This is a genomic window from Hymenobacter wooponensis (assembly GCF_004745865.1).
Classification (GTDB): Bacteria; Bacteroidota; Bacteroidia; order Cytophagales; family Hymenobacteraceae; genus Hymenobacter; species Hymenobacter wooponensis.
The window spans coordinates 346,029-403,095 of sequence record NZ_SRKZ01000004.1; the positions used below are offsets into that span (position 1 = coordinate 346,029).

Genomic DNA, 57,067 nt, shown 5'->3' on the forward strand with positions numbered 1-57,067 from the left:
ACCCATTGCCAGCCGAATGGGCAAAGAGTACACTAGACGAATGGACCAGTGGCCGGCTAGATTTGCTTTTGCTAGAGCCGGGCCCACTCGCAACTGCCAAACGGCTCAATGTAGAGCTTGCCCTGCTTGGTCGGGCGTTCAACCGCTTTCCCACTCCCGAAGCTCTGGCGCTACGGCTTCGCACTGGCCTAGACCAGCTACCCCTCCCCCTCGAACAACCCGTACTGCCTCCTACTCCTGAGGTAGTTGACATTTTAAGCGAGCTAGCTCAGGATACCAAAACGGCTGGCCTTGCTCGCCTCACCCAACGGCTGGTGGCGGCCCTGCACATTCCTTTGCACACGCAAGGCACCAGCGACCAACCTTTTGGGGGCGTGTCAGACGTCAGTAACCGGGGTAGCTTCGATCGGCTCCTACTGAGTGAGCTGGCCTACGATGATCTGGCGTTAACGGCCCGGCTGGTGAACAATGAGGCACTCTACCTCCGGCGCGAGGAGCCCCCTCACCAAGAGCAACCACAGCGCGTACTCCTTCTCGATACTACCCTGCGCATGTGGGGGGTGCCGCGGGTGTTTGCGCTAGCCGCAGCCCTGGCCTGCGCCCAACCGCGCCGCCAGCCGGTGGGCGTGTCGGCTTTTGCTCTCGGTGGAAGTCAATCCAGACCGCTTACCTTAACCACAAAGGCTGGGGTAGTAGAGGCGCTGAGCCACCTTGACCCAGCCCTGCACTGCGGGGGCGCGCTGCAGTCCTTCGTGCAGGAGCAGGCAGCCGCACCGCTGGCCGAGTACATTCTGGTTACCGATGCTCAGCTAACTCAGCAGCCAGAATTTGTCCTGTTACTGGCGGACATGAAGCCTAAGCTTCGTTTTTTGCTGACGGTGGACCGTAGCGGCGAGCTGCAACTTCACGAATTTACCAAGGCCGGGCGCGTACTGCTTAGCACAACTCGCTATGATCTTGAGGAGCTATTATTTGCCAAGCCTCTCCCTCTAAAGCACCTCAATCAATGGGAGCAGCCAGCATTTCTTACGCACACACCGGCACCGCTGTACTTCCCTACCTGCGGGCTGCGCCCTGGTATGCACAACACTTTCCAGCATTCACACCTGGGCGTAATTGGTGTTACCGATACACTACGGGTGTTATACTGGCCGCGGAAACAACATGGGGCGCGGGAGTTGCTACCATTTATTGCGTCGAGCACGTATGTCTTTGGCTTTGATGGCGACTCTACGGTGTTCCTGATTGTCAACGACAAACAGCAGAAACTGCTTCATTACCATCGGCTTTGCCTGTTGACAGAAACCGTGGAAACCGTAGACTTCTCAGCCGAGCTCCAGTTCTTAAATAATACACTGGAGGTTTACTTCACCTGGCCACGCTTCATCGTGCGTATTGATGACAATGCCTGCATCATTGACTGCCCAAGCAATACCGTGGTGAGGCGCACGTATTTCGATCAATCCAGCAAGCCAACCTCATCCTTACTTCGGCCCGACTTCTATCGAATCAAGCAACATATTAACAATGGCTACACTGTATTGCATAAGATAAACCGTATTGCCGTAGACAGCATAGGGTTTCTGGCAATCGAAGGTCATAGTCTGCGCCTGGTTACAGGTAATCAGGATCGGCTAAGATTTGCGAACAAAACCAAAGACGGTGGGGAACACCATGTTACCAAAGCTGAAGCAGAACCTCTAGCTCTGCCACCCTATGCACGCGTATTGTTCCGGCATTTTATTTGGGCAGATGGTAGTGAGGCTATAGCTGATGGGCGCGGCCTACTTCATCTGCGCAGCTCCGACGCCGAGCTACCCGAAATTACAGTTGTATTGGCTCTAGGCCAGGCTACCGCGGCCTGGGCCTCTGATGGCCGTGCCTGCGGGGCTAGCTACTTTACCGGCCCTGCTACCGCCCAACACCTTCCAGCTCCTGTTTTCTACGAGACCTATATCCAACGCTTTATCAGTCGGCTCTCGGCCTAATATGCAGTTATCTCTTCACTATCAGGAATCAGCTCAGCGCGAAGCGTGTGCCGCCTTTCTGCGGGGCTCCGACCCGGGAGCGTGGCTGCGTGAAATCGGAAGTTGGAACGTGGCGCCAACGGAGCTAAGCTGCTATGTGGTACCAGAGTCGCTGCAGTCGGTACAGGCGGCAGGACTGTTGGTGATAGGGCAAACGGGTGCCACCTGGGCTGCGGGTTGCCTAGAGCCGTACGGTGTTGAGGCCAATTGTTTGTACGTGCCGCTACACGCCCGGCTATGGCCGGCTACCACCCCTGAGGAGCTCCAGAAGGCACTGTTGTGGCCTAGGCAGCTGTTTCACCCAACTATTGGGCTAGTAGGCTTCGCCGATACGGATGTACTCGACTTGGTCAGCCTCCTGGATTGCCCAGCGCCACGAACTGCGGACTGGTCGTGGGCCCAACCGGGACTGCCGCTCCGGCCAACCTTGCAGCAGGTTCGGGCAGCAATGCCTACCGCGGAGGAAGTAATCCAATCCTTTCAGGAGTCTGTTGGTACTACGCCACTGGCACAGTTGCCCGGCCCAAAATCGGAGCAAGACAGCGCAGCCCAAAACCTGCTTGACAGCATTAGCCGAGGCTTATTGAAAGCGGCACTGCCAGCCCTGCAGGGACTGGCCGGAGTGGGTGCAGGGCTGGGAGCTGTCCTGGGCGGTTTGTTTTCTCTGGCGCCCGGTGGGTTGGGTAACAGCACTCCATGCGGTCCCAATAGTCCTAGTCCGCTCCAACGACTGGAAAACTGGATGACACAACATCTGGCCGATTTGGAAAAGAAACGAGAGGGCGAGATTGAGCGTCTACTGGCCCTGTTTTCGGAAAATCCGGAAGAGGCATTGAAATACGCCATTCCACTGGGTGGCAAGTACGAAAACCGAGGTGCAGCCCCCCCCTCAGCTCGGCTGGGCACGCGTTCCACTCTCTTCGACCTAAGCCGCTTGGGTGGCGGAGGCCGAGTAGATGTGTGGAACGTGGACGCATACCAAAGCCAACTGACAGATCAGTATCACCAAGCAGCTAAACAGGAACTAGCCGCGGGCCGCTTCAAAAAGGCGGCTTACATCTATGCGCACTTGTTAGGCAGCTATTACCAGGCAGCCAAAGCGTTGGAGCAAGGAGGCTACTTCCGCGAGGCGGCCGTACTGTACAAGGATCATCTTAAAGATCTGTCTGCCGCCGCTGGCTGTCTGGAACGGGGTGGCCTACTCTTAGAAGCAGCAGAACTATACGTACACCTCGAAAAGCATGAGAAAGCAGGCGACTTATATCAGCAGCTAGGCCAGTCGAAACAGGCTGCGGTGCAGTTTGAGCGTAGCGTAGCATTGGCGCTGGATGTGCAAAATCATACGGAAGCTGCCCGTCTTTTACACGATAAGCTCTCCCGCCCCGACCGCGCCCTTACTACTCTTTTGCAGGGTTGGCACAGCACCACAAGGCCAGAAGCCTGCCTGGAGAACTACCTGCACCTCTTGGCCCGCCAAGACCCGCAGTTGCTGAGCCAGCAAGTACGCCCGTTGTTTGATAACCACACCTTGCCTGCCAAGCGGCCCCAGTTCCTGCAAGTGCTGGCAACGATTAGTGAGGCGTATCCGAGTCCAGAGCTGCTGCATAACTCTCGTGAAGTGGCCTACGAGGTTATTAGCCAGGAGGCCAGCGCGGGCGTCCTTACTAACCTGCCGCTGCTCAAGAAATTCCTGCCCGACGACCGGCTGATTGCCTCTGACTGTGGCCGCTTTACTACCCAGCAGCGAACCCGCCCATCACAGAAGCCTCGCCCTTCCACTGCATATCAACTCGAGAGTAGTATCCAATGGCATCAGGCCGTGTGCCACCGCAACCAGTTTCTGGCACTAGGCTTTTATAACGGACGGTTACATCTGGCACGAGGCAACTGGTATGGACACTTGGAATATTATTCGTGGTTACCACCCGTTGCACCCGACCACCGAATCAGGCTGATTGCGGATGCAACTCTGAGCAACCAAGTGCTATTGTTCCTGCCCGACGCTATGAGCGTTGAAATGCAGCACTTGCCCAAAAACAAGCATTTCAATGAAGCCCTAACCGTGTATTGCCCGGAAAGCTTGCCTCCCTCCACTGTAGGGTTGGCAGTACTTCCTGGCCGCGCCTTCTTGGCGTTGGCTAGGAATCAGCATGGCTTAACTGGTTACCGCTTTAACGATGCCGTTGAATATGCTCCCTTCAACTTACAGTTCTCGGATGGCGACTATGAGACACCTACTGCTAAGTTAGGTCGGTCCTTCCTTCCAGTTCTATTTCGTAACGGTCGTTTCTATGCTTTCGACGAGACGGTAGTGCTAGAGTTCTCGCAGGCCAATGGGCAGGTTGGGGAAATGCATTTTGCTCATGCTGTTGTGCATAGCATCATTGCCTCACCTTATGTGCACGATGTGGAGCTAGCAATAGTAACCAGTGCAGGAATTACTCTGTGGAACCCCGCTCGGTCAGCAACGATACCCGAGCAAACTCTCGGCAAAGAGCATCCCCCCGTTGATACGCAGCTTGTTGCAGCTAACAGCCTAGTGGTGGTAGAGCAAGCCCAAGCGGTAGTATATCACACCCAAGAAGCTGGGATGACGCCGCACGTTATCGGTTCGCCTGATGGCGGTTCTTTCATTGCAGTACTGCCTACCTCTACTCGCAATCAGTTTGCTCTTTTAACGAGCAATGGGGGCATCTCCCTTCATCTCAACCCATTTAGCTAACACAGAGCGTAAGAACACGCTCCTTCAAAAGGGAAGCATAGGAACCTTATAGTTTCGAGGCTTTCCTATTTTACAGCAAGCTAAGCCTACAGCAGCCTAGCTAAGTACTTTGGCAACGAGCCTACGCATTTAGCCTGTGGCGCGTGATAAGGCAATGCCAACGGCGACCCTTATCTAAGCTTACCTCACCGATGCCTTTCCAGCCCCGGGCTCTGACGTTTCTGAGGGCAAGAAATATGTAGAGATAATGGTAATGCGAAATCAGAGTTAGTTGCCGTACTTACGCAGTATATAGTTTAGGCAATATACCTCCCCTCATGAAAGCAATACTAGGATTGGCAGCGGTTACCGTTTCGCTTACAGCATGCGCGCCTGATGCTGCACGCAAGGAAGCAGCTTCAAGCGCCAAGCCAATTACTGGCACTTGGCAACTTGTTAAAGGCACTGTGATAGAGAAGGGCGATACCCTTACTACCAACTACACTAAAAACAAGAACATAACCTTCGTTAAAATCATCAACGATACTCATTTCGCCTTTTTACAGCACGATGTACATAAAGGCAAAGACTCCGCTGTATTTGTGTCGGGCGGAGGCCGATACTCCCTTAAGGACAGTACTTACACCGAGCACTTAGAATATTGTAGCGCCCGTAACTGGGAGGGAAACGACTTTGCCTTCACCGTCTCCATTAAAAGCGACACCCTAGTTCAGCAGGGCGTAGAAAAGGTGGAAGCCAGCGGGATTAATCGAATAAACATTGAGAAATACGTCAAGGTGAATTAAGCACCTAGGTATAGCCGAGTGACATACTGATTGCCTGCCGTGTGGAGGCATTAGTAAGCTTACAATGCTGCTATCAAGTTGATTTGCTTAACGGTATAGCATAAAAAAGCCCCGAAACCTTACGGCTCCGGGGCTTTTCTAGTAAAAGCAAACTGAGATTACAGAAGCTTATCCAAGTAGATTGGCAGTGAGCGTACACGCTTACCGGTGGCGTGGAAAACGGCGTTGGATACGGCCGCAGCTACTCCCAACAGGCCTACCTCGCCGATACCTTTCACCCCCAAGGGGTTCACTATTTCATCTTCCTCTTCCACAAATACTACCTGTATGTCGTGGATATCGGCGTTGACGGGAATGTGGTATTCCGAGAGGTTATGGTTCATGTAGCGCCCGAACTTGTGGTCCATAACGGTTTCCTCCATCAGGGCCATACTGATGCCCCACACCACCGAACCTAGCACTTGGCTACGGGCCGTTTTGGTGTTCAGGATGCGCCCGGCCGCTACGGCATTTACCACGCGCGTTACGTGAATGGTGCCCAAATCTTCATCAACCTTCACCTCCACAAACACGGCGTTGTGCGAGTGCATGGAGTGCGTGGACTGCTTCAATAGATTTGGCGTGGCAGAGGTTTCCGCTTCTAGCTTGTCTTTGCCGCTAGCCTGAAGCACGTCACGAATTACTACGGCCTGGTTTGGGTCGAGGCGGAGTCTGATTTGGCCATTCACGAATTCTACCTCGTCGAACGTGGCCTTCTTCAGGGGTGAGCCCTTCATCTTTTGCGCCTGCTTAAGCAATTTCTTGCCCAGTTCCTCGCACACATTCTTCACGGCCGTACCAACGGAGGCTGCCGTCCAGGAGCCCCCTTCAACGGGCGCCTCGGGCATGTCGGTATCTCCGAGTTTAAAGGTTACTGCCTCAATGGGCAGGCCTAGGTACTCAGCCGCAATCTGGGTCATGATGGTGTAAGTACCCGTCCCAATGTCGCCGGTAGCGCTGGTTACTAGCAGCTTACCGTCGCCGGAGAGCGAGGCCTTTGCGGCAGCTTTCTTCTGGGAGGCATCCCAAACGCCGCCTGCCATTCCCCATCCAACCAGCATGTTGCCCTCACGCATAGAACGGGGCCGTGGGTTGCGCCGGTCCCAGCCAAACTTAGAAGCGCCCTGGTGGTAACAGTCGCGCAGGCGTTTGCTGGAGAAGGGCTTGCTCATGTTCTGATCCGTCTCGGCGTAGTTGCGGATGCGGAAGTCCACGGGGTCTAGGCCTGCTTCAAAGGCCATTTCGTCCATGGCAATTTCAAGCGCAATGGAGCCAGTGGCCGCGCCCGGGGCCCGCATATCCTGGGGCGTAAACACGTCAATTTCTGCCAGTTGGTAGCCCAGCTTCACGTTGTCGCACTGGTAGAGCATGCCCGACCAGTTTACTACATTCTCGGTGTACTCCTCAAAGCGCGAGGTTTCGTGCAGCGCATGGTGCTGCAGGGCGGCCAGAGTACCATCGGGGTTGGTGCCCAGCTTCATGTACTGCAACGTGTAGGGGCGGTGCCCGAAGCTAAACATCTGCTGGCGCGTCAGGGATACCCGCACGGAGCGTTTCAGCTCCAGAGCGGCCATTACTGACATGAACAAAGAGTACTGCGGCCGCAGCCCCGAGCCAAAGCCCCCGCCCATGTACTGCGTTACCACGCGAGCCTCGCTCTTGCTCAGCCCAAAGATTTTGCTGATGTACTGCTGACAGTTGTACACGCCCTGCGTTTTGTCGTAGGCCGTGATAGTACCATCGGGGTGGTACTCAGTGGTGGTGGCAAACAGCTCCATGGGGTTATGGTGCTGCGTGCCATGGATGTACTCGTGCTCGATGCGGTGAGCGGCTTTTTTCCACTCTTTATCGGGCTTGCCACGCGGGGGCGGTGGGGGCATCCAGCCAGATTTGCCGCGCCCAGGCATAAAGCCTTCTGCACGCTTAAGCTCAATATCCGTTTCGTGGTCTTCTTCTTCGTACTCAATTTCCAGAATGGAAGCCGCGTACCGGGCCACCTCAAACGTTTCGGCCACTACCAGCGCAATGGGTTGCTGGTTAAACATGATCTTATCTTCGTGCAGGGGCCGGAACGGTGAGCCGCCGGGCGCCACGTCGTCCTTATAATTCCGGTCAAACCAGGCCAGGTTGGGCACGTTTTCGTGCGAGAAAACTGCCAGCACACCCGCAATTTTGAGGACGGGCTTCGAGTATACTTTTACAATTCGGCCTTTGGCAATGGGGCTACTTACCACCACGCCGTAGGCCAGGTTGGGCACATTAAACTCGGCGGCGTACTTGGCCGCACCGGTTACTTTGGCCGGACCATCAACCCGGTTGGTAGGTTTCCCGATGTAGTTGGTATACTGGCTCATGGATTAGAATTTAAAAAGACATCGGAAGGACCCTGCTTCATTTCGGTGGCCTGCTTTAGCGCCCGCACAATTGCCCGTTTGGCTAGCTCTACCTTGAAGTCGTTGGAGCCGAAGCCCCGGGCACCTTGGAGCATTTGGGTGGCGGCCTTCCGGAACGTGTCGGCGGTGGCGGGTTGCCCCTTCAGCGCGTCTTCCACGTCAGTATCGCGCCAGGGCTTGTGGGCTACACCGCCCAGCGCCAGTCGCGCTTCTTTAATGGTGTTGCCCTCCAGGTCCAAAGCCGCCGCTACCGATACCAGCGCAAAGGCGTAGGAAGTCCGGTCGCGGAGCTTAAGATAGGAGTAGTTCTTTTCAAAGCCCTTAGCAGGCAGGTCTAGGCCAGTAATCAGCTCACCCGGCCGCAAGGTGTTGTCGATATGCGGAGCATTGCCGGGCAACCGGTGGAAGTCGGTGAAATCAATGGTTCGGTCTCCGTTGGGGCCACTCACGCGCACCACAGCTTCTAGGGCCGCCAGCGCAATGCACATATCCGAGGGATGCGTGGCAATGCAGCTCTGGCTGGTTCCCAGAATGGCATGAATGCGGTTGTAGCCACCAATGGCGGAGCACCCCGAGCCTGGCTCGCGCTTGTTGCAGGGCGTAGTAGTATCGTAGAAGTAGTAGCAGCGGGTGCGCTGCATGAGGTTGCCCCCGTTGGTAGCCATGTTGCGCAGCTGAGGCGAGGCCCCGGCCAGAATGGCTTGGCTAAGCAACGGATACCGCTTCTCTACTTCAGGATGCCAGGCGGTGTCGGCGTTGGTGGCCAAAGCACCAAGGCGTAGGCCACCCTCGGGGTTGTTTTTGATGGTAGCCAGCGGAAGGCGGTTTAACCCAACAAGGTGGGTGGGCCGCTCCACGTTTTCCTTCATCAGGTCGAGCAGGTTGGTGCCGCCGCCGATATATGCCGCGTCGTGGTGACTGGCTTTGTCGCGCACGGCGTCATCAACGGCCGTGGCGTGAGAGTAGGTAAAAGGATTCATTTTGTCGGGAGTGCAGGTGAGAGTTTGTGAATTTGTGCGGAGCTGAAACGTAAAACTCTCATGCAGAGAGCTTTACCCCTCCACTCACGACTTCACCTTGGTGCCATCAACCACTTCCTTCACGGCATTAAGAATGCCCACGTAAGCCCCACACCGGCAGAGGTTGCCGCTCATCAGCTCCCGGATTTCGTCTTCGGAGTGGGCTTTGCCTTCGTTGATGAGGCCTACCGCCGAGCAGATCTGGCCGGGAGTACAATAGCCGCACTGAAAGGCATCGTGGTCGATGAAGGCCTGCTGAAGTGGGTGCAGCTTTTCCTGGGTCCCGAGGCCTTCAATGGTGGTAATTTCGTTGCCTTCCTGCATCACGGCCAGCGTGAGGCAGGAGTTAATACGCTTGCCATTAACCAAAACCGTACAAGCACCACACTGACCGTGGTCACACCCTTTCTTGGTTCCTGTGAGGTCGGCGTACTCCCGCAGAGCATCCAGCAGCGAAGTCCAGGGGGCCAGTTGCAGCCTGGTCTCAACGCCATTGATCTTTAAAGTAACCGTACTGGCAGGAGGCGGCGCGGCGGGCGCGCCCATCACGCCGCGTTTGGTAGTGGAAGGATAGCTCATAGGAACCAGGAAGGAGGTGGATTGAAAACTCATACCGTCGAGCTGCAATAGCATTGCTCAACCGTACTCCATACGCCCTTCCGGAAGCTAGTGTTATCCTATTTTTTCTATGTTTTGCCCCTCTCCGCGGGCCAGCTCGCCCCGAATGCGGCTCAACGACTCCGGCGTGATTCCAAGATATGCCGCAATTTGGCGCAGGGGCAGCCGCCGGGCAAGCGTGGGGTAGAGCTGCAGAAAGTCTAAATAACGTTCCTCGGCGGTGGCACTGAGCACCCCAATTAACCGGCGCTGCATGGCCGTAATACTGTTCTGAAGCAGCTCATGAATGAACTCCTGAAACTCTGGCCCCAATTGCTGGAAGTGCTGAAAGAAGCTCACCCCAAACAGCAACACTTCTGAGTCCTCAACGGCCTCAATAGAGAACAATGCCGGGGTATTTCGAATCATGCTCTGCTGATCGGAAATCCACCAGTGTTCAGGGGCGAATTGCAGGATATGCTCCTTCTGGCGCGCATCCGTCACGAATCCTCGCAGGCACCCACGCACTACAAACGCCCCAAACCGCCCAGGCTCTCCCTGCCGTGCCAGCAACTCATGCTTTCTCACATGCCGCGGCACCAGCAACTCTTGTAACTCCGCGAACTGCGTTTCAGTGAGGGGAAGTTTGTCTTGGAAGTAAGCGCGCAGTGCTTCGTGCATAGTTCGTGGTAGTTGCTTGTAAGCTGCTGGTTATTTGGCCAGAGGAATCACTGCCAATTAATAACTAGCTCTCAACAATTATAGCCCATATGTTACTGACAGGTAATATAGGCCACCAACGCTGGGCCCACCTAAAAACGACACGTAATAGTTATTCAGAATGTTAGTGGCACCCAGCTTAAACCGCAGATTAGGCGCTGGCAATACGTAGCTTACTTGCGCATCGAGGGTACTGTAGGCGGGCACGTAGCCGCTGACCAGGAAGGTTTGGGAGTAGTACCTGGCCTGCCAGCGGTAGTTGAGGCCGAAGCCAAAATTTTTATAGACTTTCTCATTACCCAGGCTCAGATTATAGGCCCAGCGCGGGGTATTGAAACCGTCCTCCAGGCCATCCCCCGACTTTGTGCGGTCGAGGCGGGCATAGGTGACGTTGGCGCCGGCCAAGTAGCCGCTGGCCACGTCGTAGCGGAGGCCCAGAGAGCCCCCGTAGTTATAAACCTGACTTTGGGCGTTGGTCCAGAGGCGGTAGCGGTCTTGGGTAGCGCGGTTGCTCAGGGCGGTAGCAATGCTGTTGAGGTCGGTGGCGGTGGTCTTGGGCACGTAGGCCTCTACCTGAGCAATAAAGTCGCGGTAGGAGTTGTAGTAGAAATCCACATCGAGCAGCAGGCGGCCCTCGGCCAGCAGCGCCGCTTTATAGCCCATTTCCAATGACTTCACGTACTCTGGCCGCAGGTAGGTATAGGGGTTTTTCACCAGCCGGCCCTGGTTCTGGGCAATAGCCTGCTTGCGTTTTTCATCGGTGCTGGTAGAAGTGGTATTGGCGTTGATGGCCGCCGTTACGGCCGTGTTATACGCATCAATGCTGCTGCGCAGGTAGCTGTTCTCAAACACCCCATCCGACATCACCCGTAGGCCACCAATGCGCTTTACCTGCCCACTATTTACGTTTGAAAACCCTTCAAACAGGCTCGGAAAGCGGTAGCCGCTCTGGTAACTCACCCTAAAGTTGTGGTGCTGTGTAGGGGAGTACACCGCCGTGAGCCGTGGGTTAAATCGCGTGCTGAAATAGTCGTTCTTATCGGCCCGCAACGTAGCCGTTAGTCGTATTTTGTCGCCGAGCAAATGTGCCCCAGCCTGCACAAAGCCCCCTGTTTTGCCATACGTGAGCGTGCTGTACGGGTCTCGCCCTTTTTCGGGGTTGATAAAGTAATTGCCGTCGGGCTGGATGAAGTAGGTGCGGTGGTCGGCGCCCACCAGCAGATCGGCCCAGGCGGGTAGCCCTCTCCCACCGGCTTGGCGCACTGCCTGCCCAATGTTTACTTGGCCCTCGGCGTGCAGCATCTCCGCTTGCACGCGTAAGGCCGCCCCCTGGTCCCAGTTATTGATAGTGGCTAGCGTAGTGAGCCGTTGCTGAAACTCCGGGGTGCCAGGCTGCAGCCGGCCCGCATCAGCGGCGGCACGAGCCGTGGCGTGAGCTTGCGCTACAGTCTGCCCCTGGCCTACGGCGGTATTCCAGGCGCCCCGGTAGTCCTCGTTCCACTGCGCATCAGGCTTAACGCTGCGGTCAAGGTTTTCGGCGGCTGAGCGCAGGTTGTAGCTCTTGCCGGTGTTTTCCTGGGTGAGGTACACGCGGGCCTGCACTACGGGGCTCGTCAATTGCAGGGCATGCTGCTGGAGGCGGTAGTCTTCGAGCCGGAACCGGTTAGAGCGCTGGTACACGTTGTCGAGGATGGCACCGCGGTACGTGTAGGCCAGTTCGGCACGCGGGGTCAGCTTGTAATGCAGGGCCGCATCGTAGCGGATAGTCTGCAGGTGGTAGTCTACCACGTCCTGCTCATTGTAGCCAGTGCGAGCCACCGAGTAGCTCTTGCCGCCCAGCGTGAGGTTGCTGCGGTTAGAAGACTCGTTGCCGTAGCTGTTTACGGGGTCGCGCGCGGGGTTATCGGCCCCCACTAGGCCAGTAGTGGCGTTACCAGCGGGGTTTAGCTCGGTCTGGTCGTTCGCAATCCAGTCGTAGCCGCGCAGGTAGGTGCCGTTCACCTTAAAGGCTAGCTTAGGCGTCAGGGCTTTAGCGTACCGGACACTGGTTTCCGAAAACGGACGGGCACCCGTGTTGGGGTCGTTTACGTGGTTGATGCCCGTCTTCTGCTGCACGCTCAGGCCTTCCGTCAGGAATGGGTTCTTGGTGGTAAAATTCGCCAGCCCGTTAATGGCATTCAGGCCGTAAAGCGCGGCAGCCGTGCCAGGTACTATCTCTACGGTATTGATATCGAGGTCACTCGGGCCCAGCACATTACCAATGGGCCCACCAATATGAGGTGCTTGGTTGTCGATACCGTCCACGAGCTGCACGAAGCGCACGTTGGTAGTATTGGTGAAGCCGCGGGCGTTTATCACCTTGAAGCTCAGGCTGGGGGTAATCACCTGCACACCCTTTATGTGCTCAATGGCATCAAAAAACGACGGGGCCGGTGTGAGGCGTAGCTGGCGCGGACTTAGCTTTTCTACCGTCACTGGCGACTGCAGAATGCTTTCCTCCACCTTAGAAGCAGACACTACCACCTCCCCCAGCGATACGTCTTTACGTGCCGTATCGGCTGCGGCTCTGGGCCGGCGTTCCTGTGTGGGTTGCTGCTGCGCCATCACTGGCCTAGCCAAGCCTACCCCTATTACCACTACTCCCAGCACTGTTTCTGGGCGCATCCTGCGTACTGTTTGCTTCATCAAATGCCCTTTTGGGTAAGGCGTTGCGCCTCTGCTGTCCAGTGCTCGAACAGCAAATAGCGCTAGGCCACCATCGTTATATTTTTGGAAACATAACGACAAACAGGCTGAATAGTTTTGCTCCTACTATTCTCTCAGCTCACCTACAATATTCGGGAAGCTTCTGCCTGCATGAAGGCTTGAAACCGCTCCTGTAGGCCTTTAAACTCCTCAATCATGCGCTGTCCTTCGGGAGTGATTTCGGTGCCTCCGCCTCGCTTGCCGCCTGTTTGGGTAAGCACAAGTGGCCTAGCAGCCTGCGCGTTCATGGAGCTTACTAAATCCCAGGCGCGCTTATACGACATCCCCATTTGCTGCGCGGCTTTTGAAATGGAGCCTTGCTCCTGAATCTGCATCAGCAGCTCCAACCGCCCAATGCCCATAAACCGATCATCAGCGGTTTCCACCCAGAGGCGGCCGTTCAACCGGAACGTAAGATCAGGGCGGAGCAGGTCTTTCATGAGCACAATCTTACAAAAACTCTTCTCTAAGACTGGCCTAGGCCTAGCCAGTGTATGTCTCTGGAAGCCGAGCTAAGCAGACGGGATTTAATAAACCGACTCGGACAAAATCAGACGATGCTTAGAAAAAATTGCAACCTCCTCTGCAACCTACCTCCCGTTTCTTGCGGATACACCTGTGCAGCAGCCTGCTTGGCTGCATCTATCTAGTACTCTCATTCTAACTCACGCACATGGAACCCAACGAATCTGCCAATCCTACCAATGAGGCCGGCAACGATCAGGCTCAACATAACGCTCAACCTTCACAGCCTTCTGGCGCCGATAACCAAGGTGCTGCTGCCAACGGATCGGCTGGTCAGCAGTCATCCGATGGAAAAAGCTGGACCGAATATGCCAACGTGCAAAAGGTAGTGGAACAACTACCCCAGGGCGTGCGCGACTTCCTGAATAACTCTTGGAGCCAAGTGGGCAAGTCGCTGGGCCAAGCTGGCGACCAAGTAAACAAGCTGACTACCACCCAAAAAGTAGCAGGCGCGGTAGCTCTGGCTGGTATTGGTTATCTGGCGTTGCGTTCGGGCAAATCCAGCAAGTCGTCGGGCATGGGTAGCATGTACCGTGGCGATTCGTCTAAAGGCTCCAACAAGTCGCAGAAAGGTTACCGCTCAGGCAGCGGCAGCTATTCCTCGGCTTCTTACAACTCTTATTCGGCCCCAAGCGGCAGTACTGACGAAAGCAGCCGCTTAGACCGCGGCCCCGGTCATTACAGCAGCTTCGACCGCCAGAATGAGTCGCGCGTGGGTGGTAGCTACCAGTCGGGCAGCGGTAACTCATCTGCCGGCTCCGGCAGCCAGTCGTCGTTCGGCTCATCCTCGAGCGCTGGCAACCAGTCCTCTTCCAGCAACCGTAGCGAAGGATACCGCGGCACCTCCGGCAAATTCTCCGATTCTGAAGAGTCGGACTTTGGCAGCGGTGTATAACCCCAGCAAAAAAGCCTAGGCCACCTCTGAGTGGCCTACAACAAAACAGCGCTCCTGACATCGGTCAGGAGCGCTGTTTTGTTGTAGGGTTGTTGTAAGGCTAGACTAGAACGGAGCCGGGCCATCGTCGAAGTTGCTGCGCGGGAACGGCTGAGCGGTAGGCGGACCGTCGTTGTTGATGCGAGAGCCCAGCCGAATAGTGTTTGGGGCAAAGCCACCCGAAGCATCGTCATCAAAGGTGCTAGTGGGGAAGGCACCAGTATTGAAGCTGGCATCACCGAAGCCCCCGGCCCCGTCGAGGTCGGCAAACTTGGTGAACTTACCGATAAACTTGAGCTGCACGGTTTCCAGGGAGCCGTTCCGGTGTTTGGCAATGATTACCTCGCCAGTACCTTGGGTGGGGTTACCCATTTCATCCTCGGTAATCTTGTAGTACTCGGGGCGGTACAGGAACACCACCATGTCGGCGTCCTGCTCAATAGAACCCGATTCACGAAGGTCACTCAGCTGTGGTTTTTTATCGCCACCACGAGTTTCTACCGAACGTGAAAGCTGCGACAGGGCCAGCACGGGCACGTTTAGCTCCTTGGCAATCCCCTTCAGAGCCCGCGAAATAGAGGCAATTTCCTGTTCGCGGTTGCCGCCTCCTTTGCCATCCGTATTACCCGTCATCAGCTGCAGGTAGTCGATGATGATCATCTGAATGTCGTGGTGGGCTTTGAGGCGGCGGCACTTGGTGCGCAGTTCCCGGATGCTAAGGCCCGGCGTATCGTCAATGTAAATTGGGGCCGACGACAGGGCCGAAATCTTGTGGTTCAGCTGAGCCCACTCGTAGTCGGCCAGGTTACCCTTCTTGATCTTCTCCGAGTCCAGCTCGGCTTCCGCCGAAATCAGACGATTCACCAGCTGCAGCGAGGACATTTCCAGCGAGAAAATGGCCACCGGCTTCTTAAACTCCACCGCCGCATTGCGCATCGCCGATACTACGAAGGCAGTTTTACCCATACCGGGGCGGGCGGCAATAATCACCAGGTCAGAGGGCTGCCAGCCGCTGGTTACCCGGTCAAGGGCAGAGAAGCCGGAGGGCACGCCCGTAAGGCCGTCTTTCTGGTTTTTCTTTTCCTCAAGTTCTTTGATGGCCTTACCCATCAAGCTCCGCATGTCGTCGAAGTTCTTGCGGATGTTTGATTCCGACACCTCAAACAACGACTGCTCCGTGCTATCGAGCAGGTTGAACACGTCGGTAGTATCCTCAAACGCGTCGCGCTGAATGTCGCTGGCAATGCGGATCAGCTCCCGTTTAATGGCGTTTTCGGTAATAATACGGGCGTGATACTCAATGTTGGCCGCCGAGTTTACCTTGAAGGTAAGGTTGGCCACGTAGTGCGCACCACCAGCGGCTTCCAGCTCACCCATCTCGCGCAGCTCGTGCGTGACGGTCAGAATATCAATCGGCTCCGACTTATCGAACAGGTTCAGGATGGCCTTAAAGATGCGCTGGTGCCCATCTTTGTAGAAGCTTTGCGCCTTCAGAATGTCAATAACGGTGGTCAGGGCATCCTTTTCCAGCATCAATGCGCCCAGCACGGCAGCTTCCAACTCCAGAGCCTGAGGGGGCAGCTTGCCCGACGCACCTCCCATCGGAACCACCGCAGGGCGGGTATTCCAAGCGGCTTTGGCGCGCGAGGCCGATAGTTTTAAGCGGTCATCCATCCGGTCGTTCATCACTGAGGTAGCACTACAAGGTAAGCAGGTTCAAGCGTTTTCCAGGTTAGAACACGTGATATTCTCCTGTCCGTCGCCCGAAAATTCACAAAGGGGTACAAAGCTAACGGCTGAGCCCTACAATCCGCAGAGGTGGCAAAAGGTTTCTTTCTGCTATCGGCTTCCGGCTACTTACGTTCGGGGGAGCGGTAAAGATTATGAGCCGCTGCTCAGCGCCATCCAGGCCTTATGCATTCTCCATCTTCCGAAGCTTTCCTTTTAGCCGCTTACCTTTGCCGCCCCATTATCTTGTATTCGCTACATGGCTGTTACGCCTCCTTCTTCGCTCCAGCGCCTTCACCTGATTGCCATCGGGGGAAGCATCATGCATAACTTGGCGCTAGCCCTGCACCGCCGGGGCGCCCACGTCACGGGCTCCGATGACGAAATTTTCGAGCCCGCCAAAAGCCGTCTGGCCGCGGCTGGCCTGCTTCCCGCCGAGGAAGGCTGGTTTGCGGAGAAGGTAACCCCCGACCTCGACGCCGTGATTGTGGGCATGCACGCCCGCCCCGATAACCCCGAGCTGCTCAAAGCCCAGGAGCTAGGCCTACGGGTGTACTCCTTCCCGGAGTTCATTTATGAAGCCTCGCGCGACAAGCAGCGGGTGGTTATTGGTGGCTCGCACGGCAAAACCAGCATCACCTCACTCATTCTACATGTGCTGCGCTACCACGGCCGCAAGTTTGATTACGCCGTTGGGGCCCAACTAGAGGGATTCGACCTGATGGTGCAGCTCACGGAAGATGCCCCCATCATCATCATTGAAGGTGACGAATACCTCTCGTCGCCGATTGACCGCCGGCCAAAGTTTCACCTGTATCAGCACCACATCGGCGTTATTTCTGGCATTAGCTGGGACCACATCAACGTGTTCCCCACCGAGGAAATTTACCGGGAGCAGTTCAAGATCTTCGCCGACATGACGCCCAAGGCCGGCACGCTGATCTATGACCAAAACGACGAGCAGGTACAGCTGGTAACGGTGCCCTCCAACCCCGATGTAAACTACATTGGCTACGGCCCACACGAGCACGTTATCCGGAACGGCAAAACTTTCCTGCTCAACAAGAAGGACGAGGAAGTACCCGTGCAGGTGTTCGGGGAGCACAACCTCCGCAACATCTCGGCGGCCAAAGAGGTCTGCAAATGCCTGGGTATAAAGGGCAAGGACTTTTACGAGGCGCTTGGCTCGTTTAAAGGAGCCGCCCGCCGCCTGGAGCTGGTGCGTGAAGGAGAAGGCTCAGTGGTGTATAAAGATTTTGCCCACGCTCCCAGCAAGCTGAAGGCCACGGCCACGGCTTTCAAAAAGCAATACCCGCAGCGCAAGCTGGTGGCCTGCCTGGAGCTGCACACCTTCAGCTCGCTTAATCCGCAGTTCCTGCCCCAGTACGCCCACACCTTCGATGCGCCCGATGTGGCCGTGGTGTACTTCAACCCTCATGTGCTGGAGCACAAGCGCCTGCCGCCCCTCCCGCCTGAGGCTGTTGCCCAGGCTTTCCAACGCCCCAACTTGCAAGTGTTTACCGACAGTAAACTGCTGGCGGAGTTTCTGCACGCGCAAAACTGGCAGGGCGCTAATCTGTTAATGATGTCTTCGGGAACGTTTGATGGGCTGGATCTGGCCCAGCTCGCCACCGAGGTTACCCGATGAGACAACCCATTCTTCTTTTGCATGGCGCCCTTGCCACTGAAGCTCAGCTAAAGCCTCTGGCGCGGGAATTGTCGGCTTTCTTTGCCGTGCACTCCTTCACCTTTGGCGGGCACGGCGGCCGGCCGGTTAGTCCGGCGGGGCTTTCCATGCAGCAATGTGCAGCAGAGGTTACGGAGTATCTGGATGCACACGGGCTAGATGCCACGCACGTGTTTGGGTACAGCCTGGGTGGGTACGCGGCACTAGCGGCGGCCCTCAAAGCCCCCGAACGCTTTCGCAGCATCACTACGTTGGGCACCAAGTTTAACTGGTCGCCGGCCACGGCGGCGCTAGAAACGCGGCTTCTAGACCTGGCCACCATGCAGGAGAAGGTGCCGCACTACGTGCAGCAGCTAGAGCAGCTGCACCACCCTACGCCCGTAGCAGAGTTGCTCAGTGCCACGGCTCAGCTTATGCGGGGCCTCGGCGATTCTCCCATCCTCACCCCCGACAACCTCTCTAACTTGGAAGTACCGGTGCAGGTGTTGGTTGGTGAGCTCGACAAAACTGCTGGCGTCGACCCCACTCGGCATTTTACCGACTTCATGCCCCGCGCTTTGTTCGAAATCATCATGAACACGCCGCACCCGCTGGAGAAAGTTAACCCCGACCTGTTGTTCTCGCGCATTCTGCGTTTCGTAGAAACGGTAGAGGAAAACCACATATAACCAGCCACCTCACAGACTAAGTGGTATACATAAAGAAGGCCCGCCAAATGGCGGGCCTTCTTTATTTGTCGGAGGGCTTCTCTGGTACTGGCCTAGGCTTGCGCCGGTCGGTGGTGACCAGCAAGGCCAGGGCCGTGAGAGATAGGCGCAGAATCCACTTGCGGCTCAGCATGACTAGCGGCGGGGGAAAAAGGTGTTGTTGTTTTCTACGCGCAGGTCGCAGCGGCTACCACCGGTGTTTTCCTCGCAGGTAGTGCCCACAATCTCGTTTTTCTCGAAGTTGAAAAAGCAGAACGTGCAGCCTACTCCGGCAATCACGTAGCGCGCCGCATTGGAGCTCAGGTACAAGCTGTTGTCGGTGGAACTTTGCAGCGGAATAGCCATGGCGCGGTACATACCGTCGCGTAGGCCTATGCCCACCATATAGTACACCGCTTTGTCTTTAGACGTCTCCTGCACCTTCCGGATCATGGTTTTGTTTACCACGGTCCCATCGCCGAACTGCCGGGTGAAGGCCGCAGCTAGCTGGTCGCGCGGTACTAAGTACCGCACATTGCCTTCGCTCACTTCTGCTACCTGCTTGCTCACGGCCTCCAGCTTCCGACGGTTCAGAATATCATCGTTGTCGGTAGGTGAGCTTACTTCGGGGAAGCCTCGCTTAGTAGTTTCGCAAGCTGCTAGGCCACCAAGGGCAAGCATACCGCCGAGAGTTAGAGGAGATAGGAAGGAACGCAGAAAACGATTCATCAGCAGTAGATAAGCAGGCAGCACTTAGCGGCCTTTATAATAGGTCTTGGCTTCGGGCAGTTCACGCTCGATATCCGCAATACGGGTGCCGTTAGACGGGTGAGTAGACAAGAATTCTGGTGTACCTCCTCCCCCTGCCTGAGCCTCCATCCGCTGCCAGAAGGGCACTGCTCCTTGCGGATCGTACCCAGCCATGGCCATAAATATAAGGCCTAAGTGATCAGCTTCAGACTCCTGGCTCCGGCCGTACTTCAGCAGGCCTAGTGACGAGCCTACGCCTACTGCTTGCAGGAATACGTTTTGCGTGGCCGTAGGAGTTTGGCCTACTGCTACTGAGGCAATAGACCCAATGCCTTGAGCTGCCATTTGCTGGCTCATGCGCTCAGAGCTATGCTTGGCAACGGCGTGGGCAATTTCGTGGCCCATTACTACGGCCAGGCCGTTTTCATCCTGCGTGATGGGCAGAATACCCGTGTACACGGCCACTTTGCCACCGGGCATACACCATGCATTTTGCTGGTTTTCTTCAATCAGATTGAATTCCCATGCATAGCCTTCCAACTGATCTTGGCGGTTCTGCTGGCGGAAATAGGTTTCCACGGCCTGCTGGATGCGCTGGCCTACGCGCCGCACCATGGCTGTTTGGGTGGAGTTGCTAGAGAGCTTGCTTGATGCCAGCACCTTTTGGTACTCAGTAGCAGCCATAGTATTCATTTCTGCATCAGATACTAGGCTGAGCTGGCGGCGCCCCGTAATAGGCACCGTAGAGCAGGCGGCAGCTACAAACAAGCAGCTAGCCAGAGCGAGTTTTTTTAGCATTGAAGGGAAGGCTGTAGGAAGAAAGGAAACAGAACAGTAACGACAGCTACACCTGGGCCGTAATTGCCCAAACAATAGTCAGTAGCTATACGTGAGGCGGTGGGCAAAATGTTTGCCTAGGGGCTTATGCGTATAATTCACCCTATTTTTTAGGCATAGGGCCAGCGAATTAAACGCTATTTTTGGCCGTACGCCTGCTGACCTGAGTAAGCCTTGCGCTTTCTGTTAGGGTCGGCCCCGACTTTCTTATTCAACTCTCTGAGCATGAAAATCCTCTGCATCGGCCGTAACTACGCCGAACATATTGCCGAACTTCAAAACGAAACTCCAGACGCACCCGTCATTTTTGCCAAGCCCGATACGGCCCTGCTCCAGCGCAACCAGCCGTTTTTCCTGCCTGATTTCTCCCAGGACATTCACCACGAGATTGAGCTGGTTCTGCGCATCTGCAAGAATGGCAAAAACATCGAGGAGAAGTTTGCCCCCACGTACTTCGATGCCATTGGCCTAGGAATCGATTTTACGGCCCGCGACCTACAAAGCAAGCTCAAGAGCAAAGGCTTGCCTTGGGAGCTGGCCAAAGGCTTTGATGGCTCAGCCCCCATTTCGCAGGAGTTCAAGCCGGTGGCTGATTTCCAGGATTTGAAAAATATCAACTTCCGCCTGGAGGTGAATGGCGAGGTGCGCCAGCAGGGCAACTCCAGCCTCATGCTGCACGACTTCAGCAAAATCATCAGCTACATCTCGCAGTTCATCACCCTCAAAATGGGCGACCTGATTTTTACTGGCACCCCCAGCGGCGTAGGCCAGGTGAAAATAGGTGACCAGCTGACGGGCTACATCGAAGACGAGAAGCTGCTGGACTTGGCAGTGAAGTAAGCGTCGCTAGGCCACTTATTCCGCTGCCTCGGTAACGCGAGTAATGCACACTTGCACGGCGCCAGTGCATAGCTGGGGCTGGGTATCCTGAAGAAGTAGAGCTCTAGGCCTGCCTTATAATGGGGGTCTGGAGCTTCAAAACGTGCCCTGTTTTCCGGAGGGCACGATAATAGCACGTTACGACGTTACGGCGGCTTGGCTTCCGTTATCGTTGCAGTTTTCCTTTCCTGAATGCTCTATTCCTTTCTGAAGACCCAGCCGCGGCTGCTAGGTCTGGCGTTGCCTTTCTTGCTGTTGCTAGGCCTGCAACCCGTTTCCTGCGGAGGCCAAGAACCCGATTCATCGGCCAAGCCCAAACCCACTTCCACCACCCCGCCTGATGCCAAGGTGACCGTGCCCAAGGGCTATTTTCTCTTTCCAATTAAGCCGGGACAGCCCAACTACCTAGCCGCCAGCATGGGCGAGCTGCGCCCCAACCACTTCCACGGCGGCCTCGATATCAAGACCGACGGACGGGTGGATTTGCCCGTTTACGCCTCCGCCGATGGTTACGTATCGCGGCTCAAGCAAAGTAGCTACGGCTACGGCAATGTGCTCTACATCACGCACCCCAATGGCCTGACAACCGTGTACGGCCATTTGAATCACTTCCGGGGGCCGGTGGCACAGGAGCTACGCCGCCAGCAGTATGAAAAGGAGACCTACGAGCTAGAGCTATTCTTTAAACCCGACCAGTTTCCGGTGAAGCGCGGCGAAATAGTAGCCTTGTCGGGCAATACGGGGGGCTCAGCGGGTCCGCACGTGCACTGGGAGGTACGCACTGCCCAAGACCACCAACTGAACCCGCTGCAGTGGGGCGGCTTCCCCGAAATTCAGGACCACGTGCCCCCCATTCTGCAAGCGTTTGCCGTGGAGCCGCTCAGCATTGATGCCCGCGTGCAGAGCAAATTCGGCAAGCAGATATATGTACCGAAAGCTCCCGCCCTGCCCAACGGTGGCGGCTATGTGTGGGCCGATACTATCTCGGCCTACGGCACCGTAGGCCTGTTGCTGCAGGGCTTCGACCGGTTTGATGTGGTGTGGAACAAGTACGGCTTTCAGAAAGTGGAGGTGCTGGTCAACAATGAACCCTTCTACACGCACGTCATCGACGACATTCCCTTCCCGGAAGGTGCCCGCCAAATCAATCGCCACACTGATTATGAGTGGCGCTTCATGAACGGCCGGCTTATGGAAAAGCTGTTTGTGGACGATGGCAACGACCTGAGCATCTACACCACCGGCCCCGGCAAAGGACGCTTGCGCGTGCAGGATGGCAAGCTGTACAACGTGGAAGTCAGGATGGCTGATTCCTACGGTAACATGACACCTCTGCGCTTTGTGCTGCGCGGCGAGCAGCCCGGCTATACTAAAACCCGTTCGGCGGCCGTAAAAACGCCTGCCCTGCGCTACGATGTGAGCCGCAACTTGCTGGTGGCTACCGCTGCCGACCCCGATACGGCGGCCGTGGGTGGCAACATTACCTTGTATAAAGGCGACCGACGCCTCACGCTTAAGCCCAGCTACACCGAGCACAGCCAGAACGTGTACCTCTACGACCTACGTGCCGGCCGCCCCGACTCTCTGCAGTTTGGCCGCATCACGAAGCGGTTCGACCGGCAGGCGCTAATTCCATCGGGCCGCGACTTTAGCTTTACTACGGCCAATATGAGCCTGAGCTTCGGGCCCAAAACCCTGTTCGACACGCTCTACATCCAGACCAGCTACAAGGCCGGCCTCTGGACGGTGCACATGCCCCGCACGCCGCTCTACCAAACGCTGCGCATGACCTTGAAGCCCGAGGTGGAAGTGGCCGATAAAACCCGTACTGCCATTTACTCCGTGACGGCGAAGGGTGGCCGGGCCTACGTGGGCGGCAAATGGGATGGTAACAACATCACGACTCCCATTAAAACCTTCGGGCAGTTCCGCATCCTCACCGATACCATTCCGCCTTCGGCCCGTCTCATCAGTAAGGGTGCAGGGGGCCTAGTGTTTAAAGTTGGCGACGACCTTTCTGGCCTGGCCAGCTACAAGCTGGAAATTGGGGGCCGCTTCCGAATGCTCCGCTTTGAGCACAAAAATGCCACTCTTTTCACTGAACGAGACGATACGCTGGGGCCACCCCTACGCGGCCCCGCCACGCTCCGCCTAACCGACCAGGCCGGCAACGAAAAAGTTCTGAGCTTCACGCTCTAGCTCCCGCATAACTCAACTTGCAACAGGCTCTCTTCTTTAATGAGGAGAGCCTGTTCTTTTGGTGGCCTACTCTACCACTACCCTGCTCGCCTCTTCTTTCCTTCTTGCTTGTCAAGCACTACTGCCCAGCCAGTATTCCTGGGGGCTGGTGAGTGTAATCTTTCACGTACCTTCCTGACAGGCCTAGGCCACTGGTTCTGCTTAGTAGATACCCTGGGCCTGGGTTTGCGCGTACAAGCTCCTCTATCCACCTTCCCTTTCCCAATGGCCAATCTGCTCAAACGTCGTCGCCCTACTCTCTTTACCGCTATTGCGGCTACTGTTGCTACTGGCGTTGCTGCGTATGCGTACGCTAAGCGCAAAATGTACCCTGAGCTGCCCACGGTGACGCACGTAGACCTGCATAAGTACAAGGGCCTGTGGTACGAAGTTGCACGGCTGCCGACCCGGTTTGAAAAAGGCTGCCAGCACGTAACGGCCGAGTACAAGCTCCGCCCCGACGGCAAGGTACAGGTACTCAACACCTGCCATAAAGAAGGCCTGAATGGCCCTGCTGAAACAGCCACCGCCTTGGCGCGCTCCGTAGACGCCTCCAACAGCAAATTGAAGGTGCAGTTCTTCTGGCCCTTCGAGGGTGACTACTGGATTCTCGACCTCGACCACGCCGATTACCAGTATGCCTTGGTGGGTGAGCCTAGCCGCAAAAACCTCTGGATTTTGAGCCGGATGCCCCACCTGGAGCGCAGCATCCGTGACCGGCTAATTGCCCACGCCCGCAACCTGGGCTTCCCGGTTGATAATCTGATTTACACGCCGCAGCCCATGAATGAGAAGCCCTAGGCCACTTCACTTATTCACTATTTCACTAAATCACCGCTTGGCAGAAGCCGAAGTCCGTTCTACCTTCGCGGCATGTCACTTCCCCAAATTGGCGAACTAGCCCCCGCTTTCGAAGCGCAGGACCAAAACGGCACCACGCACCGCCTGCAAGATTACGCCGGCCGCAAAGTGGCGCTGTACTTCTACCCCAAGGACGATACCAGCGGCTGCACGGCCCAGGCCTGCAACCTCCGCGACAACTACCAGAGCCTGCTGGGCGCCGGCATTCAAGTGCTCGGCGTGAGCATCGACGGCGAGAAGTCGCATCAGAAGTTTGCCACCAAGTACGAGCTGCCTTTCCCCCTGCTAGTGGACGAGGACAAGCAGCTGGTGGAGGCCTACGGCGTGTGGCAGGAGAAATCAATGTACGGCCGCAAGTACATGGGCACCATGCGCTACACCTTCCTGATTGATGAGGAGGGCAAAATTGAGAAGGTTATCACGAAAGTCGATACCAAGAATCACGCGGCGCAACTGCTGTAATACCAAGAGCCTCGCCCAGTTTGGCGGGGCTTTTTTATGGGCGGTGGCTAGGCCAGAACTCCAGGCTATTGCCTCTGTGGGCCGCGTCCTTCCACCTCCCGCCCAACTTCCTACCTTTGTCACCCTACCAAACTCCAATAGAACCTATGGCTCAGGAATCCTCTTTCGCCGCTTCTTCCGAAACGCACACCCCAACTCCTACTAAGTCAGTAGATCAGCTGAAGCAGATTGCGGCCCAGGTGCGCCGCGACATCGTGCGCATGGTGCACGCCGTAAACTCCGGCCACCCCGGCGGCTCGCTCGGCTGCGCCGACTTGCTGGTTGCGCTGTACTTCAAGGTGATGAAGCACCACCCCGAGCCCTTCGACATGAACGGCGTGGGCCAGGACCTGTTCTTCCTCTCCAATGGCCACATCTCGCCGGTTTTCTACTCGGTGCTAGCTCGTTCGGGCTACTTTCCCGTGGGTGAGCTGGCTACGTTCCGCAAATTGAACTCGCGCTTGCAGGGCCACCCCGCTACGCACGAGCACCTGCCCGGCATCCGGGTAGCTTCGGGCTCGCTAGGCCAGGGCCTGAGCGTGGCCATCGGCGCGGCACAAGCCAAAAAGCTGAACAACGACGACCGCACCGTATTTGTGCTGATGGGCGACGGTGAGCTGGAGGAAGGCCAGATCTGGGAAGCCGCCATGTACGCGCCCCATCACAAAGTAGACAACCTCATTGCCTTCGTGGACCGCAACGGCCAGCAGATTGACGGTCCCACCGAGAAAATTGGTGGCCTAGGCGACCTGCGCGCTAAGTTCGAAGCCTTCAACTGGCGCGTGCTGGAAACCGACGGCAACAACCTCGAAAAGCTCCTCCCCACCATCGAAGAAGCACAGTCGCTGCTAGGCCAGGGCCAGCCGATTATGGTACTGATGGATACCCAGATGGGCTTTGGCGTTGACTACATGATGGGCACGCACAAGTGGCACGGCACGGCTCCAAACGATGAGCAGCTGGAGAAAGCCCTGCAGCAGCTGATGGTAGAAGAAGCCGGCGACTACTAGGACAGTGCACCAGCTATTAGAACCTCGAACCTACCGAGCTATCATGATGACACTCTGGATAATTTTTCCAGTGATGTCATTGCCAACCAGCACACTAACTGATGTAAGCCAGTTAGCTGTAGTACTACTCGTGGCTTTGATTGGCTTTGGTATCGGAAAGGTAACAGAACAGCAAGCAGCAAGAACAAAGCTGCTTGTATTAGCGGGTTCTTTTATTGTGCTGACTGCTGTGGCAACAGCTGTTCCTAAAAAGCCAAAAGAGCTGGTTTTCTTCACTGTAACTAGGTACTCTCATTTAGTATGAGCAAGGGTATGATTTGGATACGCTACTGGGTGCTGCTCGCTATGCTATGGCTAGCAGCACCCAGTCGTGCCCAAAATGTACCGCCTACTCAGCCTCGCACCACGCGCATTCTGTTCGTGCTGGATGCCTCGGGCTCTATGCGGGCGCCGTGGGAAGGCCAGCAGCGCTGGGACGTGGCCAAGAGCCTGCTCTCCAAGATGGTGGACTCGTTGAACACGTATCCGCACCTGGAGCTGGCACTGCGGGCCTACGGGCACCAGCACGACAACAAGGAGAACAACTGCGAAGACTCGAAGCTGGAAGTGGCATTCGCGCCTAAAAACGCGGCGGCTATCAAGGCCCGGCTCAAGACCATTGAACCGAAGGGCAACACGCCCATCACCTACTCCTTGTTGCAGTCGGCCCAGGACTTTCCGGTGGATAAAACGGCGCGCAACGTACTCATCCTGATTACCGATGGCCTAGAGTCGTGTAAGGGCGACCCGTGCGCTACTGCCGTGGCGCTACAGCGCAAGCACGTCTTCCTGAAACCCTTCGTGATTGGGATTGGGGCCGAGCGGGAATTTGGTCGGCAACTGGAGTGCCTAGGCCAGTACTACAACGCCGCGGATGTCAAAACCTTCCGCACCATTCTCAACGATGTAGTAGCCCAAACCCTGGCCAAGACCACCGTGGCCGTAAACCTGACGGATGAGGCCGGCCGGCCCGTGGAGTCGAACGTGAACATGACGTTCATCAACAACGTCACGGAACAACCGGAGTACAACTACGTGCACTTCCGCGACGCCCAGGGTAAACCCGACGTGCTCGACATTGACGCCCTGCAGAGCTATGATCTGGTGATTAACACGGTGCCCCCGGTGCGGCAGCAGAACTTGCCTATCCGGCCCGGTAAAGCCAACGTGCTCACCTACAAAACGCCGCAGGGCACGCTCTGGCTGCAGAACCCGGCTGCGTCGCCTAACCCCTATGGCACCGTGCAAGCGGTGGTACGAGCAAGAGGCAACGCGGCCACGGTGGTAGCGCTGCCCTTTGGCAACCGGCAAAAGCTGCTGGCCGGTGATTATGAGGTGGAGCTGCTGACCCTACCCCGCCAAATCAAACGGATTTCGGTGAAGCAGGGCCAAGAAACGGCCGTGACCTACGAAACGCCCGGTATACTCAATATCGTGTCGGATCTGAAGGGCTACGGCAGCATCTACAAGCTCAACAACGACGAGTCGCAGACGTGGGTGTACAACCTCCCCGAGGGCGGCAGCAGCAAGATCAATCTGCCCATGCAGCCGGGGGCCTACCGCCTCGTGTTCCGCACCAAAACCGCCACCGGCAGCCAGTTTACCGATGTGCGCAACTTCACCATTCGCCCGAGCCAAACCAGCTCGGTTAGCATTTTCGGGAAATGATGAAGATGCAAGGAAACTCGACTGACCACTGGCAAGCTCAGCATGACGAGCTTTCAGCCGCCGCTCAGCAACTATCTGAGCTAGGCCACGCTACACTTCTCGGCGTATTCTCGCCAGAGGAAGTGAGTGGCCTAGTGCATACTATTGAAGCCGCCAAAACTAGCTCCGCCAACTTCCGGCGTAGCCAGGATGTGTTTGCCATCCGCAACCTGCTGGGTGAAATTCCACAGCTGCGGGAGCAACTCCTGACGCCGAAGCTGCGGGCGGTGCTGGCGACACTTTTTCCGGACGCTAGGCCACATCTAACGAAGGCCATATACTTCGATAAGCCCGCCGGCTCCAACTGGCTGGTAGCTTGGCATCAGGATGTAATGATTAGCGTAAATCACCGCTTGGAACTGAACGGCTACGGCCCCTGGACGAGCAAAGGTGGCGATGTAACCGTGCTGCCACCCCGCGAAATCCTGGAAAGCATCATCACCGTGCGCCTCCATCTTGATGATTGCGACGCTACGAACGGTGCCCTGCGCGTAGTGCCGGGCTCGCATCGGCATGGCGTCATTCTGAATGACCAGCACTCGGACTACACCCCAGCGGCTGTTACATGTGAAGTGGAAGCCGGTGGCTTAATGCTGATGCAGCCTTTAACACTGCATGCTTCTAACCGCAGTACCAGTGCCCGCCCGCGCCGCGTGATTCACCTAGAGTTTAGCGCCGCGGAGCTGCCAAGTGGCCTACAGTGGCGAGAGCGGCTGGAAGTAGCACCAGAACAAGCAGATAAGTAACGTCGTGCTCAGCACGACATTCAACTCAACGATACACTCCCAACCTACCAATAGCATGAAAGACTTCCCCTACACCGAATCGAAAGACACCCGTAGCGGCTTTGGCGCGGGCCTGCAGGAGCTGGGTAAAACCAACCCCAACGTAGTAGCCCTGTGCGCCGACCTGATTGGCTCGCTCAAGATGGATGCCTTCATCAAGGACAACCCCGAGCGGTTCTTCCAGGTGGGCATTGCTGAAGCCAACATGATGGGCCTGGCCGCTGGTCTCACCATTGGTGGTAAGATTCCGTTCACGGGTACCTTCGCCAACTTCAGTACGGGCCGCGTGTACGACCAGATTCGGCAGAGCATTGCTTACTCGGGCAAGAACGTGAAGATCTGCGCTTCGCACGCGGGCCTCACCCTGGGCGAAGACGGCGCCACCCACCAGATTCTCGAAGACATCGGGATGATGAAGATGCTGCCCCACATGACGGTCATCAACCCCTGCGACTACAACCAGACCAAAGCCGCCACCATCGCCATTGCCGATTACGAAGGTCCCGTGTACCTGCGCTTCGGCCGCCCGGTAGTGCCCAACTTCACGCCCGCCGATCAGACATTTGAAGTAGGCAAAGGCATCGTACTCAACGAAGGCACCGACGTGAGCATCTTCGCCACGGGTCACCTGGTATGGAAAGCCATTCTGGCTGGCAAGCTGCTGGCCGACAAAGGCATCAACGCCGAAATCATCAACATCCACACCATCAAGCCCCTTGATGCCCAGCTGATCCTGGAGTCGGCGCGCAAAACGCGCTGCGTGGTAACGGCCGAGGAGCACCAGATGAACGGTGGCCTAGGCGACTCAGTAGCCCAGCTGCTGGCCCGCGAGGAGCCCCTGCCCCTGGAAATGGTAGCCGTTAATGACTCTTTTGGCGAGTCGGGCACCCCCGACCAGCTGATGGAAAAGTACGGCCTCAATGAAGCCGCCATCGTGGCCGCCGTAGAGAAAGTAATGGCCCGCCGCAAGTAGGTTTCTGCTTCCTCTCACAATAGCAAAAAGCTCCCGCAGCGTGAAGTTGCGGGAGCTTTTTGCTATTGTGAGAGGAAGCATTCTATCAGAGCAGCGGTAGACCTATACCAGTTGCCCTTATGGCCGGAGGTTCGCCAGCCGTTGTTCTAGCACGGCATCTAGGTAGAGCCACTGTGAGCGGTTGGCGAAGGTGTAGTCTTGGTAGCAAGCCAAGAAGGCTTCAGTTTCGTGGTACCACCTCCTGGATGTCCTCGTCAGAGCCAGTGGCGCAACGCTCAAAGTCAGCCGCTAACCCATAGATCCACCCTACTTCCACCTCCGATTCTACCAACAAGCGTAAGCGGTACAAGGCCCGTAGCACCTGGCCTAGTGCTCCAGCACTAGTGGCTAATTGCTGCTGTAACCAGGCTAGCGCGGGACGCACAGTATAGGTTTCGGGTGGATATACTTGGCCGAGGTAGGCCAGTACCTGTTCCTTGTCGGTGCGAAGGAGCAGATACAGCTCTACCAAGAAAGTTTCTGGGGTTTCTTCTCGAAGCAGCAGTTCGTCTACCCAGTCACTGACTTCAGACAAGGCAAAAACTTCCAGCTGCAGGCCTAGCCGCACGTAGAAAACCGTCTCCGCGCCCGATAAATCCCTAAACTCCGCTTCCAGATCCATGGCCTCGCAAAGTGGTGTTAATAGGTTCGGTAAGTAAAGCCCCCACCACCGTACAAAGCAGGCAGGCGTTTCACTTGCTTTACACGGCGTACGTATGCAGCCGGCCTGAGCAGGTTATACCTTCGGTTTCGGAAGCCGGGGAGCTACATCACCACTCGTGATATCATGGTGCGAAATAAGCTCCCGCATCAACCGTGCCTGCTGACCGTTCTTCTTGGCCTTCGACATAAAGGTATCGGCCACTTTCTGGCGCCCTTCCTTGGCGAAGTACTCGCCCAGGCTTTGCAGCAGCATTTTGCTTTCCTCTAGGCCACGCATAGCTTGGTATTGCATGCTTTCCACCGACTCCGTTACCTCTGAAAGTAGGGCGCTGATGGTGTAGGCGTGCCCCGTATGGCAGCGGAACCGGATGAGCTTTCCTTCAATGAGCTTGGTAAGGGCTCCATGGCATTCTGGGCAAGTGAAGGGGGTCAGTTCGCCTTGATCGATGATGCCCAGTTCAAAGGCATTATCGTTTTTGGCGATGCTAAGCTCCAGATCAATTTGCTCCAGATTAGCCTTGGGCACTCTTGGTTTGGCAGGCGCTCGTTCCTTCGTGAGCTGCGACAGCAGCGCGGGCAGCGCATGCAGGGTCACAATGTGGTCAGCCTCCACAAACTCCAGGGCATTAACGGGCATGGCCGGCGACATAGCGTCGTGGGGGTCTTGCACCACAGTCACGCCACCCAGGCGTTGAATGCTCCACAACCCAGAGGTGCCATCATCGAGGTAGCCCGTTAAGACTACCCCAATGACTCGTGGCCCATAGCTATAGGCCACTGAACGGAAAAGCGCATCAATGGAAGGCCGAAACCGATTTTCCTTAGGCCCACTCGTTACGCAGATCGTGTTGTTTTCCACGAGCATGTGGTGGTTGGGGGGGGCTATATAAATGGTACCTGCCTTAACTTTTTCGCCGTTGGTGGGGTGCTTTACGGTCAAGGCCGACACCTCATTCATCAGCTGAGGCAGCAGACTATCGGCGTAAGGAGATACGTGCTGCACGACAAAAATGGGTGCAGAGAAGTCAGCTGGCATGTTGCGCGCCAACTCAATTAGCGCAGCCACTCCGCCCGATGAAGCTCCTATCACAACAATATCCCGCTGGTGACGCATTGCTTTCTTCGTTGAGTTTGCCATATGCTTGCTTGCTTGCTTGCTTGCTTGCTTGATGTGTTAGCTGTTAACCTTAACGTAAAGCAGAATGATAAGGCCATCCTCGTCCGTTTCTGGGCCGCGGGAACGCGCTACTGTTTGCTACCACACTCAGCGCAAAAGCGCTGGTCGTGCTTCATGGTTGTTCCGCAGCTAACACAAAACTTCTCCTTGCCTTGGGCAATGGCGCTGGGTGTGCCGCACTGGGCGCAGAACTTTTGCCCGGGGCTCAGCTTGGCCTGGCAGTTGGGGCACTGCACTAGGCCACCTTTGTTGAGGAAGTCTAGCTCCTGGGTATAATCCTGCTGGCGGGTTTTATTCCGGATTTGCTCGCTGGCCGCCTGCCGTTGCTGGGCCGAAAGCTCTTCCTGCTCGTCGGGGGCGCAGGTTTCGCAGAGGCCGGCGCTGTGGTTCCAGCACACATCGGGGCACACCCAATGGCCGCAGCGGGTGCACTGCTTGAAGTACGCTTTGCCTTCCTGCACGGCTTTCTCCAGGGCTGCATCGTGGGCCTTGCCACCAATAGCGCGCTGCACATGATAAGCCGCGTTGCCAGCATCGTAGAAGCTTCCTCCAAACAGGCTGCCTGCCGCCCGCATTAATTCTCCCGCAATACCAATGCTGTTGGGATGAAAGCGCGACATGTGCCCGTTGCGGCACTTATCGCAGTAAAATTTAAACTGAAATCCTTTGTCAGTGGATAGATCATCGTGGTTGGCGACGAACTGAATCAGGTTGCTCATAGCAGAAGGTAAAGGCTAAGTGGACGGCTAAATGTAGGGATATCTGAATATCTCTTCATTCACTAGGCCACCGGGTCAGAAAATTTCTGCCCGTATACTTGCGCACCTTTCGGGGGTTCCTCATGCACTGCCTATGCGCCAGTTTTACGTTTTTCTTGCGTGCCTGCTACTGATCTGCGCCGCCGCTCCCAGAGTGCACGCGCAAAATCAGCAGCAGCGCGATACCACGCTCATTGTGTACACTGGGCAGCTCACGGGAGCCTACAGCCGCGGGGGCGTCAGCCGGACGCTGTTGTCCACTACCCACTCGGTTACGTTCACGCGCGGCCAGCACTACGGCCTACCCATGACGGGCAGCTTCATTTATGGCAAGCAAGATGGGTTTCTGAAAGAACGTGAGCTACTGCTCAATGCCACCCCCTACTACTACAAGGGGCGCTTTCGGGCCTATGCCCTGGGCGGGTTTGAAATCAGCAACCTGCGCGGCATTACGAGCCGGGTGCAACTGGGCGCCGGCCCCGGCTGGGCATTTTACTCCGATACGCTGGGCCGCGAGGTGTCGGTAAGCAACCTGATTATTCGGGAGAAAACCAATTTTCGTGATGGCTCTTCTCGGCTCACCACCCGCAACTCGGCCCGCCTGAAAGTAAGCTACTCGCGCAGTGTGGTTACGCTTAGCTCCATTACCTTCTACCAGCCATCGGTTATTGACTTTGGCGATTACCGCTTCAGCAACCTTACCACGCTAGCCCTGAAGCTGCCCCGCAAGTTTTCCGTCAATTTCAGCTACAACTACACCCACGAGAGCCGTGTGATTGAGGGCCGCTTCCCCGACAATACCAACGTAACTGTGGGTGTGGCCTACAGCACTTCTCGGTAAGGCCTCGACCTAGGGTTAGCGCTTAATAAAGGTGGCTACGTAGGCCAACCCAGCTGGGTCATTGGCAATTGCAGAGCCCGATAGGTAGCTTAACAAGGGATATATGGGCTGCTTGAACACACTGAGGGTGGCGTGCTGGCCCAGCAGAATTTCCCGGATAGTGGTGGAGCCCTGGCCCATAAGCTGCGGAGCGTAGTGGCGTGGTACTTTCTGCTCATACAGGAAAGTAGCCAGCCCAGCTACCACAATGGGGTCGGGGGCATTGAGAGCTTGTATGTACTCGGGCACCACCTGGGGCCAATCGGTTGGCCCAACTGCGTGGTAGTTGAAGAACGTTTGTACGAGCTGCAAGGTGGCAACCCCAAGGTTAGGGTCGCGCAGGAAGGGCAGCAGTTGGTACACTTCGGCGGCTGTGTGCACCTGGGAGCCGGCCTGTACCAGAGCCTTTTCACGAACTGAGTCGGGGGCGGCACTATGCAATACTGCTACGCACTGCGCCACCGTGAGTGGCCTAGAAGTTTGTAGCAACCGCAGGGCCTCGGCATAACGGGCGGCCTGGTAGCGCGGGTATTTCCGGCGGATGGCTGTAACCGCCGCCGTATCCTGAGCTAGGGCGGCAAACAGACTCTTACGGGCCATCTGAAATTCCAGGCTTTGTAGTTGCTTAAGGTGCATAGCAGCGTTGAGCTGAGCAGCCACGCGGGGGTCGGGAGCGGCGGCCGTGCGGTAAGGCGTGCCAGTATCGGAGCGCAGCGTCACGAGGTACTGGTCATCATCTAGCCAGATTACTTGCGCATCCTTATAGCCCATCGGCCGAATAGCCGCCATGCACACCGTTGCTTTTTTATGGTTGAGAGCCGCCACGAAGTTTTCCCGCGTTTGTCCACTCGGTAACCCCCACACTTCTACTTGGCTAGCCTTAATTTGGGCCACCGAGGGTGTTACCTGGCTGCATACCCCCATCAAAAGAGCGAACAAATATTTCTTCATGCTACACGCGTATATAGTTGGCTACTAACTAGTACTCTCTTCCTCCGCTTCTCGCCTAAGGTAACAGTTCAAGTAGTATTAAACCAACGGCCGCCAACTCCCTCTAACCTAGTATAAACCGCCCCTAACCCGCTCCCCTGCTTGGAAGATCAGGAGATACTCGCCAAGTTCGACGACCCTGCCTCGCGCAATGTGGCCTTCAACCAGCTAGTGCGCAAGTACCAGCAGAAGGTGTACTGGCACGTGCGCAAGATGGTCATCGACCACGACGATGCCGACGACCTGACTCAGGACGTCTTTATGAAAGTTTGGAACAACCTGGCGAATTTTCGGCGGGATGCTTCTCTGTACACCTGGATTTACCGCATTGCCACCAATGAGTGCTTGAGCTTCCTGTCGTCGAAGCGCCGGCGTTTTTTCCTGCCCATCAATGATGTAGGCGCTGAGCTGGCGGCTAAACTAGAAGCTGACCCTGGCCTAGCTGGCGATGATATTGAGCGCCGCCTCCAGAAGGCCATTCTGCGCCTGCCTGATAAGCAGCGGCTGGTGTTTAATATGAAATACTACGACGAAATCACTTACGAGCAGATGGCTGAAATCACGGGTACCTCTGTGGGAGCCCTAAAGGCATCATATCATCATGCCGTGAAAAAAATTGAACAATACGTGATGGAAGAATCCACGCGTGATTAAACTTCGCGGCCTCCGTCGCCTCTAAGAACCATGAATACTCCTTTTCGTCTGGATGACCATAAGCGCCGGTCGCAGCCGCTGGCTTCGCCACCAGACCGGTACTTCGATCAGCTCCCGAGCCGCGTAATGGCGCGTGTGCAAACCACCCCAGATACTGGCCTAGCCGGCACTTGGGGTTGGCTCCGGCACCTGTCGGCACCCGTACGAACGGCCCTGGCCTCGGCGGTGGTACTGGGCGGGTTTGCTACCTCCTTCTGGCTGACGCAACCAGCCGCGCCAGTTGCTAGCTCCGCTACGGCGCTGGCGGCCGTGCCGCAGGCCGAGATGGTACAATATCTGTTAGCCAGCGACCAACGCGTGACCCTCTCTGACTTGGCCGAGTTCTCCAACACTCCGCCTGATTTATCCGACGCGTATCTGCAGGCCTCAGCGGCAGAGGTACAGGATGCTTTGGATAGCCAGCCCAGCGAGGACCCGTATTATTAACTCACTGTTGTTTTCCCTGCAACCGCACATGAACTATCTCCTCCGTAGCTTCTTGGTAGTGCTGCTAGCCACGATTTCGCTGACGGCTACTGCCCAGGCTCCCGCTAGTCATCAAGACCGCCTGAACCAACTCGAAAACGCCAAAATTGCTTATCTCACCGACAAGATTTCGTTGACTCAGGACCAAGCCCAGAAGTTTTGGCCCGTCTACAACGATTTCACTACCAAGCGGCGAGAACTCAACCGCCAGATGCGCCAACTGCGCACCACCAGCCCCGACGGCCTCACTGACCAGCAGATCAAGACCAACCTCGATCAGGCAATGGCCATGCGCGAGCAAGAGGTGAAGCTGGAGCGTGACTACTTCAACAAGTTCCAGAAAATCCTTAGTATCCGGCAAGTAGGCAAGCTCTACAGCGCCGAGCGCGACTTCACCCGGGAAGTCATTAAGCGCGTGGCCGACCGCCGCGGAGGTCCTGGCCGCGGCCGCCCCGATGGCCCGCAGGAGAACTAGTTTCAGAGTTTTTCTGCTTTAGATGTTAAAAGCAGCTGCCGAGGCAGCTGCTTTTTTGTTGTCTGGCTGAACCAACTGGCCTAGCGTGCTTGTAGCAGGTTGCTAGGCCACCCACCGCTTCCGGCGTACCTTTGCGGCCCCATTTGCTTTTGTAGTCTATGCTTACCCCCCGCCAGCTTTTCCTGCGTCATCAGGCCCAAACCTCCGATTTCCCGCTACTGCTTGAGATTGAACGGGCCGAAGGAGTGTATATGTTTAATGCGGAGGGCCAGCGCTACCTCGATTTGATTTCGGGCATTGGCGTCAGCAACGTAGGCCACCGTCACCCGCGGGTGCTGCAGGCCATTCAGGATCAGCTAGATAAATACCTGCACCTGATGGTGTACGGCGAGCTGGTGCAGGCGCCCCCAGCCGTGCTGGCCGAGGCGCTGCACCGCACCCTGCCGGCCCACCTCGACAATGTATACTTCACCAACTCCGGCACCGAGGCGGTAGAAGGCGCTCTAAAGCTGGCCAAGCGCCACACGGGCCGCACGGGGTTGCTCTCCAGCTACAACGCCTACCATGGCTCTACGCACGGCGCCCTCAGTATTACGGGCTCTGAGGGGTTCAAGAACAGCTTTCGCCCGCTCCTGCCCGACGTGCAGCACTTCCGCCACAACAACTTCGACGACCTTGCCCTCATTACCGAGCACACCGCGGCTGTGGTAATTGAAACCGTGCAAGGCGAGGCTGGCGTGCGGGTTCCCGCCCCCGGTTACCTCCCAGCCCTGCGTCAGCGCTGCACCAACATGGGCGCTTTGCTCATCTTGGATGAGATTCAGTGCGGCTTTGGACGCACCGGCACCTTCTGGGCCTTTGAGCAGTTCGGCATCGAGCCCGATATTCTGCTGACTGCTAAAGGCATGGGCGGCGGCATGCCTATTGGAGCTTTCATTTCCTCCCAGGAAATTATGGCAGGCTTCAAGACCAACCCCATCCTAGGCCACTGCACCACGTTCGGCGGGCATCCGGTGTCTTGCGCGGCCTCCTTGGCTACGTTGCGCGTGATTCAGGAAGAGAACCTGCTGGCGGGCGTAGCGGAGAAAGCCGCCCGATTCCGGCAGCAGCTCGTGCATCCGGCTATTCGGGAGGTGCGGGGCTGTGGCCTACTAATGGCCGTGGAGTTTGCTTCCTTCGATGTGCTCAAGCCCATCATCGACTACGCCCTCTGGCATGAGCACATCCTCACTGACTGGTTCCTGTTCTGCGACAACTCCTTGCGCATTGCGCCACCGCTCACCATAACTGATGCCCAGATTGACGAGGCCTGCGCCGCCTTACTTCGGGCTATTGATGCCGTGGTAGGCCAGTAGCCGTCTGTATAACAACAGTAAAATGCCCGGCTTTCACTGTATGGATGCCGGGCGTTATTATGTTAGTTGTAGGGAGGGTTATTCTCCGTTTTGTAACTGATTGTAATTTAAGAAGCTCTGCGTTTCTTCCTTGATTTGTTCGCGGGGTAGGCAGTCTTTCACACCCATGGAAATCTTGCGCACTAAAACGCCCACAATGGCTTTTCGGAAGCCCAGCTTCTCGGCCATATCAATGCAGAAATCCATTTCATTATCGTCTACCACGCCATCGGCCAGCATCATGTCCACGAGGTCAAAGATCTGGTCGAACCGTTCTGAGTCGTTGTCCGGCAGCACTAGCGTGCCCGCACTGGCATTGCCCACAATGGTTCGCACGTCATCGGCTCGCATGCCGTTCTTTTTTCCCACCGCCACTATAAAGTTCATCTCCCGCTCGTCAATGTGCCCATCGGCCTTGGCCAGGGCTACCAAGTTCATGAGGTGGCTCTTGACCTTTTTGGTTTGCTCGCTTTCAAAAAAACCAAACATACAGGTGGGGATTTAAAGTAGACGGTTGCGTTAGGGGCAGTAAGTGCAGATACCGATGGTAAAACAGCGGTGGGGGCTGTTAATATACCGGCTGTTGCACGTAAGTGCAATAGCTGCGTTTACGCAGATTGAAAAAAAACAGCCGATTTGTCAGGCTCTTTCGGGTTTCCCTAAAGCAAAGGCTTTACTTTCCCTGCGGATTTGCCACCTTTGCGCCCGCCCACTGCGGGCAACTTGATTTGAAGAGAGTACTCAGAGATACTATGAAACGTATTGCAGTTTTCACCAGCGGCGGCGACTCGCCGGGTATGAACGCCTGCATCCGGGCCGTTGTGCGTACCGCGGTCTACCACGGCATTGAGGTATATGGCATCATGCGCGGCTACAGCGGCATGATTAAAGGCGAGTTTGTTAAGCTGGATTCGGCCTCCGTAGCTAATACCATTCAGAAGGGTGGCACCATCCTAAAATCGGCACGCAGCCAGAAATTCCTCACCAAGGAAGGCCGTCAGGAGGCGTTCGATCAGCTCGTGAACCACGGCATTGATGGCCTAGTAGCCATTGGGGGTAACGGCACCTTCACGGGTGCTACTATTTTCGAGCAGGAGTTTGGCATTCCCACCGTTGGGGCGCCCGGCACGATTGATAACGACCTTTACGGCACCGACTATACCATTGGCTACGACACAGCGGTAAACACCGCTCTGGAAGCCATTGATAAAATCCGGGATACGGCTGACTCGCACGACCGCTGCTTCTTTGTGGAGGTAATGGGCCGCGACTCCGGCTACATTGCTATTCCGTGCGCCATTGGCGGCGGGGCTGAAATCGTGATGATTCCCGAAACGCAGATGTCGACGGAAGCCGTAATTGAAACGTTGCAGAGCAGCTGGAAGCGCTCCAAGACCTCGTTCCTGGTGGTAGTTGCTGAAGGTGACGAGGAAGGCAACGCCCACGCCGTAGCCCAGCAGGTGAAAGCCGCCATCCCTCAGCTCGACACCCGCGTAACCATCATCGGCCACATCCAACGGGGCGGCTCTCCCTCCGCCGCCGACCGCATGCTGGCCTCCCAGATCGGTATTGCCTGCGTGGAAGGCCTCATGAACGGCATGCGCAACGTGATGGCCGGCATCGTCGACCGCAAGCTGGTATATACCCCCTTCACCGACACCATCAATAAAAAGAAAATGATCAACCAGAGCTTCATGCGCATGGTTGAAATTTTGAGCGTATAAAGCGGTTCATAGTTGATCTTTTTTAAGAACTAGCCTTGAAACGAAAGCCCTTACCTCCCAAGCGGAAGTAAGGGCTTTTGCTTGGGTAAGAGCTGAGAGAAGGCGCAGGAAAGCGTGCGTTGCCGCATCGAGCCTTACCACCTCACCTCCTCCGGGTGCATCCACTGGTACTCAGGGTCGCGGCGGAGCCAGGTAAGCTGGCGCTTAGCATAGTGACGAGAATTACGCTTGAGCAGGCGCACGGCTTCCTCGTAATCGTACTGGCCCTCGAAATAATCGAATAGCTCCTTGTATCCCACAGTTTGCAGAGCGTTGTGGTGGCGATAAGGATACATGGCTCGGGCTTCTGCCTCTAAGCCAGCAGCCAACATGTGCTCCATGCGCAGATCAATGCGTTGGTAAAGCTCTTCCCGCTCCCGGTTGAGAGCAATTTTTACGCTCTTGAAGGGTCGTTCCGCGGCCTTCTTGACTCCGTGAAAGCTGCTGAAGGGCTGGCCCGTGGCGCGCGTGATTTCCAAGGCTCGCAATACGCGCTGGTGGTTCTGCCGGTCAATGCGCTCGTACGTCACGGGGTCGAGGCGCTGCAGCTCCGCCACCAAAGGCGCTAGGCCACCTTCGGCTAACTCCTGGTGTAACTGCTCACGCACTTGCGGCAGCGCTTTAGGCATTTCGTCGAAGCCTTCCGTAACGGCTTGCAAGTAAAGCCCCGAGCCACCTGTTAGAATCACCACTGGGAACTTCTGAAACAGTTTTTGCAGCAGGGCCAGCGCGTCCTGCTCGTAGCGGCCCGCATTGTACTCCTCCTGAATGCTGTGCGAGTTGATGAAGTGATGCGGTATCCCCTGCATTTCCTCCGGGCTAGGCTTGGCCGTACCAATGGTGAGTTCCTGGAAAAACTGCCGGGAGTCGGCCGACACTATTTCGGTGCCCAGCGCTTGGGCCAGGCGCACGCATAGGTCGGTTTTGCCGACTGCCGTTGGGCCGGAAACCACAAGTAGCGTGGGCTCTTGCGCCGTAAAAAGGTCCTTTATTAGGTTCATGAAGTTGGAGAAATAGTGCAGCCGGGCAAAGCCGCATACAGGGCTACCAGGCGGGTTTCTTCGTGCTGCCAGCTCAGCTCCTGCCGGGCGCGGGCGCAGTTTACAACTAGCTGCCGCACTCGGGCTTCATCGCCGCCCGGCAGCAGGCGGTTGAGAGCCGCGGCCACGGCAGCGGTTGTTAGTGGAGCGGGCACTAGCTGAGCTACATCGTAGCCCTCATTAAGGGCCCGGTATTCCGGAAAATCTACTACCACTTGAGGCACACAGGCGTGCAGGTAGTCAAAAAATTTATTGGCAAGGGAGTAGTAATAGCTCAACCCCTGATTTTCCAGTAATAGCACGCCTACTGCAGCGCGGCGGGTAACCTCACGTAGGGCCTCAGGCAGCACATACCCTCGGAACTCTACCTGCCCGCTAGCCAACAGGCCTAGCGCAGCCGCTTGAGCACGCAGGGCTTCTGATAAGTCGCCCTCCCCGCAAATAACCAGCCGCCCCTGCACAAGCGGCATGGCCGCCAGCAACGTTTCGAGTCCCCGGCCGGCATTCAGCGCCCCCTGGTATAGGATGTAGCCCTCTGCCTCTACTCTAGCATCTGGTTTCTGCAACCGGCTGATATTTCGGATAACCGCGAATGGTCGGCCGTAACGCTGCTCGAACAGCCGCGCGAGGGCTGGGCCAACGGTGTAGGCCAGGTGCGCCCGCGGAACAATAAAGCGCTCTACCTGCCGCCACAATTTTTGCACCGTCGGGCGGCTCACTACTTCGGGTACTTCCGTAAACAGCTCGTGTGCGTCGTACACAAAAGGGCTATTGCTGAGGCGGGCCCGCGCCCACACTGGCAAGGCAGTATCCAAGTCAATAGCGCACCACGCCGCCGCCCGCTGGGTTAGCAGGTAGGCCAGTAGCCGTAGGTTAAACTCCAGGTAAAACAGCTTGCCCCGCTGTAGCCAGCACCGCAGCCGGTGCTGCTGGTACGGCTGAGCTGTTAGTGGCGCCGATCTAGGCCACTCCCGCCCTACCAGCAGCACCTCATACCCTGCCCGCGCCAACGACCCGCAAATGCGCTGCATCCGCTGATCATAATTGAGGTCGGTAGTGACGGTGAAGATGAGACGGGGAGGCATTTAGGATGGCTGCCGGGAGCCGACACGCGTACTTTGGGATATTTTCGTCAAATTTAGGGAGTAAAACCTAGTGTGCCGGCCTCGTCGTCCCGTATGGAGACTGATAGCCGGCCCTTCTTTGCCCGGTAATGCCTCCTCGACTTTCCTCGTCTTCTACACCTATGCCGGCCAGGCCTACTGCTCCTACCTCCACCGATTTGCTACGCTCGTTATTTGACCAGGCCTACGACGCGCTGCTGCTCTATGATGATCACGGTGCTTTAATAGATTGTAATCAAACCGCACTCACTCTGCTCGGTATCTCGCGCGAGATGCTGCTGGCCTCGGGCTTGATGGCTTTTGCCTTGCCTTCTCTCGATAAGACAGTGGAGCAGTGGACCTCTGAGCCCCAGCTCCGCGAAGCGGTGCTGGATACAGCCCGCACTGGTACTTCTTACTCCCGAACTTGGCAAGGGCAGCGGGCTGATCGGGTCCGGCTGACGGGCTGGCTTACCCTGCACCGCGTGGAAACGCCCTTCGGCGCCCGCGTGCAACTCACCCTCCGCGACGTTACCCACAATCAGCCTCACGAGCAGGATAGCACCCAGCAACTAGTAAGCAAGCGCAGCCAGGAGCAGCTGCGCGATTTGCTTTCGCGCACTAACCTCAGCTACGTTCAGCTTGACCGCAATGGCGATATCCAAGATGCCAACGATTTCTTCCTTGACTTCACCGGCTACCGGCGCGATGAAATAATTGGCCACAGCTATCATGCTATTTTCTCGCCTCCGGAAGAAGCTGAAGCCCGCCGCCAAGCGTACCTTACCACCGTTAAGGAGGCTACGCTGCAGAGCTTCTATGAGCGGCTGCTGGTGACCAAAACCGGGCAGCGCCGCCTGCTGTACTGGCACGCCGAGTTCACTCGCAACACCACTGGCCACATCACCGGCGTGTACGTGGTGGGCCGCGACCTGACGGACCGCCACGTCACGGCGCGGGCCCTCACAGATAACCGCACGCGCCTACAGGACTTCCTAGACAATGCTCACGATTTGATTCAGAATTTGAGCATCGACAACCGGTTCCTGTTCGTGAACAAGGCCTGGAAGGAAAAGTTGGGCTATGAGGATGAGGACCTGCCAAACCTGACTCTCTCCGATGTGGTGCACCCCTACTACAAGGCCAAGCTGCTGTACCAGCTGCGCAACCTGTATAAGGGCGAGAAGGTGAACAAGCTGGAAACCGTGTTCTTGACCAAAACCGGGAAGCCTGTGCACCTGATTGGCTCCATCAGCTGCTCCTGGCAGGATGACGAGCCCGTCAGCACCCGCGCCATTCTGCACGATATCACCGACCGCATCAAGGCCGAGCGCCTGCAGAAGGTGTACTATAGCATTGCTAACCTGGCTATTAGCTCTAAGGATCTGCACTCCCTCTATGGTGCCATTCACCGGGAGCTTAGCAAGATCATTGAGACCAACAACTTCTATATCGCCCTCTGCGACGAGGCCCGCACCCAACTGCAGTTTGCCTATTACGTTGATCAGAACGCGCAAGGCGAGCAGAACGTGATGGCTCGGCCGTTCTCGTCGGGTGTGTCGGAGTACATTATCCGGACCGGACGACCCCAGTTCCTGCTCAAGCAGGAGTTGGAGGAGCTAATCGGCAACGGTACTATTACGGCCTACGGGCTGATGCCGGAAGTAATGCTGTGCTCGCCCCTGAGCATTGGGGAGCGGATCATTGGAGTTATTGCGGTGCAGGACTATCAGAAGGCCGATGCCTATGCCGCTGCCGATATTGAGATTCTGCACTTCATTTCCAACCAAGTGGCTCTGGCCATTGAGCGCAAGCGCAACGAGGTTCAGATTCAGAAGCAGAACGCCCGCCTGAACGCCATCTTCGAAAGCGGTTCCCACCTGATGTGGTCCGTGGATACGCATTCGCGCTTAAGTTCTTTCAATCGCAATTACGCCGCCTACTTCCTGCGGCGCAATGGCGTGTACCCAGCCCTCAACGTTAACCTCTGGCAGGCCGACCTGGCCCTGATGGAGGAAGACGCTCGCGACACCTTCATGGAGAACTATCGCCGGGCTTTCCAGGGGCACCCGCAGCGCTTCGAGGTGCGCCTCCGCGACACCAAGGGTATCGACAGCTGGCGCGAGATCTATCTCAACCCCATCTACCTCGACGACGGCTCCTTCGAGGAAATTTCGGCTATTGCCCACGACATTACGGATCAGAAACGCTCGCAGTTGGAGCTGGCAGCGCAGGAAGAGAAGTTCCGCGCCATCTTTGAGTCGTTCCAGGACGTGTATTATCGCACCGATGACAAGGGTACCCTGACCCTGGTTAGCCCATCCGTGCTCGACATGCTGGGCTATAGCCCTGAGGAAGTAACCGGCACGCCCATTGCCAATTATTACCTCTACCCCAGTGAGCGGGAAGCGCTGCTGGCCAGCGTGCGTGACACGGGCGCGGCCCGCAACTTCGAGGTGACCATGCGCCATAAAGATGGCCATGCGGTGAGCGTACTAGTAAATGCCCGCAAAGTACTGGGCGGCTCCGAGGGTACTGAGGGCATTGGCCGCGACATCACGGAGCTGAAAAAGATGCAGGACGACCTGCGCGCAGCCAAGGATGAAGCCGAAGCAGCCTTGCACGCTAAAACGCAATTCTTGGCCAACATGAGCCACGAGCTGCGCACTCCCATGAATGGTATCATCGGGATGATTGACCTGCTGCACCAGACGGTAGCATCAGAGGAGCAAGAAGAGTACGTTGACACGCTCCGGAAGTCGTCGGATGCGCTGCTGGCTATTCTGAATGATATCCTGGACCTCTCCAAGATTCAGGCGGGTAAGCTTCAGCTCAGCGAGTCGGGTATTGATTTGCACTACACGCTCGACAAAATTCACTCACTGTTTGCCAATCGGGCCAACCAGAAACTGCTGCATTTCACCTACCGGGTTGCGCCCAAAACCCCGCGCTTCATTATTACCGACGAAACGCGCCTGCTGCAAATTCTAAGTAACCTGACCTCCAACGCTATCAAGTTTACGGCGCAGGGCAGCGTGAGCATTCAGGTTTCATCAGTGGAAAGCGAGGGCGACGAGCACACACTACGCTTCGACGTGGCCGACTCTGGCATTGGCATCTCCGAAGAAAACGAGAAGTTGCTGTTCACTAACTTCACTCAGCTCGATACTACCCCCACCAAAGCATTTGGGGGCACTGGCCTAGGCCTAGCTATCAGCAAGCAGTTGGCGGAGTTGCTGGGTGGTGAGATTGGGGTTACCTCCAACGTGGGCGAAGGCTCAACGTTCTGGTTTACTATTCGCTGCCTAGTTGCTCGCAACGAGGATGAGATTGTGCAGGAGCGCGTGACGGCCCGTGAGCGGGCCCAGGAAATCGTGCGCTTCGATACCACTCCCCAAGTTCTGCTCGTCGACGACAACCCCATCAATCAGCAAGTAGCTTCCCGCTTACTGGATAAGCTAGGCTGCGCCGTGGACGTTGCGCACGATGGGTTTGAAGCCATCAGCAAAGCCACCGACCCGCGGAACCGCTACCAGCTCATCTTCATGGACATTCAGATGCCCGAGATGGATGGTGTAACGGCCATGTTAGAAATTCGGCGACGTCTAGGCCAGTCTTGCCCACCGGTGGTGGCCATGACGGCATACTCCATGAAGGAAGATGCTGAGCGTTTTGTGCAGCAAGGCATGGACGACTACGTGCCCAAGCCTGTGAAGAGCCAAGACCTCTACACTGTGCTGCGGCGGTGGTCAGCTTCTCAGCAAGCCCTAAAGGCGCTGGAGCCCGAAGAAGCGCCAGCGGTGGCCCCCGAACCCGCTACGGTCAGCATCGACCCAGATACGTTGGAGCAGCTGCGCCAACTGGGTGGCGGCGATTTTGCGGCCCAGCTCTATGCCGATTTTGAGCAGGAAGCCAGCCAGCTTTTAAGCGAAGCGGCGGCCTTCATGGCGAAAGGCCAGTACGCTCAAATTTTACCTCACCTGCACCAACTCAAGGGAACCGGCTTTACACTAGGCATAAATACCATGGCTGAATGCACTAAAAAGCTGGAACACGATTTAAAAACTGGAGTTTTTACTACTGCTGAGCAGGACTTCCGGAAGTTGCAGTATTACTTTGCACAGTTCGTGGCCGTATACCCTGCTATTACGCAAGCGCCTTAGTTCCGTATACTAGCTACACTTCCCTCATTTTGCTCCCGTCCTACACTCATAAAACCTCAACGCCTCATTCCTTATGGCCGATTCTAAAACCATTCTAATTGCGGAGGATAGCTCCGTTATTCTCAACCTGACTAAGAAAATTCTCGAGCTTCAGAAATATCGTATCGTATCGGCTAAAAATGGAGGCGAAGTGATGAAGCAGGTGGAAAGCCAGCCGATTGACTGCGTTCTGATGGACATCAACATCCCCGTAAAAGACGGCATGGAATGCACCCGTGAGATTCGTCGGCACTCGGATCCTCGCATCGCTAAAATTCCTGTTATTGCCATCACTGGCAATGCCAACAACTACTCGATGGAGCAATTCCGGGAGGCTGGCGTGACGGATTACTTACCCAAGCCACTCGACTTTGACGCGCTGGTGCGCGTGGTAAAGCAGTACGTAGGCTAAGTACAACATAGCCAGAAGGTAACCACTACCTAAGACTGGCTAGTAGCTATTTGCTACTGACTTCTAACCATGGAAATAACCTTTCTCGGTACGGGCACGTCGCAAGGCGTGCCCGTAATTGGGTGTACCTGTGCCGTTTGCCGCTCCGTGGATTACCGCGACAAGCGGTTGCGCGTGTCGGTGCACCTGCAGGTACAGGGTAAAAGCATCATTATCGACTCCGGTCCCGACTTCCGGCAGCAGGCGCTACGGGAGCAGATCAACCATCTGGACGCGCTGGTCTTTACGCACGAGCACAAAGATCATACGGGTGGCCTAGATGATATTCGGGCCTATAATTTCCGGCAGCAGCAAGACATGCCCGTTCATGCGGAACCTCGCGTTATTGAGCAGCTAAAGCGCGAGTACTCCTACATTTTTGCGGAGCATAAATACCCCGGCATCCCGCAGGTAGAAATTCACCCCATCCTGAGCGACACGGCTAGCTTTTGGGTGCAGGGCGTAGAGTTTCAACCCATTAGGGCATTGCACTATAAGTTGCCGGTGCTAGGCTTCCGGGTTGGCAACTTTACTTACGTTACGGATGCCAATTACCTTACTCCGGAGGCTCTTGAGCGCATGCGGGGCTCGGAAGTAATTGTGCTCAATGCGCTACGGCACGAGAAGCATATCTCGCACTTTACTCTGCAGGAAGCAGTGGACATTCTGGAGGACCTAGCGCCTAGCCGGGCGTATCTCACTCACATCAGCCACCAGTTGGGCCGCCACCACGAGGTAGAAGCCGACCTGCCTGCGTTTATCCGACTGGCCTATGATGGTTTGCGGGTGAAACTGTAACCTATTACAAGTCGTCTGTTAGTTGACTTTGCCGATGCGGTAGCGCATGGCAATGTCTTTCCTCTGCGGATCGTCATTTCCCTGTTGCACCTGCCAGTTCAGGTAGTATAATACGTAGCGCCGGCCATTAGCCCGCACGCTGGTGCTATCTAGCAGGTCAGCAGCGTACGTTCTCTCTTGGTTGACGGGTAGCTTTACTTGCTGGGTTTGCCCCTGTGCATCGGTTATAGTTAGCGTAGGCCACACAAAGTCGGGAACGAAGCATCTGGCATTCTTGGGGCAGAAGCTATACGTTAGGTCCGTAGCCTCCACAACCAGTTCTGGACGGGTGGCCGAGGGCAACAGTGCCTGCTGCCGGTAGTTAAGGGTAAACTCCTGATCGAATGTCGAGCTTACTGCCGCTGGCACAACATTGGTGTCTCCACTGTTTTTGTCGCAGGCCAGCAGGCTCATGCTGGTGGCTACAAGAAGTAAATACTTTTTCACGGAGGATGAGAGAGCAGTGTGGATGAGAAAGGCACTAGGCGTTCTTCCATTTCAGAGCCGGGAGGTGGCCTAGAGGTTGCATGGCCTGACTCTCACAACGGGCTTCTCGTTACTTTTAAACTCTGAACTTCCCGTTACTCAGGCGCCTCTCCTTAAGATTAAGATGCGCGCCGCAAGTCCACCCACGCACATGCATACCAACTACTACTTTCTGCGCCAGTTAGCACCCGCTCTTACCCAGCAACTCGTGGGCTACAGCGTGGTTACCTGTTTTTCGCAGGAGAAGGATGAGCTGGTGGTGGGCCTAACAAACGGAATCCAGGAGTTCTGGCTAAAGGCGCAGTTAGCAGCCGCCGGCCCTATGCTAGCGCTGCCTGAATCGTTTCACCGGGCGCGGCAGAACTCCGTGGACTTACTGCCTGAGCTGCTAGGCCAGGTAGTGATGGAGGTGGCGGCTTGGCCCAACGACCGGGTGCTACAACTCACGTTTACCAATGGCGCCACCTTGCTGTTTAAGCTATACAGCACGCAGCCTAATGCAGTATTTCGCGTGGCACCTGAAGCAGAGGCAGAGTTATTTCACCAGCGCTATACCGCCGATGCGGAGCTGCGCCCCACCCCTGTTGCGGCCGATGCTCTTGAAAAGGCTCCTCCGGCCGCAAACCCGCTCAAAGCCTACCCCAGCCTCGGCGACCTAGCCTTGGCGTACCTCCGCACCCGCGACTACGACCCCGCTCCCATCGAAACGAAATGGAAGCTGGTACGCGAGGTTGTACGGGAGCTCGAACAACCGGCGGCTTTCTATATCACTCTGCTGGATGGGCGCACCCGCCTGAGTTTGCTGCCCGTCGGCGAAGTGGAGCAACCTCTGCCAGCCGCCGACCCCATTGGAGCTTTACGCCGCTTTGTGCCTCTGCTGCTCAACCGCCGAGCTTACGAGGCCGAGCTGCGGCAACTGCGGCAGACGCTGGAGAAGCGGGCCGATGAAGCCGCTACCAGCGCCCAACACGCCCGGAGGCGCCTGCACGCTCTAGAAAACACCGTGGGTTACCGGCAAACTGCCGATTTGATTATGGCCCACCTAAGCCAGATTCCGGCCGGGGCCGCGCAGGTGGAGGTGGTGGACTTCTATCAGGACAACCAGCCGCGTGTCATCAAGCTGAAGCCTGCCGAAACGCCCCAGCGGACCGCCCAGAACCTGTACCGTAAGGCTAAAAACCAACAGCTCGAAATCCGGGAGCTGAGTGCCCGCGCCGAGCGTCGTGAATCGGAGGCACTGTGGAGCCTGGAGCGGCTAGAGGAGCTAGAAGCCCTCCCGGCCGGCGACCTGCGGGCCCTGCGGCAATGGCGCAAGCAACATGGCCTCGACCCGGCTACGGTTGCCAAAGCAGCCCAGGAACTACCATTCAAGGTTTTTGAGGATAGTGGCTTTACCATTTTGGTGGGTAGAAACGCCCAGAACAACGACCTACTTACCCAGCGCTACGCCCACAAAGACGACCTCTGGCTGCATGCCAAGGACGTAACGGGCTCGCACGTGGTTATTCGTCATCGCTCAGGACACTCAGTACCAGAGCCGGTGCTGGAACGTGCCGCTCAGTTGGCGGCCTGGTACTCACGCCGCAAGAATGACTCTCTCTGCCCAGTTACCTATACGCCTAAGAAGTTTGTTCGCAAGCCGAAGGGCGCTATTGCCGGCCAGGTAGTAGTAGAGCGCGAGAACGTACTGCTGGTTGTACCGGCCAATCCGTTTGAGCGCAACGGGGTGGCCTAGGCGGCCAGGGAAAGCTATACATGAAAAAGCCTGCCTCGGATTCCGAAGCAGACTTTTTGCTAGAGTGCGCGCGGGGAGATTCGAACTCCCACACCCGAAGGCACCACCCCCTCAAGATGGCGTGTCTACCAGTTTCACCACGTGCGCAGATGTGGTCAAGCACTCTGTAGAAAGACGAAAACCGAGGCCTTCGGATTCGCTGAGGTGGCGAATCGTGGACAAAAGTAGTTGGCTACTGGGTGCGGTGCAAGCCTCTTGCGGTATTTTTTCTGGCCTAGCTGCCCCCAACTTGCCGCTCACAGGCCTTGGGCACTCAGTATCAGCGGCAAGGCGATTCACTTTTTCTTCATGCCTAGCCAAATTTTTTTCCGTTTCTCTCTTCTTTAGTGGCTGCAGTTAGCTAAAATGTGCGTCTAGCCACCTCACCTTTTCCGCCCATGATTTCTACTCCTTCTACCGCAGCGTCTCCAACTTCGAGCTTCTTTGCGCGTTTTGCTGGGCGCATCACTGCTTGGTCGGGCACTACTTTGGCATTCTGCCTCGCTCTAGGCCTAGTAGTTGTTTGGGCAGCCACTGGCCCTATGTTTCACTACTCCGAAACGTGGCAACTAGTCATCAACACCGGCACCACCATCATAACCTTTCTGATGGTTTTTCTGATTCAGCGGGCCCAGAACAAAGATTCACTGGTGCTGCACCTGAAGCTGAACGAGTTGATAGCGGCCCAGAAAGGCGCCAGTAACCGTCTTATCAATGCCCAAGACTTTACGGAAGGAGAAATCAACCTGCTGCATCAATACTTCTGCTTGTTAGCTGAGAAAGCCAAGCTCGATCATGACCTCGGCCGGACGCACTCCGTGGAAGAGGCGGAGGAGAATCACCAGGAAAAGCGTCGCGTATGTTCCCATCATTAACTAAAAAAGCCTTCCCCGAGTAACCGGAGAAGGCTTTTGCTTTTCTAGTGGTTACGCCTACTCAGCGCGAGCCAGGGGGGTATCTACCACATGCTCCGAAACGAACCACACCTGCATTTCATTGGTGCGCATCACGTTGCTCACAATGAGGTCGTTGGTGCCATCATCGCCAGAGTCAGCTGCTTTTTTTGCAAAGTCGTGGCAGTTCTTGAGGATGATCTGGTGAGCTTCCAGCAGGCGCGATACCTGAATGGGTGCCTCCTCCCGGTCGCGGGGTGGGCGGGGAATGCTGGTTACTTCGGCAATATCGGCGGCCATAGCCACGGCCACACCACCCAAGATCTGAATGCGCTCAGCAATCATATCAATGAGGGCATCTTGCTCTTCATAGTGCTTATCGTACAGCAGGTGCAGCTGGTAGAAAGTAGGGCCTACTACCTGCCAGTGGTGCTTTTTGTACATGTCGCGGATTGAGCAGGTATCAGCCAGCATCTGGTTGAGCATCTCTACGCTTTCTTGCCGGGTGTTGGTGTCGATGCCGATGGGCAGACGTTGGGAAACCGTGCCATAACGCTGCAACGGTGCAGGGGCGTTGAACTGCTGGTTTAGCACAGGCTGCACACTAGGCGCCGACTGTCCGTTGGAAGAAGCTTGTCCGTCTTGGCCGTTTGAAGAAGCCTGAGCGGCTGCTTTGGAGGTGGAAGCTTTCTTGGCAGCAGGTGCTTTAGGAGCTGCCGGAGTATCTTTGGTGGTGGTCTTAGCCATGATCAGAAAGAGGTAGTAGTAGTGCAGAGAAAGCCACCTAAGGTGGCTACCTGTTATGCCATACGTACGCCAAGCGCTCGGGTTAACTGGGCCATTAGATTAATCCCTCATGACGCACGCTCACGCGCCCCACTCGCACCCTCATCCGGAAGATCATCTTACCAGCTCAGCCATGCTCCAGGATATCGTGATAGGCCTATCTGATGGCCTGACGGTGCCGTTTGCGCTGGCGGCGGGTCTCAGCGGCGCAGTGCAGTCGTCGGGCCTCGTGATTACGGCCGGTCTGGCCGAGATTGTGGCGGGCTCTATTGCCATGGGACTGGGCGGCTACCTCTCGGGGCGCACCGAAGTAGAGCACTATGAGTCGGAGCTAGCACGGGAGTACCGCGAGATTCAGGAAGTACCGGAGGTGGAGCGCGAAGAGGTGCGGGAGCTGCTACAAGAAATTGGTCTTTCCCCCGCCACCGTGAATCTGGCCGTGCAAGAACTTACCGCCGACCCAGAACAATGGGTGAAGTTCATGATGAAGTACGAGCTAGGCCTAGAAAAGCCCGACCCCAAGCAAGCGCCTAAAAGCGCCGCCACTATCAGCATGGCCTACGCCGTTGGCGGACTCATTCCACTAAGCGCGTATTTTTTCACCGCTACTCCCGACGAAGGTCTGCTGTGGTCGGCGGTGATTACGCTGGTGTGCCTGTTTATCTTTGGGTATCTGAAGAGCCGCCTGACGGGGCAGCCTCCGGTATGGGGAGCCTTCAAAATGGCTGGCACCGGGGCGCTGGCGGCCGGGGCAGCCTTCTGGGTAGCGCGCCAGTTCCAACCTCATGCGGGGTAAACCTGAGGAGCGGCAGCTTACCTTTGCCCAAGGCTAGTAGCCTAGCCCGTTGTCCTCTTATCCTATGAATGAAGCTCATCTGCACCTGCTGCTCAACCACCTACCTATCTTAGGAAGCTTGTTTGGCCTTATAGCATTGGCAGTAGGCATTTTCCGAGCGGATACTGGCGTGGTGCGCACTGGCCTAGTAACGCTGCTGGCAGCGGCCGTACTGTGCTTGCCGGTTCAGCTTACCGGTGAAGGAGCTGAAGAAGTTCTGCATGGCCTTCCTGACGTGTCGAAAACACTTATTAACGCTCACGAAGAGGCCGCAGAGCTTGCGTTTTGGGTTCTTGAGCTGACGGGGGCTTTGGCTATGCTGGCCCTGCTACTGCCCCAGCGGGCCCAGCTTATGAATCGCCTGACGCTGGCTGGTGCGGTTAGTAGCTTTGCCCTATTGGCGTGGGCGGGTAGCTTAGGTGGGCAAATTAGGCACCCGGAGGCGCGAGCCGGCTTCGTATCTTCCGCAGAATACAAACCGTAGCAACGTACACGGCAGCCCCGCAGTATAGGCAGATATACTTCTCCCCTTCCCACCATGGCCTTCCCTTTCTTCGGTGATTCTAAATCAGCCATTGCGCAAATGTTAGCTACCCTACCGCAAACAGGCCGCCTGGAGTGGATAGGCCTACGCCCCATACGGCGCGAACCGATGCAATCGGTTACGGAAGCCGTTGTTGAAACCGACCGTAATTTGGTTGGTGATCATGCCCGCCCTAAATCAGGCGGCAAACGGCAGGTAACGTTGATTCAGCATGAGCACTTGGCGGCGGTGGCAGGCTACCTAGGCCACTCCTCACCCGTAGATCCGGGACGCTTGCGGCGCAACCTAGCCGTAAGTGGCATCAACCTACTTTCACTTAAGAACCGTCGGGTCCGCATTGGCAACGAGGTAATGCTGGAAATTACGGGCGAGTGCCATCCTTGCTCCCGCATGGAAGAAGAGCTGGGGCCCGGTGGCTACAACGCCATGCGTGGCCACGGTGGCCTTACGGCGCGCATCATTATGGGAGGCACTATTCGGGTAGGCGACGCAGTCCAGGTTGTAGCAGACGACAACCCGTAGGCCACCCACCCACTTTATACGGCTAAGCTTGGGATTAGAAATGCCTCACACCGGATGGAAGCATTCAGCAGTTTTGACACGGGGCAATTTTCCTGCGCGTCGGCTACTAGCTCCTGAAACTTGTCTTCTTGCATCCCGGGTATCTGCGCTTCTACTACTAATACCGACTCGCGCACTAAGCCTTCTTCCATTACTATTTCGCACCGGGTATCAATGCGGGTAGCCACAAACCCTGCTACCTGCAGGTTGAAGGCGAGCTTCATGGAAAGGCACCCCGCGTGTGCAGCTGCAATCAGCTCCTCGGGATTGGTGCCGGCTCCATCAGCGAAGCGCGTAGTGTAGGAGTACGGGGTGCTTTTTAATACTTCACTAGTAGTATCCAGTTGACCGTAGCCATCAGTGCCGCGGCCATACCAATGTGCTTTAGCAATTCGATTAATCGACATAAAGTAGCCCTATTCTCAAGAATACCAGATTAGTCTACGCAAGTAACACAATAGGATCTTAGAATGCCAATGGCATTTCTCCCTGCTTAGGTGCCCAATGAGGACTGCGTAATCAGCCCAGACAACTAGTGTACCAACCTATTACTATACCAAGTAAAAACTTGCGCTTTTTTCAATATTATATAACAAATTCTATACATCTCATTATCTAGAAGTTAGTCATTGGTAGACGAGATTCTTTAACTTTTTTTCACATCTCTTCAATCTGTTAGATTTTTTACCCCGTATTTATAATTGAACTGGTTGGATTTCATCTTCAGTCAAGTCAGTTCAGAACTGCACTATCCTATCAGAATCCTGAGGCCCCACACCTAGCCCAGGTTCCACAATTAGTATCTATCGCTAACGCTTGTAGATTCATATGGGACCTACCTCACCTTCTCCCTCTTTGCCCGCAACTGCTGTAGCTCTACTCCTTTTATCGGGCGGACTGCTCACCTTACCAGTCTGGACATCTGCCACCCGCCTAAGGTCAGCGCAACCTTCCCCGAACTCATCAGAAGATCCTACAGCCGAGGAGGAAGCGGCTACTATTACCCAACGCCTACGCAATCGTCGGCACCGGTCTTAGCCAGTAACCTTCACCCCGGGCACAATAAGGTTTAATAACAAAAGAGGCGCTGCCCCAAGTGGGGCAGCGCCTCTTTTCTGTTTAGCGGTCGGCTAGGCCACTACTATGCCCCATCCATCCGCACAATGCGTGGGGTGAAGCTACCCAGCACGTCTACCAGCTCCTGCTGGCTCTGCATCACGGCGTGAATGTCTTTATAGGCCTGAGGAGCTTCGTCAACGCCCCCACCGATCAGCTCAATGCCGTGCTGCTCTAAATAGCGCCGCACTTCGGCCTCGCCCAGTTCCTGCTTAGCCCGGGTGCGCGACATGGCCCGGCCGGCCCCGTGCGAAGCAGATGCCAACGAATCAGCATTGCCGCGGCCCCGTACTATAAAACCGGGAGCCGTCATGGAGCCGGGGATAATTCCCAGCACACCCGCACCGGCGGGTGTGGCGCCCTTGCGGTGCACTACTACCTCCCGGCCATCAGCCAGGTGCTCCTTCCAGGCAAAGTTGTGGTGGTTTTCCACTTTGGCCAAGGGCCGCTCACCCAGGGCTTTGGCCAGCCGCTGGTGAATCTGGTGGTGACAGGCCGAGGCGTAGTCGCCGGCCAGGTTCATGGCGGCCCAGTATTCCTGTCCGGCCTCGCTTTCCAGGGAGAGCCAGGCCAGATGCTGCGCTTCGGCGGGCAGTTGGCACACATCCTTAGCCAGCTTGGTGTAGTGGTTGGCTACACTGGCCCCCAGCCCCCGGGAGCCGGAGTGCGAGAGCAGCCCCACGTACTGGCCTACGAGCACGCCTAGCTCGTTTTGCGGGTCGATGATGTCCACAATGCCCCACTCAACGAAGTGGTTGCCGGAACCCGAGGTCCCAATCTGCTCGGCGGCAGTGCCCTGCTTGTTGCGTAGGAAGGCAATGTCATTGAACTCGTCGCGCTCCAGCACGGCGTGGTCGAGCTTCTGGCCGCGCTGAAAGCCCTGCCGGTTGCCGAAGCGGGTGTTGTCGAGCAGGAGCTTGCGCATTTCCTGTACCCGCTGCTCTAGGTGCTTGGGCGGCAGTGCAAACACCGACAGCGCCATGCGGCACCCAATGTCAACGCCCACGGCGTAAGGAATTACCGCGTTATCAGTAGCCAGCACGCCCCCGATGGGCAGGCCGTAGCCCTGGTGGGCGTCGGGCATGAGGGCGCCGGCTACCGTCACGGGCAGCTTCATGGCGGTTTCCATCTGGTGAATGGCCCCCTGCTCAATGTATTCCGGCCCGAACACGGCGTAAGGCTTGCGCTCAGTGAGGGCAATGTGGCGGCTGGGAGCGGGCAGCAAGGCTGCGGCCGTATGACTCCAGTCGAGGTGAGTGAGATAAGTGGAAGGATCAGTCAGCAAGCTTTTCAGCAAGGTGAGCTGATCGGTTTGCGAGAGTTTTTTGAGGTGCTTGCGCTGCAGTTGTGCTAGCGCCAGCCCGATGGCCCGTCCTTCGGGGAAGCCAAGCTGCCGAAGGTCGTTGCCGCGTAATTGATTAGCCATAATCAGTGGAATTGAAGCAAGCTTATATGCCCTGAGGCACTTGCTGCAGATAAGATGAGTTGCCGAGCGCTACTAGCGGCGCCGGGTTGTGGTAGCGGTATCTCGTCGGAGGAACATGATAGCAAGCGGGGGTAGAACTGGCCTAGGCCAGTGGAGGAAGGGATGATAGATAGAGAATAGGATGGGTAAGATCAGGCTACTGGCCTAGAACAGGCCGCAGCTGGAATAGAAAATCAGAAGGGTGAAAAACGAGGCGTTGATTGGTTTTTCAGACGAAGTAAGACGGCTCTACGACACCTTCCGCTTTCAATAATTCTTTTCGTTCACCTAACGGGGCAACAGGCGCGAAGCCTCCTGAATGTGCTCTAACCAACTGAGCTACTGCCTTGCAGCAGGTGGGACTTGAACCCACGCCCCCATCGTCCCAAACGAAGTATGGCTCCGCTACGGCACCCGTCAGATGTTAGAAAAAACTGCGTGAGGCAACAAACGCCAGGCCCACATATCCTGCTCTACCAGCTGAGCTACAGCCGCTACCAAAGCAACGGCCGGTGGGGTTCGAACCCACGACCTGGGCAATGAAAATGCGAAGTAAGGCCCAACTACGGCACTCACGCAGTGAAAGTAACATCAGGGCAAAATGCGGCCAGTGTGTTTGTAGCGCGTCTACCAATTTCGCCACCAGCAACTAAGGTTGCTGGGCAGGGCTCGAACCTGCACCTCCTTGTGGAACTATACCGAAGTAGCACTGGCCTACGACACCTGATGTAAATAAGAATAGCTATAAAATCAGAAGGTTACTAGAATACTATTTGCCGGGGCAACAGGTGCAAGCGGTGGCCGAAGCCATTCTGCTCTACCAACTGAGCTACAGGCCCGGGTTACAAAAACGGAGTGGACCTGATGCGACTCGAACGCACGACCCGAAGGAACGCTTAGCGACGGCACCCGGCAGGGTGATATTTCCGACTGAGCTCACCAGTTCAGGGCAACAGGCGGCAGGCGTGTCAGCCGCGGCCGAGGCCACGGAAGGGGATTCGAACCCTGGCAAAACATGCGTTTTGCTTCAACCAAGCGAAGTATCGCCCGCCTACGGCACCTGACGTGGTGAGTCAGCCGGGTTGGAACGGCCGCCGAAGCAACTGGGGCTCCGGCTCAGCACCGTTCCGGCCGACGGCTGCCCTTATAGAGTCAGCCGCCTTCCCAATGTCAAAATGAAAGATGTTACATGGTTATTGAGTTACGCAGGACAAAAAACTGCTTTTTTACTACTGTGGAGGTTGTTTTTGCGGCTCTAAACTTAGCATTGAATCGGGCAGTAACCCGGAAGTGGCGGCTGCTTTACCTGGTGTCTAGGCCACTTCCGAGGCCGCAATTTTATAGATCAATGTTCTCAATTTCGGTGAGGGCGGAGCCACCGTTTTCGAGGGCTGCCAACACATCGAATACTTTATCCGACCAGCCGGCAATCAGGGCCACGCCATTCTCAGGATGTACCTGAAGGGGCGAGATGCCGTGACCAGCCAAGTCGAATAGGTAGAGACGGGCATTGGGCGCCACCGTGCGGCGGTACTCAGCCCACTCCTGCGCTACGCTGTTGCCGTTGAAGTGGGAGTTCCACAACTGGCAGTCAGTGAACATCATCACCTTGTCTACTACCTCGCGGCGCTGGCGCAGGTCTTGAATTACCAAGTACCCATTGGTGCTGTAGCCCACTTCGCCTTCGCGCTTGTAGAACTCTTCTACATTGCGTAGCACCGGTCCGTGAGGCAAGGTGAGGCGCTTCCAGGTGTCGCCGAACATGCCGGTTACCACGTTCTGGCAGCGGCTCTGCAGCAACATGCCTAGCACCAAGCCTATGTCGTAGTGCAGCACTTTGCTGCGCGCAGAAATAGGGTGCTGCATGGAGCCCGACACGTCACAGGCTACTACCACGCGGGTTTCGGAGCCAAACCCGCGCAGGTTGGCGGCGCTGTAGCTGATGGCCGTTTCCAAAGCCGCCAGTACCTCCACCGCAGGGTTGGGGCACAGGCTCAGCATGCCGAGCAACGTAGGCACCACCCCCGTTTGCAGAGCCTTTACCTCGCGGTAGGCGGCTAAGAAACGGAACGGCAGCTGCTTGCTGCGCGCCACGGCCCGCTCATCAGCGAGCGTAGCGCAGACTTGCTCCACCAGCTCCGGAGCCACGCCGGCTTCCAGGATATTGCGCAGGTTGCGCAACAAGGCCATGTAGCCCACTTTGCCGCTGCCAATAAGTTCTTCCCACTTCTGGCGGAAAGCCGCAGTGCGCTCGGCGGGTGTGGCGTACTCCACCTGGCCTAGTGCCGACAGCTCGGTTTCCCAAGTGTAAGGCGTAGGCAAGGTACCGGCCACCAACTGGTTAAATAGCGCTTGCTGGGTCTCGTTCTGGGGCGTGGGGTGCACCAGAAACAGAGCATCACGCAGGCGGACGGCCCCGGCCCGGTCGTACTTGGCCAACTGGTAGCCATCGAAACGGTTGAAGCTCTG

50 protein-coding genes and 2 tRNA genes (2 of these 52 only partly in view) are annotated in these 57,067 nt (G+C 56.4%); 29 read left to right on the forward strand and 23 right to left on the reverse strand.

Annotated features, from left to right (window positions below; translation table 11 throughout):
- The 3 genes from EU557_RS15085 to EU557_RS15095 all read left to right on the forward strand — a co-directional run.
- Positions 1-1,988: the 3' portion of a hypothetical protein gene (locus EU557_RS15085; RefSeq protein WP_135531293.1), read on the forward strand. Its footprint begins 430 nt before the window's first position; the window shows 1,988 of its 2,418 coding nt (coding positions 431-2,418); its start codon lies beyond the left edge, outside the window; its stop codon occupies positions 1,986-1,988.
- Between the two features lies 1 nt (position 1,989).
- Complete coding sequence (locus EU557_RS15090; protein ID WP_135531294.1) at positions 1,990-4,749, forward strand: hypothetical protein; 2,760 nt, start codon at positions 1,990-1,992, stop codon at positions 4,747-4,749.
- A gap of 317 nt (positions 4,750-5,066) precedes the next feature.
- Entirely contained in the window at positions 5,067-5,534 is a 468-nt protein-coding gene (locus EU557_RS15095) for a lipocalin-like domain-containing protein (RefSeq protein ID WP_135531295.1), read from the forward strand.
- Positions 5,535-5,692: 158 nt separating this feature from the next.
- On the opposite strand, the gene EU557_RS15100 is transcribed toward EU557_RS15095, so the two are convergent.
- The 6 genes from EU557_RS15100 to EU557_RS15125 all read right to left on the reverse strand — a co-directional run bounded on the left by EU557_RS15100 (position 5,693) and on the right by EU557_RS15125 (position 13,487).
- Positions 5,693-7,927 (reverse strand): xanthine dehydrogenase family protein molybdopterin-binding subunit, encoded by a 2,235-nt coding sequence (locus tag EU557_RS15100; RefSeq protein ID WP_135531296.1) that lies wholly within the window; start codon positions 7,925-7,927, stop codon positions 5,693-5,695.
- Entirely contained in the window at positions 7,924-8,946 is a 1,023-nt protein-coding gene (locus EU557_RS15105) for an FAD binding domain-containing protein (protein WP_135531297.1), read from the reverse strand. The genes EU557_RS15100 and EU557_RS15105 overlap by 4 nt, the downstream gene beginning before the upstream one ends.
- Positions 8,947-9,030: 84 nt before the next feature.
- Positions 9,031-9,564 (reverse strand): (2Fe-2S)-binding protein, encoded by a 534-nt coding sequence (locus tag EU557_RS15110; protein ID WP_135531298.1) that lies wholly within the window; start codon positions 9,562-9,564, stop codon positions 9,031-9,033.
- Positions 9,565-9,657: 93 nt separating this feature from the next.
- Positions 9,658-10,263: a Crp/Fnr family transcriptional regulator gene (locus EU557_RS15115; protein ID WP_135531299.1), complete on the reverse strand. Its 606-nt coding sequence runs from the start codon at positions 10,261-10,263 to the stop codon at positions 9,658-9,660.
- Between the two features lie 78 nt (positions 10,264-10,341).
- Positions 10,342-12,966, reverse strand: a complete 2,625-nt coding sequence (locus tag EU557_RS15120; protein WP_210116062.1) for a TonB-dependent receptor — start codon at positions 12,964-12,966, stop codon at positions 10,342-10,344.
- Between the two features lie 164 nt (positions 12,967-13,130).
- On the reverse strand, positions 13,131-13,487 hold the full coding sequence (locus tag EU557_RS15125) for a winged helix-turn-helix domain-containing protein (RefSeq protein WP_135531300.1): 357 nt from the start codon (positions 13,485-13,487) through the stop codon (positions 13,131-13,133).
- Between the two features lie 233 nt (positions 13,488-13,720).
- On the opposite strand from EU557_RS15125, the gene EU557_RS15130 reads away from it, so the two are divergent.
- Positions 13,721-14,467 (forward strand): hypothetical protein, encoded by a 747-nt coding sequence (locus tag EU557_RS15130; protein WP_135531301.1) that lies wholly within the window; start codon positions 13,721-13,723, stop codon positions 14,465-14,467.
- A gap of 105 nt (positions 14,468-14,572) precedes the next feature.
- On the opposite strand, the gene dnaB is transcribed toward EU557_RS15130, so the two are convergent.
- Positions 14,573-16,108 carry a replicative DNA helicase gene (gene dnaB, locus EU557_RS15135; RefSeq protein WP_245326302.1) on the reverse strand — a complete coding sequence of 512 codons (1,536 nt, stop codon included), beginning with the start codon at positions 16,106-16,108 and terminating at the stop codon, positions 14,573-14,575.
- A 385-nt stretch (positions 16,109-16,493) separates the two neighbouring features.
- On the opposite strand from dnaB, the gene EU557_RS15140 reads away from it, so the two are divergent.
- Together EU557_RS15140 and EU557_RS15145 are read left to right on the forward strand one after the other, a co-directional pair.
- Entirely contained in the window at positions 16,494-17,882 is a 1,389-nt protein-coding gene (locus EU557_RS15140) for a UDP-N-acetylmuramate--L-alanine ligase (RefSeq protein WP_135531302.1), read from the forward strand.
- Positions 17,879-18,589: an alpha/beta fold hydrolase gene (locus EU557_RS15145; RefSeq protein WP_135531303.1), complete on the forward strand. Its 711-nt coding sequence runs from the start codon at positions 17,879-17,881 to the stop codon at positions 18,587-18,589. Before EU557_RS15140 ends, EU557_RS15145 begins: the two co-directional genes overlap by 4 nt.
- A gap of 174 nt (positions 18,590-18,763) precedes the next feature.
- Here EU557_RS15145 and EU557_RS15150 read toward each other — a convergent pair whose 3' ends face one another.
- Positions 18,764-19,336 carry a hypothetical protein gene (locus tag EU557_RS15150; RefSeq protein WP_135531304.1) on the reverse strand — a complete coding sequence of 191 codons (573 nt, stop codon included), beginning with the start codon at positions 19,334-19,336 and terminating at the stop codon, positions 18,764-18,766.
- 24 nt (positions 19,337-19,360) lie between these two features.
- Positions 19,361-20,155, reverse strand: a complete 795-nt coding sequence (locus EU557_RS15155; protein ID WP_135531305.1) for a M48 family metallopeptidase — start codon at positions 20,153-20,155, stop codon at positions 19,361-19,363.
- A 264-nt stretch (positions 20,156-20,419) separates the two neighbouring features.
- Here EU557_RS15155 and EU557_RS15160 point away from each other — a divergent pair, with 264 nt between their 5' ends.
- The 9 genes from EU557_RS15160 to EU557_RS15200 all read left to right on the forward strand — a co-directional run bounded on the left by EU557_RS15160 (position 20,420) and on the right by EU557_RS15200 (position 29,187).
- Complete coding sequence (locus EU557_RS15160; RefSeq protein WP_135531306.1) at positions 20,420-21,034, forward strand: fumarylacetoacetate hydrolase family protein; 615 nt, start codon at positions 20,420-20,422, stop codon at positions 21,032-21,034.
- Between the two features lie 231 nt (positions 21,035-21,265).
- Positions 21,266-23,272, forward strand: coding sequence for a M23 family metallopeptidase (locus tag EU557_RS15165; RefSeq protein WP_135531307.1), 2,007 nt, complete (start codon positions 21,266-21,268; stop codon positions 23,270-23,272).
- A gap of 108 nt (positions 23,273-23,380) precedes the next feature.
- Positions 23,381-24,112, forward strand: a complete 732-nt coding sequence (locus EU557_RS15170; protein ID WP_167855227.1) for a lipocalin family protein — start codon at positions 23,381-23,383, stop codon at positions 24,110-24,112.
- A gap of 72 nt (positions 24,113-24,184) precedes the next feature.
- The gene (gene bcp, locus EU557_RS15175) at positions 24,185-24,634 is read left to right on the forward strand and encodes a thioredoxin-dependent thiol peroxidase (protein WP_135531309.1); all 450 of its coding nucleotides are present in this window, start codon (positions 24,185-24,187) and stop codon (positions 24,632-24,634) included.
- Between the two features lie 146 nt (positions 24,635-24,780).
- Positions 24,781-25,683: a transketolase gene (locus EU557_RS15180; protein WP_135531310.1), complete on the forward strand. Its 903-nt coding sequence runs from the start codon at positions 24,781-24,783 to the stop codon at positions 25,681-25,683.
- 43 nt (positions 25,684-25,726) lie between these two features.
- Positions 25,727-25,987 carry a hypothetical protein gene (locus tag EU557_RS15185; protein WP_135531311.1) on the forward strand — a complete coding sequence of 87 codons (261 nt, stop codon included), beginning with the start codon at positions 25,727-25,729 and terminating at the stop codon, positions 25,985-25,987.
- Positions 25,988-25,995: 8 nt separating this feature from the next.
- The gene (locus tag EU557_RS15190; protein WP_167855228.1) at positions 25,996-27,390 is read left to right on the forward strand and encodes a vWA domain-containing protein; all 1,395 of its coding nucleotides are present in this window, start codon (positions 25,996-25,998) and stop codon (positions 27,388-27,390) included.
- Positions 27,387-28,175 (forward strand): phytanoyl-CoA dioxygenase family protein, encoded by a 789-nt coding sequence (locus EU557_RS15195; protein ID WP_135531313.1) that lies wholly within the window; start codon positions 27,387-27,389, stop codon positions 28,173-28,175. Before EU557_RS15190 ends, EU557_RS15195 begins: the two co-directional genes overlap by 4 nt.
- 55 nt (positions 28,176-28,230) lie before the next feature.
- The gene (locus EU557_RS15200; protein WP_135531314.1) at positions 28,231-29,187 is read left to right on the forward strand and encodes a transketolase family protein; all 957 of its coding nucleotides are present in this window, start codon (positions 28,231-28,233) and stop codon (positions 29,185-29,187) included.
- A 220-nt stretch (positions 29,188-29,407) separates the two neighbouring features.
- On the opposite strand, the gene EU557_RS15205 is transcribed toward EU557_RS15200, so the two are convergent.
- The 3 genes from EU557_RS15205 to EU557_RS15215 all read right to left on the reverse strand — a co-directional run bounded on the left by EU557_RS15205 (position 29,408) and on the right by EU557_RS15215 (position 31,785).
- Positions 29,408-29,848, reverse strand: a complete 441-nt coding sequence (locus EU557_RS15205) for a hypothetical protein (RefSeq protein ID WP_135531315.1) — start codon at positions 29,846-29,848, stop codon at positions 29,408-29,410.
- Positions 29,849-29,962: 114 nt separating this feature from the next.
- Positions 29,963-31,027, reverse strand: a complete 1,065-nt coding sequence (locus EU557_RS15210) for a chemotaxis protein CheB (RefSeq protein WP_245326287.1) — start codon at positions 31,025-31,027, stop codon at positions 29,963-29,965.
- A 107-nt stretch (positions 31,028-31,134) separates the two neighbouring features.
- Entirely contained in the window at positions 31,135-31,785 is a 651-nt protein-coding gene (locus EU557_RS15215; protein ID WP_135531316.1) for a zinc ribbon domain-containing protein, read from the reverse strand.
- 133 nt (positions 31,786-31,918) lie between these two features.
- Here EU557_RS15215 and EU557_RS15220 point away from each other — a divergent pair, with 133 nt between their 5' ends.
- Positions 31,919-32,665, forward strand: a complete 747-nt coding sequence (locus tag EU557_RS15220) for a DUF481 domain-containing protein (RefSeq protein WP_135531317.1) — start codon at positions 31,919-31,921, stop codon at positions 32,663-32,665.
- Positions 32,666-32,680: 15 nt separating this feature from the next.
- Here EU557_RS15220 and EU557_RS15225 read toward each other — a convergent pair whose 3' ends face one another.
- Positions 32,681-33,655 (reverse strand): hypothetical protein, encoded by a 975-nt coding sequence (locus EU557_RS15225; protein ID WP_135531318.1) that lies wholly within the window; start codon positions 33,653-33,655, stop codon positions 32,681-32,683.
- 141 nt (positions 33,656-33,796) lie between these two features.
- Between EU557_RS15225 and EU557_RS15230 the strand changes: the two genes are divergently transcribed.
- The 4 genes from EU557_RS15230 to EU557_RS15245 all read left to right on the forward strand — a co-directional run bounded on the left by EU557_RS15230 (position 33,797) and on the right by EU557_RS15245 (position 36,703).
- Entirely contained in the window at positions 33,797-34,348 is a 552-nt protein-coding gene (locus EU557_RS15230) for an RNA polymerase sigma factor (protein ID WP_135531319.1), read from the forward strand.
- Positions 34,349-34,378: 30 nt separating this feature from the next.
- A complete protein-coding gene (locus EU557_RS15235) occupies positions 34,379-34,834 on the forward strand; it encodes a hypothetical protein (RefSeq protein ID WP_135531320.1) in 456 nt (151 codons plus the stop codon).
- Positions 34,835-34,862: 28 nt separating this feature from the next.
- Complete coding sequence (locus EU557_RS15240) at positions 34,863-35,348, forward strand: hypothetical protein (RefSeq protein ID WP_135531321.1); 486 nt, start codon at positions 34,863-34,865, stop codon at positions 35,346-35,348.
- A gap of 158 nt (positions 35,349-35,506) precedes the next feature.
- Positions 35,507-36,703 carry an aspartate aminotransferase family protein gene (locus EU557_RS15245; protein WP_135531322.1) on the forward strand — a complete coding sequence of 399 codons (1,197 nt, stop codon included), beginning with the start codon at positions 35,507-35,509 and terminating at the stop codon, positions 36,701-36,703.
- Between the two features lie 78 nt (positions 36,704-36,781).
- Here the strand turns inward: EU557_RS15245 and EU557_RS15250 are convergent, their stop codons facing one another.
- Positions 36,782-37,231, reverse strand: a complete 450-nt coding sequence (locus EU557_RS15250) for a tellurite resistance TerB family protein (RefSeq protein WP_135531323.1) — start codon at positions 37,229-37,231, stop codon at positions 36,782-36,784.
- A gap of 263 nt (positions 37,232-37,494) precedes the next feature.
- Between EU557_RS15250 and pfkA the strand changes: the two genes are divergently transcribed.
- Positions 37,495-38,466 carry a 6-phosphofructokinase gene (pfkA, locus tag EU557_RS15255; RefSeq protein WP_135531324.1) on the forward strand — a complete coding sequence of 324 codons (972 nt, stop codon included), beginning with the start codon at positions 37,495-37,497 and terminating at the stop codon, positions 38,464-38,466.
- 134 nt (positions 38,467-38,600) lie between these two features.
- Here the strand turns inward: pfkA and miaA are convergent, their stop codons facing one another.
- Together miaA and EU557_RS15265 are read right to left on the reverse strand one after the other, a co-directional pair.
- Positions 38,601-39,506 (reverse strand): tRNA (adenosine(37)-N6)-dimethylallyltransferase MiaA, encoded by a 906-nt coding sequence (gene miaA / locus EU557_RS15260; protein WP_135531325.1) that lies wholly within the window; start codon positions 39,504-39,506, stop codon positions 38,601-38,603.
- Complete coding sequence (locus EU557_RS15265) at positions 39,503-40,630, reverse strand: glycosyltransferase (RefSeq protein ID WP_135531326.1); 1,128 nt, start codon at positions 40,628-40,630, stop codon at positions 39,503-39,505. Before EU557_RS15265 ends, miaA begins: the two co-directional genes overlap by 4 nt.
- A 161-nt stretch (positions 40,631-40,791) precedes the next feature.
- Between EU557_RS15265 and EU557_RS15270 the strand changes: the two genes are divergently transcribed.
- The 3 genes from EU557_RS15270 to EU557_RS15280 all read left to right on the forward strand — a co-directional run bounded on the left by EU557_RS15270 (position 40,792) and on the right by EU557_RS15280 (position 46,099).
- Positions 40,792-44,811, forward strand: coding sequence for a PAS domain S-box protein (locus EU557_RS15270; RefSeq protein ID WP_245326288.1), 4,020 nt, complete (start codon positions 40,792-40,794; stop codon positions 44,809-44,811).
- A 73-nt stretch (positions 44,812-44,884) separates the two neighbouring features.
- Positions 44,885-45,262, forward strand: coding sequence for a response regulator (locus tag EU557_RS15275; RefSeq protein WP_135531328.1), 378 nt, complete (start codon positions 44,885-44,887; stop codon positions 45,260-45,262).
- A gap of 69 nt (positions 45,263-45,331) precedes the next feature.
- Complete coding sequence (locus EU557_RS15280) at positions 45,332-46,099, forward strand: MBL fold metallo-hydrolase (RefSeq protein WP_135531329.1); 768 nt, start codon at positions 45,332-45,334, stop codon at positions 46,097-46,099.
- Positions 46,100-46,117: 18 nt separating this feature from the next.
- On the opposite strand, the gene EU557_RS15285 is transcribed toward EU557_RS15280, so the two are convergent.
- The gene (locus EU557_RS15285; protein WP_135531330.1) at positions 46,118-46,585 is read right to left on the reverse strand and encodes a hypothetical protein; all 468 of its coding nucleotides are present in this window, start codon (positions 46,583-46,585) and stop codon (positions 46,118-46,120) included.
- A 190-nt stretch (positions 46,586-46,775) separates the two neighbouring features.
- On the opposite strand from EU557_RS15285, the gene EU557_RS15290 reads away from it, so the two are divergent.
- Complete coding sequence (locus EU557_RS15290; RefSeq protein WP_210116063.1) at positions 46,776-48,359, forward strand: NFACT RNA binding domain-containing protein; 1,584 nt, start codon at positions 46,776-46,778, stop codon at positions 48,357-48,359.
- A 65-nt stretch (positions 48,360-48,424) separates the two neighbouring features.
- Here EU557_RS15290 and EU557_RS15295 read toward each other — a convergent pair.
- Positions 48,425-48,506: transfer RNA gene (locus tag EU557_RS15295), tRNA-Leu, on the reverse strand.
- 290 nt (positions 48,507-48,796) lie between these two features.
- On the opposite strand from EU557_RS15295, the gene EU557_RS15300 reads away from it, so the two are divergent.
- Positions 48,797-49,273 carry a low affinity iron permease family protein gene (locus EU557_RS15300; protein WP_135531332.1) on the forward strand — a complete coding sequence of 159 codons (477 nt, stop codon included), beginning with the start codon at positions 48,797-48,799 and terminating at the stop codon, positions 49,271-49,273.
- A gap of 57 nt (positions 49,274-49,330) precedes the next feature.
- On the opposite strand, the gene EU557_RS15305 is transcribed toward EU557_RS15300, so the two are convergent.
- On the reverse strand, positions 49,331-50,038 hold the full coding sequence (locus EU557_RS15305; RefSeq protein WP_210116064.1) for a Dps family protein: 708 nt from the start codon (positions 50,036-50,038) through the stop codon (positions 49,331-49,333).
- 109 nt (positions 50,039-50,147) lie between these two features.
- On the opposite strand from EU557_RS15305, the gene EU557_RS15310 reads away from it, so the two are divergent.
- From EU557_RS15310 to EU557_RS15320, 3 genes are all read left to right on the forward strand, one after another.
- Positions 50,148-50,873 carry a VIT1/CCC1 transporter family protein gene (locus EU557_RS15310; protein ID WP_135531333.1) on the forward strand — a complete coding sequence of 242 codons (726 nt, stop codon included), beginning with the start codon at positions 50,148-50,150 and terminating at the stop codon, positions 50,871-50,873.
- A gap of 64 nt (positions 50,874-50,937) precedes the next feature.
- On the forward strand, positions 50,938-51,396 hold the full coding sequence (locus EU557_RS15315) for a hypothetical protein (RefSeq protein WP_135531334.1): 459 nt from the start codon (positions 50,938-50,940) through the stop codon (positions 51,394-51,396).
- A 54-nt stretch (positions 51,397-51,450) separates the two neighbouring features.
- Entirely contained in the window at positions 51,451-51,978 is a 528-nt protein-coding gene (locus EU557_RS15320) for an MOSC domain-containing protein (RefSeq protein WP_135531335.1), read from the forward strand.
- Positions 51,979-51,992: 14 nt separating this feature from the next.
- On the opposite strand, the gene EU557_RS15325 is transcribed toward EU557_RS15320, so the two are convergent.
- The 4 genes from EU557_RS15325 to EU557_RS15335 all read right to left on the reverse strand — a co-directional run.
- On the reverse strand, positions 51,993-52,424 hold the full coding sequence (locus EU557_RS15325) for an OsmC family peroxiredoxin (RefSeq protein WP_135531336.1): 432 nt from the start codon (positions 52,422-52,424) through the stop codon (positions 51,993-51,995).
- 734 nt (positions 52,425-53,158) lie between these two features.
- Positions 53,159-54,559 (reverse strand): RtcB family protein, encoded by a 1,401-nt coding sequence (locus EU557_RS15330; protein WP_135531337.1) that lies wholly within the window; start codon positions 54,557-54,559, stop codon positions 53,159-53,161.
- Between the two features lie 387 nt (positions 54,560-54,946).
- Positions 54,947-55,093: transfer RNA gene (locus tag EU557_RS25535), tRNA-Pro, on the reverse strand.
- Between the two features lie 843 nt (positions 55,094-55,936).
- On the reverse strand, positions 55,937-57,067 hold the 3' portion of the coding sequence (locus EU557_RS15335) for a TROVE domain-containing protein (protein ID WP_135531338.1). Its footprint extends 438 nt past the window's final position; 1,131 of the gene's 1,569 nt are visible here — the last part of the coding sequence; its start codon lies beyond the right edge, outside the window; the stop codon is at positions 55,937-55,939.

Excerpts from the sequence above, each read along its gene's own strand:
- EU557_RS15090 (WP_135531294.1), top strand. The coding sequence starts at position 1,990 with ATGCAGTTATCTCTTCACTATCAGGAATCAGCTCAGCGCGAAGCGTGT.
- EU557_RS15095 (WP_135531295.1), top strand. The coding sequence starts at position 5,067 with ATGAAAGCAATACTAGGATTGGCAGCGGTTACCGTTTCGCTTACAGCA.
- EU557_RS15100 (WP_135531296.1), bottom strand. The coding sequence starts at position 7,927 with ATGAGCCAGTATACCAACTACATCGGGAAACCTACCAACCGGGTTGAT.
- EU557_RS15105 (WP_135531297.1), bottom strand. The coding sequence starts at position 8,946 with ATGAATCCTTTTACCTACTCTCACGCCACGGCCGTTGATGACGCCGTG.
- EU557_RS15110 (WP_135531298.1), bottom strand. The coding sequence starts at position 9,564 with ATGAGCTATCCTTCCACTACCAAACGCGGCGTGATGGGCGCGCCCGCC.
- EU557_RS15115 (WP_135531299.1), bottom strand. The coding sequence starts at position 10,263 with ATGCACGAAGCACTGCGCGCTTACTTCCAAGACAAACTTCCCCTCACT.
- EU557_RS15120 (WP_210116062.1), bottom strand. The coding sequence starts at position 12,966 with ATGCGCCCAGAAACAGTGCTGGGAGTAGTGGTAATAGGGGTAGGCTTG.
- EU557_RS15125 (WP_135531300.1), bottom strand. The coding sequence starts at position 13,487 with ATGAAAGACCTGCTCCGCCCTGATCTTACGTTCCGGTTGAACGGCCGC.
- EU557_RS15130 (WP_135531301.1), top strand. The coding sequence starts at position 13,721 with ATGGAACCCAACGAATCTGCCAATCCTACCAATGAGGCCGGCAACGAT.
- dnaB (WP_245326302.1), bottom strand. The coding sequence starts at position 16,108 with ATGGGAGGTGCGTCGGGCAAGCTGCCCCCTCAGGCTCTGGAGTTGGAA.
- EU557_RS15140 (WP_135531302.1), top strand. The coding sequence starts at position 16,494 with ATGGCTGTTACGCCTCCTTCTTCGCTCCAGCGCCTTCACCTGATTGCC.
- EU557_RS15145 (WP_135531303.1), top strand. The coding sequence starts at position 17,879 with ATGAGACAACCCATTCTTCTTTTGCATGGCGCCCTTGCCACTGAAGCT.
- EU557_RS15150 (WP_135531304.1), bottom strand. The coding sequence starts at position 19,336 with ATGAATCGTTTTCTGCGTTCCTTCCTATCTCCTCTAACTCTCGGCGGT.
- EU557_RS15155 (WP_135531305.1), bottom strand. The coding sequence starts at position 20,155 with ATGCTAAAAAAACTCGCTCTGGCTAGCTGCTTGTTTGTAGCTGCCGCC.
- EU557_RS15160 (WP_135531306.1), top strand. The coding sequence starts at position 20,420 with ATGAAAATCCTCTGCATCGGCCGTAACTACGCCGAACATATTGCCGAA.
- EU557_RS15165 (WP_135531307.1), top strand. The coding sequence starts at position 21,266 with ATGCTCTATTCCTTTCTGAAGACCCAGCCGCGGCTGCTAGGTCTGGCG.
- bcp (WP_135531309.1), top strand. The coding sequence starts at position 24,185 with ATGTCACTTCCCCAAATTGGCGAACTAGCCCCCGCTTTCGAAGCGCAG.
- EU557_RS15180 (WP_135531310.1), top strand. The coding sequence starts at position 24,781 with ATGGCTCAGGAATCCTCTTTCGCCGCTTCTTCCGAAACGCACACCCCA.
- EU557_RS15185 (WP_135531311.1), top strand. The coding sequence starts at position 25,727 with ATGATGACACTCTGGATAATTTTTCCAGTGATGTCATTGCCAACCAGC.
- EU557_RS15190 (WP_167855228.1), top strand. The coding sequence starts at position 25,996 with ATGATTTGGATACGCTACTGGGTGCTGCTCGCTATGCTATGGCTAGCA.
- EU557_RS15195 (WP_135531313.1), top strand. The coding sequence starts at position 27,387 with ATGATGAAGATGCAAGGAAACTCGACTGACCACTGGCAAGCTCAGCAT.
- EU557_RS15200 (WP_135531314.1), top strand. The coding sequence starts at position 28,231 with ATGAAAGACTTCCCCTACACCGAATCGAAAGACACCCGTAGCGGCTTT.
- EU557_RS15205 (WP_135531315.1), bottom strand. The coding sequence starts at position 29,848 with ATGGATCTGGAAGCGGAGTTTAGGGATTTATCGGGCGCGGAGACGGTT.
- EU557_RS15210 (WP_245326287.1), bottom strand. The coding sequence starts at position 31,027 with ATGGCAAACTCAACGAAGAAAGCAATGCGTCACCAGCGGGATATTGTT.
- EU557_RS15215 (WP_135531316.1), bottom strand. The coding sequence starts at position 31,785 with ATGAGCAACCTGATTCAGTTCGTCGCCAACCACGATGATCTATCCACT.
- EU557_RS15220 (WP_135531317.1), top strand. The coding sequence starts at position 31,919 with ATGCGCCAGTTTTACGTTTTTCTTGCGTGCCTGCTACTGATCTGCGCC.
- EU557_RS15225 (WP_135531318.1), bottom strand. The coding sequence starts at position 33,655 with ATGAAGAAATATTTGTTCGCTCTTTTGATGGGGGTATGCAGCCAGGTA.
- EU557_RS15235 (WP_135531320.1), top strand. The coding sequence starts at position 34,379 with ATGAATACTCCTTTTCGTCTGGATGACCATAAGCGCCGGTCGCAGCCG.
- EU557_RS15240 (WP_135531321.1), top strand. The coding sequence starts at position 34,863 with ATGAACTATCTCCTCCGTAGCTTCTTGGTAGTGCTGCTAGCCACGATT.
- EU557_RS15245 (WP_135531322.1), top strand. The coding sequence starts at position 35,507 with ATGCTTACCCCCCGCCAGCTTTTCCTGCGTCATCAGGCCCAAACCTCC.
- EU557_RS15250 (WP_135531323.1), bottom strand. The coding sequence starts at position 37,231 with ATGTTTGGTTTTTTTGAAAGCGAGCAAACCAAAAAGGTCAAGAGCCAC.
- pfkA (WP_135531324.1), top strand. The coding sequence starts at position 37,495 with ATGAAACGTATTGCAGTTTTCACCAGCGGCGGCGACTCGCCGGGTATG.
- miaA (WP_135531325.1), bottom strand. The coding sequence starts at position 39,506 with ATGAACCTAATAAAGGACCTTTTTACGGCGCAAGAGCCCACGCTACTT.
- EU557_RS15265 (WP_135531326.1), bottom strand. The coding sequence starts at position 40,630 with ATGCCTCCCCGTCTCATCTTCACCGTCACTACCGACCTCAATTATGAT.
- EU557_RS15270 (WP_245326288.1), top strand. The coding sequence starts at position 40,792 with ATGCCGGCCAGGCCTACTGCTCCTACCTCCACCGATTTGCTACGCTCG.
- EU557_RS15275 (WP_135531328.1), top strand. The coding sequence starts at position 44,885 with ATGGCCGATTCTAAAACCATTCTAATTGCGGAGGATAGCTCCGTTATT.
- EU557_RS15280 (WP_135531329.1), top strand. The coding sequence starts at position 45,332 with ATGGAAATAACCTTTCTCGGTACGGGCACGTCGCAAGGCGTGCCCGTA.
- EU557_RS15290 (WP_210116063.1), top strand. The coding sequence starts at position 46,776 with ATGCATACCAACTACTACTTTCTGCGCCAGTTAGCACCCGCTCTTACC.
- EU557_RS15300 (WP_135531332.1), top strand. The coding sequence starts at position 48,797 with ATGATTTCTACTCCTTCTACCGCAGCGTCTCCAACTTCGAGCTTCTTT.
- EU557_RS15305 (WP_210116064.1), bottom strand. The coding sequence starts at position 50,038 with ATGGCTAAGACCACCACCAAAGATACTCCGGCAGCTCCTAAAGCACCT.
- EU557_RS15310 (WP_135531333.1), top strand. The coding sequence starts at position 50,148 with ATGACGCACGCTCACGCGCCCCACTCGCACCCTCATCCGGAAGATCAT.
- EU557_RS15315 (WP_135531334.1), top strand. The coding sequence starts at position 50,938 with ATGAATGAAGCTCATCTGCACCTGCTGCTCAACCACCTACCTATCTTA.
- EU557_RS15320 (WP_135531335.1), top strand. The coding sequence starts at position 51,451 with ATGGCCTTCCCTTTCTTCGGTGATTCTAAATCAGCCATTGCGCAAATG.
- EU557_RS15325 (WP_135531336.1), bottom strand. The coding sequence starts at position 52,424 with ATGTCGATTAATCGAATTGCTAAAGCACATTGGTATGGCCGCGGCACT.
- EU557_RS15330 (WP_135531337.1), bottom strand. The coding sequence starts at position 54,559 with ATGGCTAATCAATTACGCGGCAACGACCTTCGGCAGCTTGGCTTCCCC.